The organism is Sporosarcina sp. Y1009 (assembly GCF_057669865.1).
Genome location: NZ_JBYHFO010000012.1, coordinates 57,672 through 98,583 on the forward strand (window position 1 = coordinate 57,672; position 40,912 = coordinate 98,583).

41 protein-coding genes, 1 pseudogene, 1 riboswitch and 1 other annotated feature (1 of these 44 running past the window's edge) are annotated in these 40,912 nt (G+C 37.6%); of the genes and pseudogenes, 32 read left to right on the top strand and 10 right to left on the bottom strand.

Translation table 11 applies throughout. The features are described from left to right. A protein-coding gene (locus AC25Y1_RS14230; RefSeq protein WP_488148656.1) for a serine/threonine-protein kinase crosses the window boundary here: on the bottom strand, positions 1–478 show its 5' portion. It extends 398 nt beyond the left edge of the window; the window shows 478 of its 876 coding nt (coding positions 1–478); it begins with the start codon at positions 476–478; its stop codon lies beyond the left edge, outside the window. A gap of 191 nt (positions 479–669) precedes the next feature. On the opposite strand from AC25Y1_RS14230, the gene AC25Y1_RS14235 reads away from it, so the two are divergent. Together AC25Y1_RS14235 and AC25Y1_RS14240 are read left to right on the top strand one after the other, a co-directional pair. Beyond that, complete coding sequence (locus AC25Y1_RS14235; RefSeq protein WP_488148657.1) at positions 670–1,446, top strand: alpha/beta hydrolase family protein; 777 nt, start codon at positions 670–672, stop codon at positions 1,444–1,446. 42 nt (positions 1,447–1,488) lie between these two features. Continuing rightward, positions 1,489–2,187 (top strand): Type 1 glutamine amidotransferase-like domain-containing protein, encoded by a 699-nt coding sequence (locus AC25Y1_RS14240; RefSeq protein ID WP_488148658.1) that lies wholly within the window; start codon positions 1,489–1,491, stop codon positions 2,185–2,187. A 37-nt stretch (positions 2,188–2,224) separates the two neighbouring features. Here AC25Y1_RS14240 and AC25Y1_RS14245 read toward each other — a convergent pair whose 3' ends face one another. Next, complete coding sequence (locus AC25Y1_RS14245; protein ID WP_488148659.1) at positions 2,225–2,494, bottom strand: hypothetical protein; 270 nt, start codon at positions 2,492–2,494, stop codon at positions 2,225–2,227. Positions 2,495–2,844: 350 nt separating this feature from the next. Here AC25Y1_RS14245 and AC25Y1_RS14250 point away from each other — a divergent pair, with 350 nt between their 5' ends. From AC25Y1_RS14250 to AC25Y1_RS14270, 5 genes are all read left to right on the top strand, one after another. Continuing rightward, positions 2,845–3,408, top strand: coding sequence for an acetate uptake transporter (locus AC25Y1_RS14250; RefSeq protein ID WP_488148660.1), 564 nt, complete (start codon positions 2,845–2,847; stop codon positions 3,406–3,408). Between the two features lie 159 nt (positions 3,409–3,567). Next, entirely contained in the window at positions 3,568–5,127 is a 1,560-nt protein-coding gene (locus AC25Y1_RS14255) for a collagenase (RefSeq protein WP_488148661.1), read from the top strand. 55 nt (positions 5,128–5,182) lie between these two features. Then, positions 5,183–5,365 (top strand): hypothetical protein, encoded by a 183-nt coding sequence (locus tag AC25Y1_RS14260; RefSeq protein WP_488148662.1) that lies wholly within the window; start codon positions 5,183–5,185, stop codon positions 5,363–5,365. A 98-nt stretch (positions 5,366–5,463) separates the two neighbouring features. Next, a complete protein-coding gene (locus tag AC25Y1_RS14265; RefSeq protein WP_488148663.1) occupies positions 5,464–5,886 on the top strand; it encodes an NUDIX hydrolase in 423 nt (140 codons plus the stop codon). Positions 5,887–6,013: 127 nt separating this feature from the next. Next, complete coding sequence (locus tag AC25Y1_RS14270) at positions 6,014–6,469, top strand: NUDIX hydrolase (protein WP_488148664.1); 456 nt, start codon at positions 6,014–6,016, stop codon at positions 6,467–6,469. A gap of 258 nt (positions 6,470–6,727) precedes the next feature. Here AC25Y1_RS14270 and AC25Y1_RS14275 read toward each other — a convergent pair whose 3' ends face one another. Further along, positions 6,728–6,967 carry a Spo0E family sporulation regulatory protein-aspartic acid phosphatase gene (locus AC25Y1_RS14275; protein WP_488148665.1) on the bottom strand — a complete coding sequence of 80 codons (240 nt, stop codon included), beginning with the start codon at positions 6,965–6,967 and terminating at the stop codon, positions 6,728–6,730. Positions 6,968–7,406: 439 nt separating this feature from the next. On the opposite strand from AC25Y1_RS14275, the gene AC25Y1_RS14280 reads away from it, so the two are divergent. The 5 genes from AC25Y1_RS14280 (at position 7,407) to qoxD (ending at position 14,002) form a co-directional block, all read left to right on the top strand. Continuing rightward, positions 7,407–9,782 carry a polyprenyl synthetase family protein gene (locus AC25Y1_RS14280; RefSeq protein ID WP_488148666.1) on the top strand — a complete coding sequence of 792 codons (2,376 nt, stop codon included), beginning with the start codon at positions 7,407–7,409 and terminating at the stop codon, positions 9,780–9,782. Positions 9,783–10,185: 403 nt separating this feature from the next. After that, a complete protein-coding gene (gene qoxA, locus AC25Y1_RS14285) occupies positions 10,186–11,109 on the top strand; it encodes a cytochrome aa3 quinol oxidase subunit II (RefSeq protein WP_488148667.1) in 924 nt (307 codons plus the stop codon). A gap of 68 nt (positions 11,110–11,177) precedes the next feature. Next, on the top strand, positions 11,178–13,136 hold the full coding sequence (gene qoxB, locus AC25Y1_RS14290; protein WP_488148668.1) for a cytochrome aa3 quinol oxidase subunit I: 1,959 nt from the start codon (positions 11,178–11,180) through the stop codon (positions 13,134–13,136). Further along, positions 13,123–13,719 carry a cytochrome aa3 quinol oxidase subunit III gene (gene qoxC, locus AC25Y1_RS14295; protein ID WP_488148669.1) on the top strand — a complete coding sequence of 199 codons (597 nt, stop codon included), beginning with the start codon at positions 13,123–13,125 and terminating at the stop codon, positions 13,717–13,719. The genes qoxB and qoxC overlap by 14 nt, the downstream gene beginning before the upstream one ends. A 1-nt stretch (position 13,720) precedes the next feature. Continuing rightward, positions 13,721–14,002, top strand: a complete 282-nt coding sequence (gene qoxD, locus AC25Y1_RS14300; protein ID WP_488148670.1) for a cytochrome aa3 quinol oxidase subunit IV — start codon at positions 13,721–13,723, stop codon at positions 14,000–14,002. Positions 14,003–14,054: 52 nt separating this feature from the next. Here qoxD and AC25Y1_RS14305 read toward each other — a convergent pair whose 3' ends face one another. Next, positions 14,055–14,288, bottom strand: a complete 234-nt coding sequence (locus AC25Y1_RS14305) for a hypothetical protein (protein WP_488148671.1) — start codon at positions 14,286–14,288, stop codon at positions 14,055–14,057. Positions 14,289–14,445: 157 nt separating this feature from the next. Between AC25Y1_RS14305 and AC25Y1_RS14310 the strand changes: the two genes are divergently transcribed. The 13 genes from AC25Y1_RS14310 (at position 14,446) to AC25Y1_RS14370 (ending at position 26,655) form a co-directional block, all read left to right on the top strand. Beyond that, entirely contained in the window at positions 14,446–15,639 is a 1,194-nt protein-coding gene (locus tag AC25Y1_RS14310; RefSeq protein ID WP_488148672.1) for an MFS transporter, read from the top strand. A gap of 51 nt (positions 15,640–15,690) precedes the next feature. Beyond that, on the top strand, positions 15,691–16,656 hold the full coding sequence (locus AC25Y1_RS14315; RefSeq protein WP_488148673.1) for an aromatic acid exporter family protein: 966 nt from the start codon (positions 15,691–15,693) through the stop codon (positions 16,654–16,656). Between the two features lie 115 nt (positions 16,657–16,771). Beyond that, positions 16,772–17,049, top strand: a binding site (T-box leader). Between the two features lie 67 nt (positions 17,050–17,116). Next, positions 17,117–18,340: an MFS transporter gene (locus AC25Y1_RS14320; protein WP_488148674.1), complete on the top strand. Its 1,224-nt coding sequence runs from the start codon at positions 17,117–17,119 to the stop codon at positions 18,338–18,340. 375 nt (positions 18,341–18,715) lie between these two features. Then, a complete protein-coding gene (locus AC25Y1_RS14325; protein WP_488148675.1) occupies positions 18,716–19,435 on the top strand; it encodes an ABC transporter ATP-binding protein in 720 nt (239 codons plus the stop codon). Beyond that, positions 19,404–21,866 carry an FtsX-like permease family protein gene (locus AC25Y1_RS14330; RefSeq protein ID WP_488148701.1) on the top strand — a complete coding sequence of 821 codons (2,463 nt, stop codon included), beginning with the start codon at positions 19,404–19,406 and terminating at the stop codon, positions 21,864–21,866. The genes AC25Y1_RS14325 and AC25Y1_RS14330 overlap by 32 nt, the downstream gene beginning before the upstream one ends. Positions 21,867–21,870: 4 nt before the next feature. Then, positions 21,871–22,374: a PadR family transcriptional regulator gene (locus tag AC25Y1_RS14335; protein WP_488148676.1), complete on the top strand. Its 504-nt coding sequence runs from the start codon at positions 21,871–21,873 to the stop codon at positions 22,372–22,374. A 104-nt stretch (positions 22,375–22,478) separates the two neighbouring features. Further along, the gene (locus AC25Y1_RS14340) at positions 22,479–23,114 is read left to right on the top strand and encodes a hypothetical protein (RefSeq protein WP_488148677.1); all 636 of its coding nucleotides are present in this window, start codon (positions 22,479–22,481) and stop codon (positions 23,112–23,114) included. A gap of 109 nt (positions 23,115–23,223) precedes the next feature. Continuing rightward, positions 23,224–23,694 (top strand): NUDIX domain-containing protein, encoded by a 471-nt coding sequence (locus tag AC25Y1_RS14345; RefSeq protein ID WP_488148678.1) that lies wholly within the window; start codon positions 23,224–23,226, stop codon positions 23,692–23,694. A gap of 64 nt (positions 23,695–23,758) precedes the next feature. Further along, the gene (locus tag AC25Y1_RS14350; protein WP_488148679.1) at positions 23,759–24,325 is read left to right on the top strand and encodes a histidine phosphatase family protein; all 567 of its coding nucleotides are present in this window, start codon (positions 23,759–23,761) and stop codon (positions 24,323–24,325) included. Between the two features lie 200 nt (positions 24,326–24,525). After that, positions 24,526–24,846, top strand: a complete 321-nt coding sequence (locus AC25Y1_RS14355) for an ArsR/SmtB family transcription factor (RefSeq protein ID WP_488148680.1) — start codon at positions 24,526–24,528, stop codon at positions 24,844–24,846. Positions 24,847–24,849: 3 nt separating this feature from the next. Next, entirely contained in the window at positions 24,850–25,239 is a 390-nt protein-coding gene (locus tag AC25Y1_RS14360) for an SRPBCC family protein (protein ID WP_488148681.1), read from the top strand. A 69-nt stretch (positions 25,240–25,308) separates the two neighbouring features. After that, positions 25,309–26,013: an FAD-dependent oxidoreductase gene (locus AC25Y1_RS14365; protein ID WP_488148682.1), complete on the top strand. Its 705-nt coding sequence runs from the start codon at positions 25,309–25,311 to the stop codon at positions 26,011–26,013. A gap of 51 nt (positions 26,014–26,064) precedes the next feature. Next, complete coding sequence (locus AC25Y1_RS14370) at positions 26,065–26,655, top strand: hypothetical protein (protein WP_488148683.1); 591 nt, start codon at positions 26,065–26,067, stop codon at positions 26,653–26,655. A 250-nt stretch (positions 26,656–26,905) separates the two neighbouring features. On the opposite strand, the gene AC25Y1_RS14375 is transcribed toward AC25Y1_RS14370, so the two are convergent. The 3 genes from AC25Y1_RS14375 to AC25Y1_RS14385 are packed head-to-tail and all read right to left on the bottom strand — an operon-like array spanning position 26,906 to position 30,349. Further along, the gene (locus AC25Y1_RS14375; RefSeq protein ID WP_488148684.1) at positions 26,906–28,024 is read right to left on the bottom strand and encodes a 5-methyltetrahydropteroyltriglutamate--homocysteine S-methyltransferase; all 1,119 of its coding nucleotides are present in this window, start codon (positions 28,022–28,024) and stop codon (positions 26,906–26,908) included. Positions 28,025–28,046: 22 nt separating this feature from the next. Beyond that, complete coding sequence (metC, locus tag AC25Y1_RS14380; protein WP_488148685.1) at positions 28,047–29,231, bottom strand: cystathionine beta-lyase; 1,185 nt, start codon at positions 29,229–29,231, stop codon at positions 28,047–28,049. Beyond that, the gene (locus AC25Y1_RS14385; protein WP_488148686.1) at positions 29,228–30,349 is read right to left on the bottom strand and encodes a methionine biosynthesis PLP-dependent protein; all 1,122 of its coding nucleotides are present in this window, start codon (positions 30,347–30,349) and stop codon (positions 29,228–29,230) included. The genes metC and AC25Y1_RS14385 overlap by 4 nt, the downstream gene beginning before the upstream one ends. 82 nt (positions 30,350–30,431) lie before the next feature. Beyond that, a riboswitch (SAM riboswitch) is annotated at positions 30,432–30,541 on the bottom strand. Positions 30,542–30,941: 400 nt separating this feature from the next. On the opposite strand from AC25Y1_RS14385, the gene AC25Y1_RS14390 reads away from it, so the two are divergent. Together AC25Y1_RS14390 and AC25Y1_RS14395 are read left to right on the top strand one after the other, a co-directional pair. Beyond that, entirely contained in the window at positions 30,942–33,545 is a 2,604-nt protein-coding gene (locus AC25Y1_RS14390; RefSeq protein ID WP_488148687.1) for a cation-translocating P-type ATPase, read from the top strand. Between the two features lie 106 nt (positions 33,546–33,651). After that, a pseudogene (locus AC25Y1_RS14395) lies at positions 33,652–34,309 on the top strand (reverse transcriptase-like protein). A 303-nt stretch (positions 34,310–34,612) separates the two neighbouring features. Here the strand turns inward: AC25Y1_RS14395 and AC25Y1_RS14400 are convergent. The 3 genes from AC25Y1_RS14400 to AC25Y1_RS14410 all read right to left on the bottom strand — a co-directional run bounded on the left by AC25Y1_RS14400 (position 34,613) and on the right by AC25Y1_RS14410 (position 37,925). Continuing rightward, positions 34,613–34,774: a Spo0E family sporulation regulatory protein-aspartic acid phosphatase gene (locus tag AC25Y1_RS14400; RefSeq protein ID WP_488148688.1), complete on the bottom strand. Its 162-nt coding sequence runs from the start codon at positions 34,772–34,774 to the stop codon at positions 34,613–34,615. Between the two features lie 523 nt (positions 34,775–35,297). After that, positions 35,298–36,479 carry an amidohydrolase gene (locus AC25Y1_RS14405; protein ID WP_488148689.1) on the bottom strand — a complete coding sequence of 394 codons (1,182 nt, stop codon included), beginning with the start codon at positions 36,477–36,479 and terminating at the stop codon, positions 35,298–35,300. Between the two features lie 60 nt (positions 36,480–36,539). Next, entirely contained in the window at positions 36,540–37,925 is a 1,386-nt protein-coding gene (locus AC25Y1_RS14410) for an MFS transporter (protein ID WP_488148690.1), read from the bottom strand. 262 nt (positions 37,926–38,187) lie between these two features. Here AC25Y1_RS14410 and AC25Y1_RS14415 point away from each other — a divergent pair, with 262 nt between their 5' ends. From AC25Y1_RS14415 to AC25Y1_RS14435, 5 genes are all read left to right on the top strand, one after another. Next, positions 38,188–38,664, top strand: coding sequence for a DUF2975 domain-containing protein (locus tag AC25Y1_RS14415; RefSeq protein ID WP_488148691.1), 477 nt, complete (start codon positions 38,188–38,190; stop codon positions 38,662–38,664). A 10-nt stretch (positions 38,665–38,674) separates the two neighbouring features. Further along, positions 38,675–38,887, top strand: coding sequence for a helix-turn-helix domain-containing protein (locus AC25Y1_RS14420; RefSeq protein WP_488148692.1), 213 nt, complete (start codon positions 38,675–38,677; stop codon positions 38,885–38,887). Positions 38,888–38,962: 75 nt separating this feature from the next. Then, on the top strand, positions 38,963–39,535 hold the full coding sequence (locus AC25Y1_RS14425) for a hypothetical protein (protein ID WP_488148693.1): 573 nt from the start codon (positions 38,963–38,965) through the stop codon (positions 39,533–39,535). A gap of 28 nt (positions 39,536–39,563) precedes the next feature. Further along, positions 39,564–40,046, top strand: a complete 483-nt coding sequence (locus AC25Y1_RS14430; RefSeq protein WP_488148694.1) for a DUF2975 domain-containing protein — start codon at positions 39,564–39,566, stop codon at positions 40,044–40,046. A 37-nt stretch (positions 40,047–40,083) separates the two neighbouring features. Then, positions 40,084–40,860: a DUF817 domain-containing protein gene (locus tag AC25Y1_RS14435; protein WP_488148695.1), complete on the top strand. Its 777-nt coding sequence runs from the start codon at positions 40,084–40,086 to the stop codon at positions 40,858–40,860. Positions 40,861–40,912 lie beyond the last annotated feature (52 nt).

Consider the following 40,912-nt stretch of genomic DNA (forward strand, 5'->3'; position numbering starts at 1 on the left):
ATACATGGAATTCAAAAATACATGTAAGCGAGGCTAAACGTAGTTCAATAGGTAACTGTCTAAAACGGTAAAACGGTGAGTCAGGATGGGTATATTTTTGTGGTGGTGGAAAAGCCCAATGAGCATGAAGACATTCCCCGTCAAACCACTCAAACACTAATGCATATTCATCAAATACTTGAAAATGGTCAATTAATTTGACCACATAGGGATGACGCAGCTTGTTATATATAGGTACAGACTGCTTCAATCTAGCTACCGCCTCTTCAAGATGTCCAGAAAATGCTACGGTCTTCGCACCTGCATATTTTACAAACCTTTTAATGCCGTCTTTTTCTACCCCAAAGCATATGTTTCCAGAATCTTGTTCATCAAAAACACAAAACACATTGCCAATAGATCTAAGCCATTCAAAATCATGTTTTTCTTTTAATTGGAATGAAATGCCGTCTACACTAATTTTTTGTGTTTCGTTCATATAGAACCTCCAAACTCATTATCTTTAATTAAATCTACTTTTTTTAGTAATTATCATGAATAAGTGTCGTCTCATATCTAACTATATCAAAATTTAAGAAAAGATAAATAGTGATTGTCGACGAAGTATTTAGAAGATATGGTAAAGTGTATAAGAAGCTCTGTAAGACTTGCGTGAAAGGGGTTTTTACAATGTCAGAGGTTTTTCAGATTCCATATGGGGATCATCCGTCCCAATTCGGCGAACTACGTATCCCTGAGTTGCCTGGGCTGAAACCGGTTGTGATTACGATTCATGGTGGTTTCTGGCAATCGAAATACGGACTGGAAGAAAACAATCCGCTGGATGAAGACTTAACTAGTCGTGGTTATGCGACTTGGAATATTGAGTATCGTCGAGTCGGAGAAGACGGCGGAGGTTGGCCGGGAACATTGATGGATGTCATAGATGCTGTAAATCACCTCACCCAAATTGAGGATCGCTTTCAGCTCAATCTCTCTCGAGTGGTTATCCTTGGGCATTCAGCAGGAGGACATTTGGCGCTATGGTTGGCATCTCGCTTGAATAAAGTTCAAATGGATGAAATCAATAAACCGCTACTTGTACCTATACAACGCGTGATCAGTTTGGCAGGCGTTTTGGATTTAGGGAAGATGTGGGAGATTCATGAAGAAAAAGGGATTAGTAGTCCCGTAGCTTCTTTCATGGGTGGATCACCTCATGAAGTATCTCAACGTTATAGGATAGCATCACCGGTAGAACTATTGCCTTTGAATGTAGAGCAAATTTTAATTCATGGTGAATTAGACCGCCATGTCCCAGTTGAACTGAGTATCGAGTATCATCGCAGGGCTAGTGAGCAGGGCGATAAAGTTCGTTTGATCGTACTTCCAGAGGTAGAACATTTCATGATTATCGATCCATCATCATCGGCATGGAAATCGGTAACTGATGCACTGGAAGTTTAATTAAAATGGGCAACGCGACATATTCTGGAGGGGAATTAGTTAATGAGACAAATAATAGCCCTTGGCGGCGGCGGTTTCTCTATGGAACCAGATAATCCATTGTTAGATTCATATATATTGAAACAAGTTAAGAAAAACAAACCTGAAATTTGCTTCATTCCAACAGCTAGCGGTGATTCTGATGATTACATATCAAGGTTTTATAAATTTTTTAGTCAACAAAGTTGTAATCCATCTCATCTTTCTTTATTTGAGCCCCCAACCAGGGATATGGAGCGTTTTATTTTAGAGAAAGACATTGTTTATGTTGGTGGAGGAAACACTAAAAATCTTTTAGCTTTATGGAAAGAGTGGGGTTTAGACGATATTTTGAAAAAAGCGTGGAATCAAGGAGTTATTTTAGCTGGGCTGAGTGCAGGCGCAATTTGTTGGTTTGAAGAAGGCGTAACTGATTCGTTTGGAGATGGTCTTGAACCATTAAAATGTCTTGGTTTCCTCAAGGGAAGTGCTTGTCCACATTACGATGGGGATCTTGCAAGAAGACCTGCATTTCACAAACTCATTGAATCTAAAAAAATACAATCGGGAATTGGGATTGATGATGGGGCTGCTATTCATTATAAAGAACAAGAAATCTTTAACATAATTAGCTCGAGACCTTCTGCCAAGGCCTATGAGATTTCTTTTGAAAAGAAAATCATAGAGACAGAACTTCCAACAGAACTGTTATGTCATTCTTAAACTAACGAATGAACTTTCCTTATCATGTTGAAGTTTTCTATCTCCACTGGCGATTCATCTGCCTTTTGATTTTTTCTATTTCAGTAATTAAATAATCTATCTGTTTCTGCATGTTTTTATTATCTTCATTATTACTTTGTCCTTGCCGTGCTTCTTCTATGGCAAGGACTGCTGATAAAGTGGCTAAGGCATCCCCAAATGTACTGATTAATCCCGCAACGACAGCAAGTTTAGCACTTTCACTGACTGTATGGTCATTTTGATTATCTGGATTCTCATTGAATGAATATGAATTATTTTTATGCAAACTCTTAACCTCCATTCACTTACTCACTCTGCTCTTAATATATTCAAGTTTGTAAAGTAGTGTTCTGTAATAAAGTCGCATTTTTAATCAATCCTCACTATCCCTTGTGGTTTATGACTTTATTCGATATGGTAATGAAAGCCGTTCAAAGAACCAGTCATATGCATTCTAGTATTTTGTCGTCGAACTCTTGTAGCAAGGCTTCTTCTAACAGGGAACGGTGGAGTGCTTATATGAGGTGAAAATGTGGAGTCAGAATGGGTCCATTTTTTTGTTGTGAGTATTTTTACAATATCTGTAAAATTAGTTTTTTTATGGTATACTCTAATTGATGATTAGGGGGAATCAACATGGCAAACGAAAACAATCAATCTATTATTGCAAATCCAGCTCCACTGGGACTGTTCGCATTTGGTGTGACAACAGTGCTTTTGAACTTACATAATGCAGACATTATTCCGCTATCAATTGTAATTGTTGCAATGGGTTTCGCTTTAGGCGGGGCTGCACAAATAATAGCTGGTATCATGGAATTCAAGAAAAACAACGTATTTGGCGCAACTGCCTTTACTACTTATGGTTTTTTCTGGTGGTCTTTAATCATAATCTGGATCGATCCATTTGAAGGAATTGCAGCAGCAGATGACAAGAGCATGGGGTTCTATCTTCTGCTTTGGGCGATTTTCACCTTAATGATGTTTGTAGCTACACTGAAACTAAGCCGCTCATTACAGCTGATATTTCTAACGTTAACGTTTCTATTTTTACTCTTATCTATTGCAGATTTCACCGGAATTCACTCAATACAGATTGCAGCCGGCTGGGTAGGAATAGTATGCGGAATTTCAGCTATTTATACAGGTCTTGCACAGGTGATCAATAACGAATTTGGTAAACCGATGTTACCACTATAATTTAATAAACCAAATCAAAAAAAGACAGCTTCGACTGTTTTTTTTTTGCGCATATTTTAGTTGTAAAAAAATGTCCTTTTGAATGTTTTGAATATATGGTAATATTAATTTAGTGAATTATAGGTGGAAATAGGTATATCAACGTTTTGGGGGAAGCCATTGATAAAAATAAAAAAAGTAATGATTACATTATCTAGTGTAATTTTAACAGCTCTATTAGTAGGCGTTATTTTCCTATTTTTGGACAATATCGGTGGAATAATCGTTTTGTTGTCTGGCTTAGTTTTTTTATTGGTGTTGTTTATCGTAGCGATAATCGGTTTAATAAATGGGGATATTAAGTTATTCAAGTTAAATGGTAGGTTTAGCGTGTCGTTAGCCATTTCATATTTAATGGTGACGAGCATGCTATTATGCGTAATGTGGTTTTTTAACTTTACTATATATGATATGTATGGAGATTTGTCTGCAAGGGAGAAAATTAATGTGTTTCAAGACAAAGTTGTTGCAAGTGAAAATTTGCAAACAATTATAGAGGATTATCCGGTCTTAGAGCATGATCATATAACGTTTCGATATCATCCTGACACAGAGAAAATAGTGAATGAAATAATTCATACAATGGAAAGGATCACTGAACTTGAAAAAGAAATTTTCGGACGGGAGATTACTAAGACCGAAAAACTAGAAGTTATTGCGCTTCGAAATTCTAAAGATTACATACAGTTGCACCCATTTTTTACTGAAACAGTTGGTGGTTCTTATGACTCAAGCAATAAAAGAGCGATGATTTATCAAGAGCGGGAAAGTTTTGATGATGATGAGTCTTTTATGATTGGGACGTTTGCACATGAATATAGTCATTATCTCATTGATTTATTTTTAGCGGAAGAAGGAATAAATGATCAGGATATACCTGCTTGGTATAAGGAGGGAATATGCGAATTCATTCGTTATGAGATTGTAGATACAATTTCAATTCATGGGAAAATAGACGCCGGTTTAAAATATACAAACCTCCATACTGCAAATAAATGGAATGCTGCATCTGAAGATACAGATGTCTATTATTTAGCCAAAAGAGCAATCGAATATATAGTAGAACGCCAAGGAGACGTAAAGGCATTATCGACAATTCTCCTTCATCAAAAGGAAACAGGTTCATTTGAAGAATCCTTTGACCAAATAACGGGATTGCAATTAAATACATTAAACGAAACTATTTTTTCTGTGGAGAAAGATTTACAAAAAGCATGGGATGCATGGTGGCAAGAATCGGACATTGCTACCGCTGAAAAACTTTATGAAAAATTAACAAAGAAACATCCAAATGAAAGCCAAGCATGGCATCAATACGCATTGATTCTTGAAGAACAAATGAAATGGGATGAAGCACTCAATGCTAGGCGAAAAGTAATTAACATAGATCCAGAGAAAGCTGCTGGTTTTTTAAACATATCGTATTTATTAACAATCATCGATTCAGAAGAAGCTATGGAAATGGCGAATATAGCATTAGAATTAACGAAAAAAGAGCCAAATGGAAATGTGGAGTTCTCTCAGAAATGGGTAGACGAAATCTCTCAATATCATAATTTGATGAGTGAAGAAAGAAATGCAGAGGCATATCAAGTAATTTTTCAAAGTGAACAATTATCCAACAATCCAACAATAATGGAGGAATTAAAAAACAGGGAAAATAAAACATCAACATACTGATAAGGGTAGCTTAGTTGAATAGGGAATTCATTCATAATGAAATGAGGAGATATTCATGTTTTGGCAGATTGTAGCTATATTGTTTATTTTATTTGTTATTTATAGTCTTTCATCTATTAATTACCAGTTAAAGCTAATTTCCAAGCACCTTGGTGCTAAAGATAAAGAGATGGAAGTGATAGCAAAGGTAAGTGATGAAGAAATTGAGAAAGAATTAGAAGATTATATTAAAAGGTAAAAAAATCTGAGAGGCAGATAGAACTTATGGAGAAGTGGGTGATTAATCCGAATAATGTTAAAAATTTACGGAGTGCAATAAAAAATTAACTGATTTTAATGGGGGGTAAACTTGTGACAGCACCAAGGCACTTTGTTTCAGCAGCAACAATTGTGAGAAACGATAAAAATGAAATCTTATTAATAAAAGGACCACTTAGAGGATGGGAGATGCCTGGTGGAATAGTAGAAGAGGGAGAATCACTGAAGGCAGCAGCAATTAGAGAAACGAAAGAAGAATCAGGTATTGATATCGAGGTTGTCAAATTTTGTGGGATCTTTCAAAATGTAGAGCGATCTATTTGTAATACCTTGTTTTTGGCTAAAGCAATCGGAGGAGAACCTACTACGAGTGCTGAGAGTTTAGAAGTAGGCTTTTTCCCAATAAAAAAAGCATTAGAAATGGTAGCTATAAAGAATTTTAGACAGAGAATTGAATATAGTTTAGACGAAAATACCCATCCTTTTTATGTTGAATTTTAATGGCTATTTTATGGATAACGGGTTACTAAAAAAAGTTGGGAAAGTAAAAATGTCATTAAATTAGTGAACAAGCTTAAAAAGACAATCTGGTGAAATCTTTCTGTAAAGCTGTTGTGGGGGGCAGTATATGGGCTATATTAAGAAATTAAGAAAGTTTGTTGGTAGTCGTCCGCTTATTATGGTTGGGGCATGTGTCATTGTCTTAAATGAAGATAATAAAATACTATTGCAACTTCGAAAGGATAATAATTGTTGGGGATTAGCTGGTGGTTCTTTAGAAATGGGTGAGGCTTTAGAAGAAGCGGCTAAAAGGGAATTATTTGAAGAAACAGGTTTGGTGGCAAATAAATTAGATTTGTTCAATGTCTACTCTGGAGAAGAATTCTACTATAAATATCCGCATGGTGATGAGGTTTATAATGTGGTCACTGCTTACATATGCACTGATTATGAAGGCGTATTGAACAAGGATGAAAGTGAAGTCAAAGAACTATGTTTCTTTCACTTCAACAAACTTCCGTCGAACATTAGCCCTCCGGATAGACCAATAATCCAAGAATACCTACAAACGGTAGGTTGTTGATCAAGAATAAAAGAGTAATATTACTCACCTATGTTAAAGGATGCCGAAGTACCCCTTAGCTGCTGCAGAATAATTATGAATGACAAGAATAACAATAAATAGGCTGCCTCAAAATTTGTTTACAAGCGAATTTTGAGGCAGCCTATTTTTTATGTATAGCGATTAAACAGGTAGTTCGAAATAAAGAATTCGGTTGAATATGCCGCGACCAATAATGTCGAAAATTATTCTAATAATACACTAAAAATGTATAGTTACTCACTCGTACTTCAATATTGAGGATTCATATTCGTTCAGTAGTTCATCCAATTCCTGCGAAATAGAAACCACCTGTGGGTTTTTCGGATTTTCTACATATACTTGATAAAGCATCTCCCTTGTTTCTTCAATTTTTTTTTCTAACTCATTTCTTCTAGACAGTTTGATAACTTCCTCTCCACTAATTCTATTTGATGCATGTGGAGAAGTGATCCTTTCAAAAAATATATGTATTAACACTTAGGGAAATTAGGTTCAATGTTATTACCATACAAACTTTTTACTTGTGAACACTTCTAATTCGTTGACATCAAAATTCACTCATTTTTAGTAGTTAAGTTTCGATTTATTTATTTGTTGTACCATTGATGAGCCATTTTAATGTAACTACTTGTTTTCATACCCATTATCTTGATCCTTAAAACCGATTTTGTGTGAAAAATCGAGAATATTTATGACTATAGGTACCAATCGGATATATATCATTAATCCTTATTTACGTGTTAAACTAAATGCTTCCAAACAGTAAGCATGTGTATGTTTGTATATATGCATGATTTATCGTGAATGTTTGTAACAGGTAAGCTGAATTAACTGAGATGATGTGTAGATTTTAACATGGGTTTGAATTATTTCGCATACATATATCAGAAACCAATAAGTAGAGGTATTGAATCTTATGAATGAAGAGTTACTAGAAAATGCTGATGTATGCTATCAGTTGGCTGAGCAGGAAGCTGCTCAATATTTTGAATCACTTTCCGTACAACTATTGAAAAAGACGTATACAACATCCCTTATAAAAGATATACAGTCCTGGAAAAAGAAACATATTCGTCCAAATCCATTCTTATCTATATTTCCAAGTGGGAAAGGGAAATCTGATTCTAAAGGGTATCATAGTTATATCCAATGGCTGGATTACACAGGTAAACTAGAGAATTATCTGGACCGGAGTATTTCTTATATTTACATGAGAGATCTGGGAAGAGCTTTAGACTCACCTGATACGCAATCAAGAATACGTCGTACAGTTGATCGTATAAAAAGTTACCTAACAGATGCAAATGCTAAAGGTCGAGTGGAGCCGTTTAGTATAACTGGGTTGTATCGACTGGCCCAGAAAGAAGGCGTTGAATCCACCGTAATCTGGGTAATAGATAAATTAAAGACGGTGTCCGCCAATATTCCAGAGGGGATGGATGCTGAGGAAGCCAAGCGAAAATTACTCAAAATCATAGCTGGGGTCATTCTCCATGTTGTAGAAGAGATGGACGATGAGATAACACCAGAAGAACGTACTCGGAAACTTGAGGAAGCGATTAGGCTAGGGTACGCCTATGGACTGACCTATCCATTCATAGACGACCTTTTGGATGCTAACGTATTGGCCCCACAAGAGCAAAAACGTTATTCCGAATTAATACGCACGGCACTTATCGCAGGATCTGTTCCTGCATTGGGTGAGTGGACTGGAAAAAACGCTGAACTTATTCGATTTATTCATTCGGAACTCGGAGATGCTTTTGACTCTATTAAAACGCTTCAGCAACCAGAGACACGAAAATCCTTTTTTGAGCAGTCTTATGTGTTTTTTAATTCTCAGGAAGTGGATCGTGAAAAGGTCTTGTCCAATGGAAATTACACCAATGAAGAACTTTATATACCCGTCATTTTAAAATCCTCTTCTTCACGTTTAATAACTCGTTCAGTCATTAGTGCCCCTGATGATGAAGGTTTCAATACTCGAACTTTCGTCTATGGCATTTACAACCAGCTAGCAGATGATTTTGCTGATATGTTTGATGATTTGAAGGAAGGAAGAGTAACACCCTATACCTATTATCTAACCTATCATGACAAGCGAACGGATCTTATCAATCCTTTTGAAATGTACTGGACGGTCATCTACAATTTGATCCATAATGTGTACAACTCTGATAAGAAGACTAGTGAAGTGATACTCAATCGTGCAATAAACGGACTGAAACGATTTAAAAAACGAATGGGAATCAAAAAATACAACGAAATTATGGATTTATTTGCTTCAGGAAATCCTTCCTTCAATAAAGTCATCCAAAATATGGTTCGAAAAGCGGATGATGTGGACTTCTTCGATAAGTTGCTTCGGGATCATATGATTTCGTTATTGAAAAATGAAAAGATGGAGCGAGAAGCGTTTCTTGAGACAATTAAAACCGTACGTAAGCAAATCAACGACATTTTAATAATTCCAGAAGTTGAAAATGAATTATTGACACGAGAGTCAATAGTTGATGCTGCAAACTACAGTTTGGACAGCGACGGAAAGCGACTAAGGCCAATCATGACTTGGGTCATGGGGGTTAACGAATATGGATTAAATAAGTCATCAATCGTACCGCTTCTGCGATCATTGGAATATATGCATACGGCATCCTTAATTATCGATGATTTACCGTCTCAGGATAATGCGTCCACGCGCAGAGGGCGTCCAACCTTACATCAGAAATATGACGTTGCCATAGCAGAATTAACCGCACTATTTCTGACTCAAAAAGCGGTAGAGGAACAAACATCTCTTAACCAGTTCGATTCGAAAACAGTGCTGAATCTGATTCAGTATTCGTCCAGAATCGTAGCGGATATGTGTAGAGGCCAGGCGATGGATTTGGATTCAAGAGGGAAACAACTGACGCTGGAAGAATTGAATCGAATGTGCTTTTATAAGACAGGGATTGCATTCGAAGCTTCTCTTGTCATGCCGGCAATTCTCGCTCAAGCAGAGGAACAAGAAATAGACGCGTTGAAAAAATTCGCCCGTCATGCAGGCATTGCGTTTCAGATTAAGGATGACTTGCTTGATGTTGAAGGCGCTTTGAACGTATTGGGAAAACCGATTGGAAAAGATGCTGAAAATGACAATGCAACATTTGTGACAATCTTGGGTGTTGATAGTGCTAGAAAGGCGATGTGGGAACATTATTGTCTTGCAATGGAAACATTGCAAGAAGTACCAAGTAAATCAACTTTTCTGAAGCATGTGTTGAATCATATCGTGAATCGTGATCATTAAATTTGTTGGCAGACAATCACATGAAAAAGGAAGAACAAGTACCTCAATGGGTATTGTTCTTCCTTTTTTCGATGGTTTTTCATCACCGAGACTTACTATAAAACTAATAATAATTATCTTCATTAACGCGATGATTTCACTATGTAAAAATACTGTTTCAAAGGCTTTTCATAGAAGAAAGTGTCTTTTCGGTGTACAAAATGTGTCGGTTATATCGCGATTGCATGAATGTTTTGTGACGCGATTCGACGCTTTCCGGTGACGGTTCTGTGAAGTCTGGTTCAGCTAATTGTTATTCGCGTTTTGATATATTAAGATAAGTTTTACGTGGTGAAAACTACGAATCAATATTACGATTACTACTATTTTAAAAGGATATAAAACTATAGGAAGGGGCACCTCCATGAGAAAGAAATGGGCATTTTTAAGTTTGGTGATCGGGATTGTTGCCATATTATCAGGTTGTGAACCGTTGATGGTACTGGATCCGAAAGGACCACAAGCTGAAACGATTTCCAATGTTATTTGGATTTCGATCGCAACAATGGCGATTGTTGTTCTCGTCGTTTTCAGTTTATTGGTATACATCCTTGTAAAATATCGAGCTTCGAAAACAGACGAAGATTATGAACCCCCACATATCGAAGGGAGTCCAGTTGTTGAATGGTTTATTGTTGGGATTCCGGTAATTATCATCATTTTCCTTTCAATTATTACCGTCAAATCCACCTATGAAGTTGAGGCGACACCGAAAGGATATGAAGATCAGAAACCACTGGTCGTCTATGCTGCTTCCTCTGACTGGAAATGGCATTTCAGTTATCCAGAAGAAGATATTGAAACGGTGAACTATCTATATATCCCGACAGACAGGGCGTTGGAATTCAGACTTTACTCATACGGCCCGATCACAAGTTTTTGGATTCCACAACTAGGCGGTCAGAAATACGCGATGTCAGATATGATTACCACATTGCATTTGGCAGCGGAAGTTCCTGGTGAGTATATGGGAAGAAATTCGAACTTTAGTGGGAAAGGCTTCGCGGAGAACATCTTTAATGTGAAAGCGATGCCCGAAGCAGAGTTTACTGAATGGGTAGAAGACGTAAAAGCGACAGCTGATCCACTAACTGAAGAACATTTTGAGGAGTTACTAGAACCTGGCCATCTTGGGCAATTGACATTTAGTGGAACTCACTTGGATTTTTTACCACCACCTGAAGGCCACCATGATGGACATAACGACGAATCAGGACATTCTCATGATAATGAAGCTAATTCTGTTGACGCACATGATGATGAAATTAATGACTCGGACCATAAATGAATTTTAGTAGATTCATCTTTTTTACCGTTATCTAATACGGATTAAGTTTTCGAAAGGAGTACAACATGTTGGATTACTTTGATAGATTTGCAATACCACATCCAAGTCCTGCTATTTACGGAGCAATGGTTGCCATTGGCCTAACTGTAATTGCGATTCTCATAGGCTTAACCTACTTTAAAAAGTGGAACTATTTATGGCGTGAATGGTTGACGACTGTTGACCATAAACGGATTGGTATCATGTATCTGATTGCTGCATTACTGATGTTATTCCGCGGCGGCGTGGATGCGCTGATGATGCGTGCACAAACTGCTGTGCCTGATAACACATTGCTGGATGCTCAGCATTATAATGAAGTTTTCACGACGCACGGAGTTGTCATGATCATATTTATGGCGATGCCATTTATATACGCATTGATGAACTTCATCGTACCTTTACAAATCGGGGCGCGCGATGTAGCGTTCCCTCGTTTAAATGCACTTAGTTTCTGGTTGTTCTTCATGGGTGCGATGTTATTCAACATCTCATTCGTCGTAGGCGGTTCTCCTGACGCTGGTTGGACTTCTTATTTCCCACTAGCAGGAAATGACTTTAGCCAATCTGTAGGGACGAATTATTATCTATTATCAATCCAGATTGCTGGTATCGGTACGTTAATCTCAGGTATTAACTTTGTCACAACAATCTTTAAAATGAGAGCGCCTGGCATGAAATTGATGAAAATGCCAATGTTCACATGGACAGCGCTCATCACGAATGCGATAGTCGTTTTCGCATTCCCAGTCCTGACAGTTACACTTCTGCTAGGGACGATGGACCGTCTATTTGGTACCCATATCTTCTCGATGACCAACGGCGGAATGGATATGCTTTGGGCAAACCTATTCTGGGTTTGGGGACATCCGGAAGTATATATTCTCATTTTACCGGCATTCGGTATTTATAGTGAGATTGTTTCTACCTTTTCACGACGAAACCTTTATGGCTATAAGACTATGGTCGCTTCAATTGTGATCATTTCATTTCTCTCGTTCTTGGTCTGGACGCACCATTTCTACACAATGGGGCAAGGCGCGCTGACCAACAGTATTTTCTCGATTACGACGATGGCGATTGCCATTCCAACGGGGATAAAAATCTTTAACTGGTTATTGACCATGCGGAAAGGGAAAATTGAATTCACGGTTCCGATGCTCTATACGGTCGGGTTCATACCAATTTTCACAATCGGCGGGGTTACCGGTGTCATGCTCGCTATGGCTAGTGCTGATTATCAATACCATAATACAATGTTCTTGGTCGCGCATTTTCATTACACGATTATTCCAGGTGTTATCTTCGCGATGCTTGCTGGTCTTACCTACTGGTGGCCGAAAATGTTTGGCTTCATGTTAAGTGAAAGAATCGGGAAATGGGCTTTCTGGTTTATCGCTGTTGGCTTTAACCTTACATTCTTCCCAATGTTCTTCACAGGTTTGGATGGTCAAGCTCGCCGGATGTACACATACTCTGAAGCATCCGGGTTTGGTCCATTAAATATGCTTTCCTTTGGGGGAGCAGCTATTCTAGCAATTGGTTTTGCGATTCTCGTCTATAACATCTATTACAGTACGCGATATTCGACACGAAATATCGGTTCAGATCCGTGGAATGCGCGTACGCTTGAATGGGCCACACAGACACCAGTCCAATCGTATAACTTTGCACGGACGCCTCAAGTGAATTCTATTGAGCCGTTCTGGGATCATAAGAAAAAAGGAGAACCAATATTTAAAGGGGAAATTGAGAAGATTCATATGCCGAATAACAGCGGAATGCCGTTTATCATGAGCTGCCTATTCTTCGTCTGGGGCTTTTCGTTCGTGTTTAGTATGTGGATTCCAGTGATTATTACGACCATTGCAATCTTTGCGTGCATGGCTCATCGTTCATTTGAAAAAGACGATGGTTATTACATTCCAGTTGAAGAAATAGAAGCTACAGAAAAAGATAGCGAGGTGTTAACAGATGAAAATAGATAATTCACTTCCGCTTGAATATAAAACAGAACAAAATAGGATGAACATTTTAGGATTTTGGATTTTCATAGGCGCTGAAGTGATGCTATTTGCAACTCTTTTCGCAACCTATTTCACATTAGAGCATCGTACCGCTGGTGGACCGACTGGAGCGGAAATCTTTGAACTCACTCCGGTACTCATTGAAACCATATTGCTGTTAACGAGTAGCTTTACCATTGGTCTTGGTGTCCATGCCATGCGTCTTGGTAGAAAGAATGCGATGATTACATTCTTTTCAATCACATTGCTTCTCGGTTTAGCATTCTTGGGTGTGGAAATTTATGAGTTCACGCATTATGTCAATGTGGGTGCGGGACTTCAAGTAAGTGCATTTACAGGTATCCTTTTGACGACATTAGGGACACACGGTGCGCACGTAACACTTGGGCTATTCTGGGGATTATTCATCATTATGCAAGTGAAAAAACATGGTTTGACGCCACAAACGGCCAATAAATCATTCATCTTCTCACTTTACTGGCATTTCTTAGATATAGTCTGGATTTTCATTTTCAGCTTTATCTACTTGAAAGGAATGATGTAAGATGAGTGAATTATTCCCGCGTAAACAAGTGATGGGCTTTGTGTTTTCACTTGTTCTCACTGCAGCTGCTTTGACTGTTTATTTCATGGAGTTGTCATTTGCAGTAGGGATAACGATTCTTTTGGCCACAGCATTCATACAAGCGGCAGTTCAAATTGTTGGCTTCATGCATGCAGGTGAATCGGAAGATAAAGCGGCGATATACGCGAACATCTATTATGGAATCGCTATAGCGCTCATAACGATCTTCGGTACGTTGTTAATTTTAGTGTGGGATATGTAAGATCATATAAAACAGGCAAGGTGCACTTACAAAGAGTGCGCCTTGCCTGTTTTTAATTTGCTTCGCGGATTCTGTGGTCAGCTTTTTCAAGCATCTCTTCCGTAACGACGAAGAATACCCCCATTAGGAAAATGAAAACAGCGCCAACTACGGTACCAATTCCGATGCCGGTAATTGTACTGTAATCGCTTACAAAGAAACCGTATGAGAAAATGGAAATTCCTACGACGAGCAAGGTGAATCCGATTATCTTGACAGCGTTCAACATTTTTAACTTGGAATCCATTTAACAGCACCCCTTTACTCTATTATTTACTTTGTTCACAAAACTGTCAAATGTTTTTGACCTACTATTCATTAATTAGTTGCCCAACCGGTGGGGTGATAAATACGATATAATGTATATACTGCATATTATGCAATGCGAGTAAGGAGAAAACAATATGAATCAAAAACCTAAGTTATGGACCAAAGACTTTGTATTGGTCTCTGCTTCAAATTTTTTACTTTTCACATCATTTTATATGCTAATGGTCACATTGGCTGTTTTCTCTATTGAAAAGTTCCATGCATCACAAAGTCAGGCCGGACTTGCATCGAGTATTTTTGTACTTGGTGCGGTACTTGTACGACCCCTTGCGGGAAAGACGATCGAAAGGGTTGGAAAAAAGAAATTACTATTCTTCGGACTACTCTTATTCTTAGTAATGATGCTGTTCTATTTTCCCGTAAATAACTTAGCGGTATTATTAATTATTCGATTTGTTCATGGCTTTGCTTTTGGAATCAGTACAACCGCAACAGGAACGATTGTCGCGGATATAATACCAGCTGTAAGACGTGGAGAAGGTATGGGCTATTTTGCGACAAGTAACAATCTTGCGATGGCAATAGGTCCATTCCTAGGACTATACTTAAGTCAAAACTTTGATTTTAGTATGATTTTTATTACGACAACTGCTTTTGCAGTCATTGCTTTATTTTCCACGATATTTCTACATGTTCCAAAAACAACTTTCGCACCTGTTGAAAGTGAAGCGAAAAGTGGATTCCGACTAAGCGATTACTTTGAAAAGAGTACGATTCCAATCGCAATCCTTGTTGCTATAATTGGGTTTACATACTCAAGTATCCTTTCCTTCTTTACTGCATATGCAGCAGACATCAACTTAGTAGACGTGGCGAGCTTCTTCTTTATTTTATATGCGTTATTTCTATTACTCTCTAGACCCTTTACAGGTCAAATGTTTGATCGAATGGGAGAAAATGCAGTGATCTATCCGTCTCTCCTATTATTTGCAATCGGCATGTTCATTCTAAGTCAGGCTAGTGGTGGCATCGCGTTACTCCTAGCTGGAGCCATTATTGGTGTTGGCTTCGGTACATTCCAGTCAAGTGCTCAAACAGTAGCGATCAATGAGGCACCAAGACATCGAATCGGTTTAGCAACGTCCACTTATTTTGTGTTCTTTGATTTTGGAATTGGGGTAGGACCATTTCTAATGGGATTTATACTACCGCTAATCGGATTTCGCGGATTATATGGGAGTATGGCTGCCATTATCTTTGTTTGTATCTTTGTCTACTATATTGTTCATGGCAAAAAAGCTACTGCACGAAAGAAAGCAAACGGATGATAAAGCGGGGATATGTAGAATTAAAATAGAAAATAGTAGGATGGTGCTTCTATGATTGGCATGGGCTACCGGACGATAAAAACTGCTGTAGGGGCAGGGTTAGCAATTTGGATTGCAAGTTTATTGGATTTGGAATTTGCAACATTTGCTGCAATTATCGTGATTATGTGTATCGAGAAAACGAAGAAAAAGACCTTAATTACAATCAATCAAAAATTCTTTGCCTCTCTTTTATCATTGACACTTGGTGCATTGTTTTTTGAGCTATTAGGTTATTATCCCATTGTCTTCGCCATATTTATTTTAGTATTTGTGCCCTTACTAGTGAAAATCCGTATTCAAGGCGGTTTCGTCACAAGTATGGTGGTCGTCTTACATGTTTATACAGTAGAACATGCTAACTGGGCTATGTTTCTGAATGAGCTCTATATTATTTTCATAGGGATGGGGATCGCTCTACTAGTCAATAGTTTCATGCCAAATTTCAAGCAAGATATTGAAGTCTTTAAAAATAAAATTGAGCAAAAATTTGAAGTTATACTCTATGAATTCTCTGCCCATTTAAGGGATAGTGATCGAAATTGGGACGGGAAAGAAATCCTTGAGGTAGAGGATTTGATCAACCAATCCAAAAGCATCGCCATTCAAGATGTTGAAAATCATCTGCTGCGTAAACAAAATAAAGATTATTATTACCTCGAAATGCGAGAAGATCAATTGGAACTCCTCAAACATATGATGAGAATTATTGCCGTTTTCTCTTCAACACCGCTACCTGTTAAACAGAAAGAAATGTTTGCGGATTTCTTAGAGAATTTAAGTCGAAATGTTCATTCAGGAGATACAACGGATATCTCTTTAAATGAGTTAGAAGAATTAAATGCAACAATCGGACAGACAGAATTACCAAAGACACGAGATGAATTTGAAATACGGGCCAATTTGTTTTACCTGATTTTTGAGATGGAAAATTACTTAAACATAAAGAAAAATCTTTTTGAGAAAAGAAGTCGTTAGTAATCAAACGAGTAGTAGGTGCCCTTCACACCTACCTCTCACCAGAAGTATAAGTGGAAGGTACCCCTCACTAAATTTTACTTTTCTTTATTTTCACTCTAGAATATAGAGATATCCAAAGGCGATGAAGAGAAAAGTAAATGTGTTCAAGCATAACAGAGAACTCCAGTAGCTGGAAATGGAGGATGTAATAGCACATTGAAACAAGTCTCGGAGCTACACATGGGAGGTTTCTTTTAGATTATAGATTATGTGTCGGGTTCTCCCGTTATAGAGATAGAGTATAAGCATAAATTTATGCTTACGTTGTACTTGAAAAGGTTTCTGCGGTGACGTAGAAACAAAATGGGATGGCACCACGAACTTCTAAATTCAGGGAGTCTCGTTCTCAAGGTTAATAACTTTGGGGGTGAGATTCTTTTTTATTGGAAAAATGTTGAATTTAGGAGGGGATAATGCAATGAAGTTTATGAGAAAGAATAATTCCATATTACTTTTATTAGGCATCGGGATCTCCAATTTAGGAGCTTGGGTTTATTTAATTGCACTAAACTTAATTGTATTGGATATTACGGGTTCACCATTAGCAGTATCAATTCTTTATATATTAATACCTGTAGCAACACTATTTACAAACTTTTGGGCTGGAAGTTTTATTGACAGGTTAAACAAAAGGAAATTAATGATTTTTTTAGATGTAATTAGAGCTATCCTCATACTTGCACTTCCATTTATGGAGTCAATTGTTCTGATTTATGCTTTTGTTTTTGTTATAAATATAGCGAGTTCGATTTTTGGGCCAACTTCTATGGTCTATATGACTAAATTAATTCCAAAAGGTGACCGGCAAAGGTTTAATGCTCTTAGAAACTTTATTAATTCCTGTGGATTTATTTTAGGACCTTCTATTGCTGGTTTACTGTTTATGTTTGGATCCCCAAATTTAGCAATTCAATTAAATTCTATTGCATTATTTTTATCAGCTGCAATTATTTCTTTGCTTCCTAATTTGGAATTGATGAGTGAGACAGTCATCTCTAAAAAAGTCAGTTTTGAATTAATTGCAAATGATTGGAGAAAAGTTATTAGCTTTAGTAAAGTAAATCTCCATGTAGCTCTGGTTTATGTTCTCTTTAGTGGGATCATTGTATTTATGTCTGCATTAGATTCTTTAGAAGCTGTATTTGCAACAGAGGTTCTCTCGTTATCTGAAAGCACTTATGGCTTTCTTGTGAGTGTAGCAGGAATTGGAATCATAGCAGGTTCATTGGTAAATGCTATATTCGCCAAGTATCTTAAACTACATATTTTAATTGGAGTGGGAGCGATCTTCACTCCGGCTGGCTATTTAATATTTGCTTTTTCGTATGATTTTATCTTGGCAGCTATAGGGTTTCTTATATTAACATTCGCATTGTCATTTGCAAATATAGGTTTTTTAACTTTCTATCAAAACAATGTACCAGTAGAGATTATGGGAAGATTTTCAAGTGTTTTTGGTATGGTGGAGGCTTTGTTAATCATCGTATTTACAGCTATGATTGGATTGTTTGCTGAACTATTCAACATTCGAGTGATTTATATTATAGGTTCGTTTGCCTTTTTATTCCTAGGAGTAGTAATTACCATGATTGTTATGAATAAATCGAAAAGAAAATACTATAATCATGAAGTAGTTGAGTAAAGGACTGTCATACGAGACTAGGGGAACCTATATAACGGTTATTTTATAAGAGGGGATTACTATTTCCTCTTTTTTTGTTGTCTTTAAAAGACGATGTGTGAATACTGCGTTACAAAGCAAGTACTCTAAAGAAACGAAACTAAATAGAAATGAGTTGTTAAATTAATGAACATTGCTAAGATCAGATTATAGAATCTAATTTGATGATTAATAGAACACCCCTAAATAACATATACTTAGTATATGTTATTTAGGGGTGTTTATTATTTTTATTTAATGTAAAATCAGTATTTTAAGGTAAACGATATATTAATACTTTTATTTACTATATACTTAGTATATAATAAGGTGGTAAAGAATGGGAGGGTTACTAATATGATTAAAGTTAACAATCTAACAAAGGAATTTCTACAAGGGCAGCAAAAAACTCAAGTTCTCAAAGGTGTTGATTTGAACATTGAAGAAGGAGAATTCGTAGCAATAATGGGACCGAGTGGTTCTGGTAAAAGTACCTTACTTCATTTATTAGGAGGACTTGATTTACCTACCAATGGAGACATACAAATTAATGATAATTATTTAAATAAAATGAAGGAAAAAGAAAGAACGATATTTCGGAGAAAAAAACTAGGATTTGTTTTTCAAAATTATCAATTGCTGCCTACTTTAACTGTAGAAGAAAATATTGCGTTCCCTCTTCATGCTGATGGAAAGTTGACTACTGAAAAAAGTAAAGTAATCGATGAATTAATTCATTCTGTAGGATTAAAGGGGCTTAATCGCAAAAAAACCAATCTGCTAAGCGGCGGTCAGCAACAACGTGTAGCGATTGCAAGGGCACTTGTTAATCATCCAACGGTCTTATTAGCTGATGAACCAACAGGGAATTTGGATAGGGCTAATGCAGAAGAAATTCTTGTACTATTCTCGAAATTCCATCGTCAAAACAAGCAAACGATTGTGATGGTCACACATGATATTTTTGCAGCTGGTTTTGCAGATCGTATTATTCTCTTTAGAGACGGTGTTATAGATAAAGCTATATCTAGGAAGGATAATGACTATGCTAAATACTTGGCGAATTTCATGGCGTAATATAACACAAAACAAAACGAGATTTTTCTTTACGCTGCTTGCTATTATACTAGGGACGTCATTTGCAACAACTATGCTGATAGCTGACAAAACAACAAATGACGTTTTCGACTATTATGAGCAAATGTATGTCGCCAATGCTGATTACTGGGTTTTAAGTGATGAATATACCTTTTCAGACGAGATGATTTCGTCTATTCAGAGCGATCCCGTTGTTACAGATACATTGCTTGTACTTGATAAGCAAGCTTTCTTTGAACTAGAAGGCGACCGCTCTCTTAATGAAAGATCTGTACGAATTACAGCTGTAGATGATCAGAATAGTCCTTTGCTGAAACTGCCAGTTATTGAAGGTAGCTTAGATAATAAAGGAATAGTCTTAACAGAAGTTGTCGCAAACCTTTTAGGAAAAGGGGTTGGTGATACGGTTAGGTTTACCGATATGGGAGAAGCGAAAGTTTCCGCTATTGTTGAGTATACGCAACAGCTTGCAAGTCCAAGTAATTGGGAAAGTGCTGAATCGACCAGTTTTCGTATTTTGGCTCCACTTGATATGTTAAAAGAGTGGACAGGAAAAACTGACGAGATTTCCTATATGCGTTTTCAAACCAAAGATGATGGTGAGGATCTCTTTCACTCATTTCAACAAAGGTTCCAAGGTTCAAGTGTATATATAGAGCCCGTTGTTGCAGATGACCTTCAGAGCAACGATATAGGTGGTATCTATACATTCTTCTATATAATTGCTGGATTGTCGATATTTATCAGTGGGTTTATCGTTTTTAATATGATTTATACTAGCGTCGTCGAACGAAAAAGGGAATTTGCAATCATGAAAAGCTTAGGTTATACACATAGCTCTGTTTCTAAGCTCGTTCTTATTGAAATGATACTTTTAGCATTGATCGGTACAGCAATTGGCATTCCACTTGGAATATGGTTTGGAGATATGTTTATGCAAACCCTTCTTAGTTTATTTGAATTTGACTTGGTCTACGATTTAAATTGGAAGATTCCAACGGTGATTGCTATCATAATTGGATTACTATTCCCGATTATTTTTTCCCTTTTCCCTATTTACAATGCAGGTAAGGCTTCCATTTTATTGACCTTGAAAATGGAAAACGAAACGGATGCTTTGTCAAAATGGTCCTTCATTAGAGCTATTTTTGGAGTAGGTCTTCTATGCTTTGTATTTTTAGATCACCCTGTTACTTATGCTGCGGTATTAATAGGCGTCATTCTACTGTTTCCTTCACTATTGAAAGGTTTAAGTACTATCATGAAACCTATTTTAAAAACCCTTTTTAGTTATCCTGGCATCCTGGCTACAAAAAATCTCAACCAACAAATAAACCGCAATGCAAATACAGCTGCTATTCTAGCCATTGGCATCACGGTTATATTACTACTTGGTGCAGTGGTAGAATCAGCACCCGAGGGGTATGAAAGTGAAATAAATACTACGTACGGTGGAGATATGCGGGTTACTTCTGAAGTGCCATGGTCTACTGAAGATGTTACAAAACTACTTTCATATAATGCGGTCACAGATGTTAAGCCATTAACTGAAGCAACACCAATTACTTGGGAAACAGTTGATGAAGGAAAAAGACAATTTTCCGTTATTTCCGTTAGTGAAAATGGCCCCTCATTATTTGTAAATCCTCAAGAAAAGGATTTGTACAAAAAGTTAAAACAGAAATCTTCTGTTTTACTCGGAAATCGAGCCTTTGAAGAATGGGGTGGGGATATTGGACAAAGCATACAAATGAATACCCCAAATGGTAAACAGTATTTTGAAGTTGTTGGCGTCGTTACCACATCGCATTATTCTGGCTATGTTGCATTTATGGATGCGGCCAATCTTAATGAGGAATTTGGATGGACAAATAGTTTTGATTTACTACTTACCGTGGACAATAATGCGATTGATACAATACGTAATCAGTTATGGTCTGATTTTGGCGGTCATCTTTCAAAGGTCCAATCAGCAGAAGATGAAGTTGAATCTACTACTTCAGCACTTTCTGGCATGAATGAACTAATCTTAGTTATGTTATTTATCATCATCGGGTTAGCTAGTATTGGTACAGCTAATACGCTATTGATAAATACTTATGAACGACAGTCAGAGATTGGAACTATGCGAGCGCTTGGTTTTACTAAACAACAAATTAGAAACATGATAGTAGCTGAAGGTTTCCTGATTGGCTCATCCGGAGCAATTGGTGGGAGTGCTGCTGGTGTAGCTTTAATTTACGTCACAAGTAAATCTAAACTAATGGATGGATTTATATCTTTCCAACTTCCTATAAATAATATTATACTTGCAATGATTGCCGGAGTTTCTCTGAGTCTCTTTGCAGCCTGGATCGCTAGCAAAACAGTAAGTAAAATAAATATACAGTCATCACTTAAAGAAGGTTGATAAATTGTCGGTAAAATATGGAATTTTAACGTTGCTATCCCAGCAAAAAAATCATGGATATGAATTGAAATTAGAATTAGATTCACTTCTTGGGATTAAAGGTAAAATTAATCCTGGTCAGATTTATACCACCCTCGATCGCTTAGTACGTGACCAATTAGTGTCATCACCGGGATTGGATGATCAGGAAAGAAAACTGTTCGAATTAGAGCCAAAAGGAAAAGATGAGTTAGAAAAATGGTTACTAGAACCAGTGCCTTATCATACAACAAAAGAGGACTTTTTCTTTAAATGGCATTGTGCACGTGAAATCAGATTTGAAGAAGAAAAGAAAATGCTTGAACAACAAAGAGAAGTGATTATTAAAGAAGTAATGGAGTTAACTAGCTTGAAAACAGATTTAATCATTCAAGGTGATGAAACTAAATATTTATTAATCACTGGTATGTTATTACATTTAGAAGCTGATTTGAATTGGATCAATCAAGTTGAAAATAGAAATCGCTAAAGCAAATTATATTTCCTATTTAAAAGGTAGGCAGAGGTTTCTTACTCCAAGAAACCTCTGCCGAAGATTAATCATTCCCCATAATAAAGATAAAGGAGCATTTTATGGATACTATCGTTGCATATAATTGGGAACTTTTTATCTTAATGGAAGTGTTGTCTTTCATTTCAATTCTATTATTTAGCGTATTTCGATACTTTTTTAGTAGACCAAGACTAAGTCGTATTTTTATTTTCAGCTTTCTGTCATTGCTTATTTTGGAAGTGCTGCTTGGTCTCTATGTTTATAGTCAAACAGGAGAATTTTCAACGTTCTTACTCATTATTACACTATTTGTTGTATATGCCTGTACATTTGGTATCGTTGATTTTATTAGACTTGATCGTTGGATGAGGAAGAAAATAGGTGGACTACGTGGTGTCGAGCTATTATCACAAAAAGACTATGAAATTATGAAACGAAACAGCAATCCTAAATATATTGCAAAGAAATATCGTATTTCCTCTTTAATTCATTTAGCAATTTTTGTTTTGGTTCAAACGATTTTTTGGTCTATGGGAACTGATAGTATTGCTGAAATGAAAGTTTATTTAACAGATTTTTCTTGGGTGGGTGAAGAAACTGCAGAGGGATCACCTTATCCAAATGAGACCCTTCATGCGATCGGTGTCATCTGGGGGATTGTTTTTATCGTCGATTTAATTTATTCATGGTCTTACACCTTGTTTCCTAGTAAATAAATAGGTTGCTTTATTTTTAGAATTTTAACAATAAAAGTTTGGGTGCAAGTCTAAATTTGGAAATTGCACCCTGGATCAAGACTAAACAATATTGATTGGAGAGATATCAATGCAAAATCCATTTCATCATTTGGCAAGGGGCATTATTATAAAAAATCATAAAGTCTTACTTGCGCAGGCTACTGGATATACAAATACATTCTTGCCTGGTGGTCACATTGAATTTGGTGAAAGCGCAAAAGATGCGCTAATAAGAGAGATTGAAGAAGAATTAGGAATTTCCAGTACAGTAGATCATTTTCTTGGCGTCGTTGAACATAAATGGGAGAAAAAAGGCGTAGTACATTGTGAGATAAACCAGGTTTTTGTGATCGATAGTGAAGATCTATTGCCAGGGGATAATCCAGTTTCAAGCGAGCCGCATCTGAGATTTTTCTGGTGTGATGCAGATGAATTGGATAATAAAAACCTTCAACCGTATCCGTTTAGAAACTTAATAAAAAGTTATCTAAACGGAAATAAGGAGGTATGGTGGGAGAGTACATTGAAAACAGAAATTGATAATTCGAATAGAAATTAATAAGAAATAGTTCAAATCAGAAGTGGGTAGCTGCACATACAGGTTAGTTCAGAGGTGACAAACTATGGAGATTTCATTGATTAGACATGGTAAATCGGTGTGTATTAAAACTAGCAGAATAACGTGTCAAGAATTTGAAAGTTGGGTTGAAAAGTATGACAATAGCGGTGTATTTGAAGAAAACTCATATTCAACAGTAACGTTAGAAAAAATAACAACAGCGAATATTGTGATTGCGAGTGATTTAAAAAGGTCAATTGAGTCAGTAAATTTGTTGGATCCAAACTTAGAAACCATTTCAAACCCTATATTTCGTGAAACTGAGTTACCTATTCCCTTAACAAATTTATGGGGACTAAAATTAAATTCGAGTATTTGGGCGGTAATCTTAAGGTGTTTGTGGTTTATCGGTTATTCAAGAGGTTGCGAGTCTCTGAGTAGCGCAAAAATTAGGGCTAATAAGGCTTCCGAGTTGTTAGTTAACCATGCTCAAGAACATACATCAGTAGTATTGGTTGGGCACGGATTTTTCAATATGTTGATAGCCAAAGAACTAATAAAAGGGGGATGGAAAGGTAAGAGAAAAACAAGTTCTAAACACTGGAGTTGTACTACATATTCTATATCTTAAACTAGGTATTGCTATGGGGCATGGCAAGAAGAGCATGAGTTTTATAGTAGAGATATTGATGTTTTAGTATGAGAAATAGTCGCATTTCCCGGGTTTCCAATAGGAACCTGGGATTTTTTCGGAAAACATTTGACTAGACACCAATTAGTGTCATATAATAGAGACACCAAACAGTGTCTGATTGAAAAGGAGGGAGGATTTTGGGCAACACTTATCAAGAACGCGATGTATTTGGAGCTATTGCAGATCCAACACGACGAAAATTAATACGTTTATTGGCAGATGCAGACGAGTTACCACTCCACGAATTAACGACGCAATTTCAAATGGGCCGTACTGCTGTTTCTAAACATTTGGCCATACTAAAAGAAGCTGATTTAGTTACTAACCGTAAATTGGGTAGAGAAACAAGGTATCGGCTAAATGCAGCGCCCTTACAGGAAGTCAAAGATTGGTTAGCCTTTTACGAGAATTTTTGGAATGAAAGAGCGATATTACTAAAGAATATATTGGAGGAATAGATAATGGCGGAGATATCATTAGATTTTCAATTTAAAAGTCCTATTAATAAGGTTTGGGACGCCTTAACAAATTCAGATACGCTTGCACAATGGGTCATGGCAAATAATTTTAAACCAATCGTAGGGTACAAATGTCAGTTTCGAAATGCGGAAATAGATTTAATTGTAGATAGTGAAGTATTGGTAGTGGACAAGCCTAATACGTTATCTTACACATGGATAGGTGGGCCGATAAACACTATAGTCACATGGACGTTAAAACAACAGGATGAAACAACCCATTTACATCTCGAACAAACTGGATTCGATAAAGAAGATCAAGCGTTCAATGGTGCAAAATATGGTTGGTCGTATAAGATTGAAGAACTTAAAAAAGTGTTAGAGGCAATGTAAGACTGACTATGATTACACCAAGCAGTTGGTAAGTATCCCAGCGCTAATTGAAAAAAGGGAGATAAGAAAATGAGTTTTTTTCAAGATACATTATCAATATTCAAAAAGAGAGATTTATTATTTCTAGAAAGCCACAAAGAATCAGAAGACGTTTATACCTTTCTGTTTGAAAAAGAAGAAGATTTAATCTGGAAAGCAGGGCAGCATGGTTTGTTTACGATTACGCATAAAAAAATAAAAAACGGCACCAAACCGTTCACTTTGGCATCTGCTCCTGCAGAGAAAGTTATTAAAATAACAACGCGAATAAGTGCTGACCCAAGTGATTTTAAGAAGGCGTTGTTAGAATTAAAACAAGGAATGACAATTAGAATGAGTGGGCCTGTAGGGTCTTTTTATTTAAAAGATATCAGTTCTACACTCCTAATTGCAGGCGGAATCGGAATCACACCATTTCAATCAATAATAAAACAAATAGAAATGGAAGGAAATAACATAGAAGTCCCAATACACCTTCTCTACATGGATAGTAACAAGTCATATATTTATAAAGATGAACTTGATAAAATTACTAACAATAAAATAAGCGTAACTTACCTGGATTCTAGGGACGACTTAAATCAAGAGATAGATAAGTTTTCCGACTTATATAAGAATGATGGTGAATACTTTATTGCAGGACCAAAATCTATGGTGGGTTCTATTTCTAGTTATTTACAAAGTAATGATATTTCAAAAAGGAATATCAAAAAGGATGCCTTTTTTGGGTATTAATTAAGAATAAGTGCTAGTGGCTATTGAGGGGAAATGAGAGGTGTTTCGTGTATGTTTTCTGATGGGCAATTACAAGACTTAATTGACGGGAAAATCGTTGGGAACCAGTTTCCTTACAATACAAATAATGAGCAAGAAATTGAAGCACATATTCGACGGTTATTTTATCGAATAAACCGTATTCCTAATTTAGTATGTGAAGCAGAGTGGAATCATTTTGGTAGTGGCTACGCCTCCTTTGTTGAATTTTTTTGCTATCAAAAAGAAGATGCAAAAGTCGTTAAAGAGAAGAACGGTCATCGAGAGATAAAGACAGATGGGATTATTATTGATATTTGTCGTTTAGCCCCTGTAGCCATAATGGGGGAAGATGACAGATATAAAACAATTCGTATTGAAACGAACGAAGACATTAGTGGGGCATATGGTTCTTTACTTGACGGTCCATGGAGGATCCATTTAAGCGAGAGATTCCAAACAATAGCAGAAAAATTGAAACAAGCTTTAAAAGAATTTGATTATGAAATGGTTAAATCTGAGGAAATGAATCAACCTTTATCTTTTAAAACGAAAATTCCAACGATCTATCGCGAACCTAGAGAGTACTTAGTGATGGATGCAGTTTTCTATTGGGAGGATTAATAGTTCGTTTAACACGAATTTCATAGAAGGCTATGACTAGAAACAGTATTTTCTATCGCTGAAGGTAAACGATTTCGTTATTTTTATAGTGAAAAGGGGTGAGCATTATGAGTCAATTCATTATGGTGAAATACTGAATAAAGATTATCGTAAAAAGGATGAGGTACCTATTTCAAAATGGATTCTGAAACAGGTACCCCTCAATTTGCATGTTTTCAACAAAACCCACATCGGCTTGCTAGTAAGTTAGTCAGTGCCAAACGTCTTCTGCAATTGAAACTACATGGCGCACTTTTTTCCATTGCTGATCTTCTGTTAATAGATTGCCTTCTTCTGTCGAAGCGAAACCGCATTGCGGGCTCAAGCAAAGCTGTTCAAGCGGAACGTACTTTGCAGCTTCCGCAATTCTTTCTTTTATGCTTTCAGAGTTTTCGAGTTCACCAAATTTGGATGTGATTAACCCCAATACGATAGATAAATCTGGGCGATTGACATGACGAAGTGGTTCAAACCCACCTGAGCGATCATCATCAAATTCAAGGAATAAGCCATCGACATCCAATCCGCCGAAGATTGTTTCTGACACTTCTTCATAGCCACCGCTAGAAAAATAAGTCGATTGGAAGTTGCCACGACAAATATGCATTGTCACTAGCAAGTCAGCCGGTCTCTTCGCGATTGCTTCATTGATGACGCGCGCAGATTGCTGGGCTGCTGTGGTCGGATCTAGCCCATTGGCTTTCAATGTCTCTCTTCCTTCCTCTGATAAGAAAGAAGCCCAAGATGTATCATCAAGTTGTAGGTAACGGCATCCTTCATCGTAAAGTGCCTGAATGACGTCCTGATAGGCAATAATTAAATCATTAACTAAGTCTTCGTTATTTTGGTAGACGCCTTCTTCGAAAGTTGCTCTGTGAAGTAACATATTCGGACTAGGAATCGTGAATTTTGCGACTGCATCCCCTGCTATGCTGTTTAGGAACTTGAAGTCTTCAATCATATAATGTGTGCTGAACTTAATTTTATCGGTTACGTTTATGCCATTTGCTTTTCGCTTGACGCCTTTGAACTCGACACCTTCTTCGGTTTGGATTAACTCAACACCGTCAAATCCGGAAAGGAAATCGAAATGCCACCATTTGCGGCGAAGTTCTCCGTCCGTCACAGCTTTCAGTCCGGCAGCTTTTTGTTTTTCGACAAGTTTTATAATTTCTTCGTCTTCGATTTCACGTAATTCCTCTGCATTAATTTCACCGTTATCTTTTTGAAGTCGCGCTTTTTTTAATCGTTCTGGACGCAAAAAACTTCCGACGTGATCCGCTTTAAATGGGGCTTTGTTCAATGTATTTTCAGTTGTCAAATTTGTCATCATCAATTCCCGCTTTCTTCTATTAATTACTTACAATCACTTTTTTAATGGCGATTGCTAAGGCTTGTTCAATATCAGCGATTAAATCATCTACATGTTCAAGTCCAACAGAAAAACGTAACAGGCCATCTGTAATGCCGCGTTTTTCCCGTTCAACTTTCGGCATGGCGGCATGGGACATTTGTGCAGGGTGAGATAAAATGGATTCGACGCCACCTAAACTGACGGCAAAAACGGGGATTTTGACATTTTCAACAAATATCTTTGCCGCCTCTCTGTCTGGTAATCGGAAAGAGAGAACTGCTCCTGCGCTTATCGATTGTTTTGCATGGACATCATGCCCAGGATGACTCGCTAAGCCTGGGTAAAAGACTTCTTCCACTAACGGATGATCGTTCAAATAGGAAGCGATTTTTTGGGCTGCTTCAGAAGATTGTTTTAAACGGGGACTTAATGTTTTAATCCCTTGAATTAATGAATAGGAATCTTGTGCACCTAAAATGGCCCCGAAAGAGTTTTGGATAAATGCCAGACGATTGCCTAGTTCGTCGTCTTTCGTGACAGCAAGTCCTGCGATAATATCACTATGTCCGGATAAAAATTTAGTAGCGCTATGTAAAACAATATCAACACCAAGGTCAATCGGACGCTGGTAAAGCGGCGTCATAAAAGTGTTGTCAAGGAACGTCAAGCAATCATTCGCTTTCGCAATTTGAACAATCCGCCCAATATCGGTAATGCCTAAACGCGGATTGGAAGGTGTTTCGATATATAGCACCTTCGTATTCGGTTGAATGGATTTAGCCACTACCTCCGCATCAGTGAAGTCGACAAATGTATGCGTAATGCCAAATTTCGTTAACACTTCCGTGACGAATCGGTATGTCCCACCATAAACATCTTCTGTAATGACAATATGGTCGCCGGAAGAAAGTAACATGAATGCAGAAGAGATGGCAGCGATGCCTGAAGCGAATGCTAATCCTCTTGCACCACCTTCCAAGTCGGCGATTGATTTTTCTAATGCATCTCGCGTCGGGTTGCCTGAACGACTATAGTCATAAGGTCCAAAAGAGTCAAAGTTTTTCTGATGGAACGTCGATGATAAGTAAATTGGGACGTTCACAGCACCGGTCTTTTGTTCGAATTCTCCACGCGTGGAGGCATGAATCAGTGTTGTCTCCAATCGTTCTTCGCGAAAGCTCATAGTTGAGGCACCTCAATTTTTAAGGATGAAAATACTTGTTTCAAATCGACGATTAAATCTTCCGCTTCCTCCACACCTACGGAAAACCGCAATAGACTGTCGTCAACCCCGCGTTTGATGCGTTCTTCACGGGGAATCTCTGCATGGGTTTGCGTAGCTGGGTAGGTGATGAAACTCTCGACACCACCAAGACTTTCGGCAAAAGTAATCAGCTTCAGATTTTGTAGGAATGGACCCACCCATTCGCTTTCTTGCAATCGGAATGATAACATGCCGCCTTTTCCAGGATAGAGGACATCTTTTACAAGTGGTTCGTTTTTTAAATAATCCACGATGATTTTGGCGTTTGCATCATGCTGTTTCATGCGCAAATGTAAGGTTTTCAATCCGCGGATAATGAGCCAAGAATCGAAAGGCGAAAGCACCGCCCCGATTGTATTATGGTTGATTGCCAACTGCTCACAAAGTTTTTCTCCTTTAGCAACAACAAGCCCAGCCAAAACATCATTATGTCCGCCAATATATTTCGTAGCACTATGTAGCACGATGTCAGCACCTAGCTCAATTGGACGTTGGAAGTAAGGTGTTAAAAATGTATTGTCGACGATTAGCAGTAAATCGTGTTTGCGTGCAAGTTCGGCATATTGCTTGATATCGAATTCCTGCATTAGCGGATTGGTTGGCGTTTCGATGAAAAGGGCCTTTGTCTTTTTTGTAATCAGCTTCTCCGTTTCATGCACATTCGTATAGTCGGAGTATGTCGTCGTGATGGAATAGAGATCCGCATACTTGTCAAATAAGCGATATGTACCGCCGTAAATATCTTCTGGTCCAATGATTTCATCACCTGATTGAAACAAGGTTAAGACTAACTGCACCGCAGCCATGCCGGAAGCACAAGCGAAGCCTTGGTCCCCACTTTCCAAGTCGGCAATCCCTTCTTCCAAAATAGATCTCGTCGGATTTTTTGTTCGTGTATAATCGTAGCCCGTAGACTGACCTAATCCATCATGTTTATAAGCAGTTGATAAATAAATCGGTGGATTCACTGCACCCGTTTTTACATCACTTTTATTTCCCAATTGTACTAAACGTGTATCAAAACTATTAAATGGCATTGTTATCATCCTTTACTATTGAAATAAAAAAAGAAGACCCTTTATTAAAGAAGAGGGCCTTCATAGATTCTTGAAGTCAATCTTCTCATCTTCTAGACAATAAGTTTCGTCTATTGGAATTAGCACCATACCCCGATAAGGCTGGTTGCTGAGACATCGTCGGGCCACTCCCTCCGTCTCTCTCGATAAGAATTCAAATATGTAGTTGTTTGAAAAGATTAATTTATCTAACCCTATCATGGTCTGAAAAATAAAACAAGTGCTAAAGTTTGCTTACTGTTTTTCTAGGAGGAATGGTAGGCTTCAAAGTCAAGATTCAACGAAGCTGACACTTGCTGCTTCTCGTGCATTGGTGATCGGTACCTGAAATTTTATATTGATTATAATCATACTGGAATCGAATAGGGAATAGTATTGATAAAGTATGATGTGTTGAAGTAGATTGGGGACAAAATAGGAATGTTGAGTATCGAATGTTGTTTCCCGAAAAATTATTCAAGCGAATTCACTATCTATATAAGAAAGGACAAGCCAAAAGGGGTTTACTAGATGGCATGATTTTCTACAAATATCACACAGGAAGGGGAATCGAATGACAGAATATCATCAACGATCATCTATTGAAATCATGGATATGTTAGACGTGACAACTCAAGGATTGAGTGATTACGACGTCCAAAAAAGACAAGAAGTATATGGTATTAATGAATTGACGGAAGGAAAAAGGACAAGTACATTCGCCGTTTTCTTTGGGCAGTTTAAAGATTTATTAGTCATTATTTTATTGGTTGCGGCCTTCATTTCATTCCTATTGGGCGAAGTGGGAAGCACGGTTGTAATATTAATTGTTGTGGCTTTAAACGCAATCCTAGGCACTGTACAGCATGTGAAGGCAGAACAGTCTCTGGATAATCTGAAAGCATTGTCCTCTCCAGTTGCAAAAGTTAAACGGAACAATCAGATCGTAGAGATTTCTTCTGAAGATATAGTGGTTGGGGACCTTCTCTATTTGGAGGCTGGCGATTATATAAGTGCTGATGGAAGATTAATAGAAAGCCATAATCTACAAATAAATGAAAGTTCTCTGACAGGTGAATCACTAGCTGTAACGAAAAGTACAGCGCCCATCATAGAGGATCAAGTAATCCTAGCTGAAAAGAATAATATGGTTTTTACCGGGAGTTTTGTTGCTAGTGGTCGTGGTACTGTAATCGTAACAGCTATTGGTATGAAAACGGAAATCGGTAAAATCGCAAATTTACTGGATACTGCGAAAGAGAAAAAAACACCTCTACAAGTAAGTTTAGATCAGTTTGGAGAAAAGTTAGCTTTAGGGATTACGATGATTTGTGTAGTCATTTTTACGATTGACCTTTTTAGAGGACGCGAGTTAGTCGATTCGTTTATGTTTGCCGTTTCGCTTGCAGTTGCAGCGATTCCGGAAGCATTAAGTTCAATCATTACGATTGTGCTGGCTTTTGGGACACAAAAAATGGCGAAGGAAAATGCCATTATACGAAAACTTTATGCTGTCGAAAGTCTGGGGAGTGTCTCCGTTATTTGTTCCGATAAGACAGGAACTTTAACCGAAAATAAAATGAAAGTGCAACAAGTATATGTTGATCAAAAAGTCATTCTGCATAATCAACTGCAGGCTGAAAATGCACTTGAGAAAAAACTGATTGTACTAGCCCTCTTATGTAATGACGCCTTTGAAAGAAATCAAAAAGAAATCGGTGACGCCACCGAGTTAGCGCTCGTAAAATTAGGACAACAATACAATATTGATGAATTAGGTGTTAGGGATTATTATCCCCGATTGGCGGAAATCCCTTTTGATTCAAACAGGAAACTAATGAGTACAGTAAATCAATTCGATCGAAAATCGTTCATAATTACAAAAGGTGCAGTTGATGTTCTGCTATCTAAAATAGTGAAAATCGAAACTTCCAAAGGGATACTTGCGATTACCGAAGAGCATCGTAAAAAAATCGAAGAAGTGAATCGCAACTTTTCTATGAATGGTTTACGTGTGCTAGCCATTGCTTACAAAGAGGTAAGGAAAAATCAAACAATCGGTGTGGAAGACGAAAGCAATTTAATCTTTGTCGGATTACTCGCGATGATGGATCCACCGAAAAAAGAGTCAAAAGGAGCAGTTGAAAGTAGTATAAGAGCTGGTATTAAACCCGTTATGATTACAGGCGACCATAAAATAACAGCCACTGCCATTGCCAAACAAATTGGTATTTTAAAAGATCCATCAGAAGCGATTGAAGGGTATGAAATTGAAAACTTAACGGATCAACAACTACAAGAAAAAGTTCAAGATATCTCTGTCTATGCCCGCGTCACACCAGAGCATAAGATTCGTATCGTTAAAGCATGGCAGGATAAAGGAAATGTCGTTGCGATGACGGGAGACGGTGTCAATGATGGCCCCGCTTTAAAACAAGCCGATATCGGTGTCGCGATGGGAATAACGGGTACCGAGGTAGCCAAAGATGCCTCTTCCATGATTTTAACGGATGATAATTTCTCCACAATTGTCAAAGCGATTTCGAATGGAAGAAGTATGTACACGAACATTAAGAACGCCATTCAATTCTTATTATCAGGGAATGCAGGGGCGATTTTTGTTGTTTTATATGCAACCGTATTAGGTTTACCAGTTCCTTTTGCCCCCGTTCATTTATTATTTATTAACCTACTGACCGATAGTTTGCCTGCAATTGCAATTGGCCTTGAGCCGCATAATAAAAAAACAATGAGGGACAAGCCGCGAGATATTCACACGCCATTGTTAAATAAATCTTTTACTACGCAAGTGCTGCTCGAAGGTTTATTGATAGCTATCTCTACGATTATTGCTTTTCGAATGGGACTGGCAACGGGAGATACGCTGACAGCAAGTACAATGGCATTTACAACACTATGCTTGTCGAGATTAATCCACGGCTTTAACTCAAGATCTAAAGAATCAATCTTCACAATTGGTCTATTTTCGAATAAATATACTTGGCTCGCATTTTTAATCGGTTTTTTATGTTTACATGCTGTATTATTTATGCCTTCGCTTATGGGCGTGTTTGAAGTCGCAACATTAAGTGGGGTACAATTGGGTACGATTTATTGCTTGTCCTTTATGCCATTTTTGGTGAATCAGTGGTATAAAGCGCTGTTCGTGAGAAGTTAATGAATTAGTTCTTTCAATACACTTTCAATCGGATTCTTACCGGGAGACTTCTAAAAGAGCATTGCATTAGGTACACTAGAAGGACATACTAGTTGGAGGAATTGCGATGAAGTTGATAATCGAATGGAATTACAAAACACCTAAAGGAACGGAAACCATCTTCCGCTCGGAGGAAATGAAAGCGGCCCAAGCTGTGCTCATTGCGGAAGATTTGGTGAAGACGGGACGTACGAAAAGTTTGAAGTTTATCGATCAACATGAAAACACGTGGACAGCCAAGGAAATGAAAAGCTATTTAAAAGAAATCGAAACAGAGCCGCATAATATTATCGTCTATTTCGATGGAGGATTCGACTTGACCACGAAGGCATCTGGATTTGGGTTGTGTCATTTATTATGACCAGAATGGGAAATCATACAGGTTAAGGCATAACGCATCTGTTTTGGAACTCACATCGAATAATGAGGCGGAATATGCAGCACTTCATCTATGCATGAAAGAACTTGAAAATTTGAATATCCACCATCTGCCAGTCCGAATCATCGGGGATTCTCGGGTTGTCATCAATCATTTAATTGAGGAATGGCCGGCAATTGAACAGAACTTATATAGTTGGACAGACCGAATCGAAGCCAAACTGAAAATTCTTGGGATTACACCGGAATATGAGTTGGTGCCTAGAAAAGACAATACAGAAGCAGATAGGCTAGCTACACAGGCATTAAATGGCATCGAGATTACATCGACGGTTGAAATCACTTGAAAGGTACACTGTGCCAAATAGTGTTCTGACAACTCACTGCAAATATATGGAAATTCATTCGAGCCGCTAGTTATCATCCTACTCTGTATGATTGTGCATATGTTTGAATTATCGTGAATGCTTGTAATATAGGTGCGTATCCCGAATTGTAAGGTACCACTGCGCAAGAAACTATTCCGAAAATACACTACAATTGCATGAAATGAAAAGTGGATATCGAGTATATCAATCTTTATCGATATCCTATCGTATATTTACTCAAAATCGTGAATAGTCATAATTACACCGTGCAGGTTGCTCAATTTAGTGTTTTTTCAATATCGTACATTCATATTCATTCAAAAGCGCATCCAATTCCTGCGAAATAGAAACCACTTGAGGATTTTTCGGATTTTCACTATATACTTGGTAAAGCTTCTCTCTTGTTTCTTCAATTCTTTTTTCCAATTCGCTTTTTTTTGACATTTTTATAACTTCCTCTCCACAAATTTTATTTGATGTAGGTGGAGAAGTGATCTGTATTAAAAATTCCGTGTATCTTTACTCATGGATTTTGAGTCGATTTTATCGATTGCGATACAAACTTTTTATCAGTGTACACTTCTAATTTATTGACATCAAAAGATTATTTTAGTCATTCGCATTACTTATAAGAGGTTTGACAATTAGCTACTTATTATTCATAAAGTAATGCAAATGTAGTTCTTTTTCTTTCATACCCATAAATATAATTGACGAAACATCGCGCGATTAGTTGTAAGGTACTATTCGCTTGATTCTTTAGTAACGGTTAGCGGGTTTTATTAAGGTACAAGAAACTATTCCAATAATACACTACAATTGCATAATATGAAAAGTGGGTATCGACTGTATAACGTTTTGTCAAAATCTGCTTGCTGTTTTATCCCAAGTCATGAATAGTCATAATTGCACCGTGCAGGTACCCAAAAGGAACACCAAAAAAAGTCCCCCTCAACAGACTCGAAAATTATTCCTGAGTGCTACAGACTATTTGTCCTACAGCTTTTGCTGCGACTAGCAATGCTGCTTCATCGATATCGAACTTGGGATGGTGGTTGAAATAAGGGTTTTCTACGCCAGCAGGTGTACATCCAATATAGAAAAAGCATGCTGGAAACTTCTCCGCGTAATACGCAAAGTCTTCGGATGGAGCTAGTGCAGGGAATTCTTTCACTTCTTTAATATGAGGATCATTAGCGTTTTTAAGAGTGTCAGCTACTTTCATTGTCAGTTCAGGATTATTGTAGAGTGGTGGGTAATCTGGTGTATATGTCAGTTCACATGTAACGCCAAACTCTTCTTCAAGTCCTTTGACCAACCGTTTTACTTCTTTTTCAATCGTTGCTCTGGTTTCGATGGCCATATAGCGAATATCACCTTCCAGTTCGACACTGTCTTTTATGACATTAAAAGTACCTTTTCCATCGAACGAGCCAATTGTAATTACGCCGATTTCGAATGGACTTAATCTGCGGCTAATAATCGTTTGAACTGCTGTTACAAAATGTGCCCCCGCGACAATTGCATCATTGGCTAAATGTGGGGAAGATCCATGTCCACCTCGGCCTTGTATTTTCAATTTCATATAGGCTCTGCCATTGAATGAATACCCCGCGTGGTAACCAACCAACCCTGCTGGACCCATTGGAAGAAAATGTATGCCGTACACTTCATCTAAATCATCAAGAAGTCCAGACTCGACAATGCTTTTTGCGCCTCCTGGTGGAACCTCTTCAGCATGCTGATGGATAATTTTGATGACGCCAGATAGCTCATCTTTCAGTTGAATTAAACAATCAGCTAACACTAAGAGGTAGGCTGTATGCCCGTCATGTCCGCATGCATGCATAACGCCCTCGTTTTTCGACTTGAACGGCACAGGTGTCTCTTCCACAATAGGTAGTGCGTCAAAGTCCGCGCGAAGTCCAATCGTTTTCCCAGGTCTGCCGCCTTTGATGGTAACGATGATGCCGTAGCCATTCCCAACATTTGTTTGAATCTCCACATCTTTATCTTTATAAAAATCTGCAATATATTTAGCAGTTTTTTCTTCTTCGAATGACAGCTCTGGATTTTCGTGTAAATAGCGACGAATTTGAATGATCTCGTCTTCTCTTTCTTCCAACAAGCTCATTAATTTTTCTTTCATATGATTTCGCTCCTTTATTCCAGCATTAACCGCCTGGGAAATCCTAATTGAATTTCCGCGTTACTTCGTGACTTTTATTCCAGTATTGTTTGGAACCATAAATACAATAGATAACAATGCAATCACTGCGAAGACGACGTTTGCGATAATTCCTCCCATAGCTGCTACGTCCACGCCGCTTGTATGTGAAATCGTTGCGTAAACAGTTGCCGATATGGCAACACCAAACGCTGAACCAAGGGAGCTAGCCATCTTATAAATCCCAGAAGCTGAACCAATTTTATCGTCAGGTGCATTTGATACAGCTGTATCTGTAGATGGGGTTGCGTAAATGCCCAAACCTAAACCAAATAGAGCAAATCCAATAAACACGACGATTGTGTAAACGACACCAGGTAAGAACGTTAAACCCATCATACCGACACCGATTAGTGTTAAAGAAGTCCCCCAAATCATTGGTTTTTTCGCACCGACCTTTTGTAAAATCTTTTCACCAACCCGAATCATCGCTAGAACAGCAATTAAATAACCAATCGATAGCATACCGGATTGGAACGACGTAAATCCTCTACCTTGTTGCACATATGTATTCGCAACGACAAGTGTTCCGGCTACAGCATTGAGCAAGAAATTTGAAACGGTTGCACCTGTATAAGGCATGTTTTTAAATAGTTTGAAATCAATTAATGCATTCGATTTTCCATTTTCCACTTTAAAGAAGACAAAGCCACCAATAACTGTAACACCAATTAATACGAGCGTAATCCAGCTTGTCCATCCAATTGAAGCGCCTTGTGTAATGACGACATTCAATGCCACCATTGTAATAATGAATACAATCAAACCACTACTATCGAATTTAGAGTCTCCAGTATTCGCGGCTTTGCTTTCCGGTGTATCTTTGATTAACCATAACGCAAGGATTGCAAAAATAATGGAAAAGATAAAAATCCATTTCCAACCCATATAGGTGGCAATGGCTCCTCCTAAGAACGAACAAACTCCGGATCCACCCCAAGAACCAATTGACCAGAAACTTAAAGCACGTTGACGCTCTTTGCCATCATAGTAAGCTTTTATCAACGCAATCGTTGCGGGCATAATACATGCCGCCGATAATCCTTGGATAACACGACCTATTATGAGTAATGTCGCACCGTTTGCTAACACTAAACAGAGTGAACCAATAATACTTAATAGTAGTCCGAGATTTGTGATTTTTTTACGTCCGATTTTATCGGCAAGCCCACCAGCTGCTACGATAAATATTCCCGAAAATAGTGCTGTTAAACTGATGGCAATGTTCAAAGTTCCTGAAGAAACACCTAAGTCTGCTGTAACTGTAGGAACTATATTAACCATGGCTTGTGCAAACAGCCAAAACGTTAGTACACCAAATACAATACCTGTAAGCATTTTGTTTGTCCCTTTATAGGCTGTCTCCATAAAGCACGCTCCTCGAAAATTTGTGTGTAATCGATTTATAGGTACTATCACCACAAAAGTAATTTCAATACAAAAAAACGTCAGTCTTGACCGTATCAAAAGACGAAGAAGTACTCATTATTTATTGGTTATTAATTTTCTTTTAAAAACAGTACACGATCCTAACGCAATAAAAATATAGTCATAATCAGTAATTATTTATTGCTAAACGATAAATACCGTGATAATATAAAAATGATAATAAATAAGTGAGGTGCTTTTCATGAAACAAGGTTCAACACTCTTTTTAAAAATAGCTGTTTTTCTTATGGGAATTCCAGTTCTAGCACTCGGTATATTTGGGGTGATTGATTTAGTTAATAATCCTGCCAATCCAGATTATGCACATATACTCTATCCGATAGTAATCGGCATGTATGTATCAGCAATCCCGTTTTTCATTGCATTGTATCAGGCATTTAAACTTTTGAGCTATATTGACAAAAGCCAAGCTTTCTCTGATGTGTCTGTAACGGCTCTAAAGAAAATTAAATTCTGCGCACTGACAATCAGTGGCTTATATGTAGTAGTTTTACCGTTTGTATTTCTTGTCGCAGAGCTAGACGATGCACCGGGACTCGTAATTGTTGGAATGGTTCCTGTTTTCGCTTCAATGGTGATTGCAGTCTTTGCCGCTGTTCTCCAACGACTTTTACAAGAAGCGATTGCTATAAAAATAGAAAACGATTTTACGGTCTGAGGTGAATGACATGGCGATTATTATCAATATTGATGTGATGTTGGCGAAAAGGAAGATGAGCGTAACAGAACTAACGGAGAGGGTCGGGATCACAATGGCAAATATCTCGATACTGAAAAATGGTAAAGCAAAAGCGATTCGATTTTCTACCTTAGAAGCGATATGCGAGGCATTAGACTGTCAGCCAGGAGATATTATAGAATACAAAAGCGATGAAGAATAGAAGGGTAATATGAACTAAGCAGGCGTTCTAGAGATCACCTGCTTTACATCACAAAAAATAGTTAAGGTGAGGATTATGATCAAGGAAAAAAAGGTTTATCTCCTTTTATCCGATACAGGAACAATATTAACAAGACTGATTAAGTCCTATACGAAAAAACCCTATAACCATGCCTCAATCGCCTTTGATGCTGAATTGGTTGAGGTATATAGTTTTGGGAGAAAAACGGCGAAAAACCCTTTTATTGGGGGGTTCGTTAGAGAAGATATTCATTCCGTCATATTTAGGCAAGCAGATTGCGCCATTTATTCTTTAAGCATAACCAATGATGAATTTCAACAAATGCATCAATACATCCAAGAAATAGCTTCTAAAAAAGAAAATTATCGCTACAACTTTATAGGGTTATTTGGAGTCCTATTTAAAAAGCCTATAAAAAGAAAGAATGCTTTCTTCTGTTCTCAGTTTGTGGCATCAGTCCTAAAGGAAAGTAAGATTATTGATATTGAAGAAAAGGATCTATCTATGATTAAACCTAGTGATTTGGCTTATATAGCAAACTTTCGATTGGTCTTCGAAGGTGGATTATATGCGTATCAATTTAGCAACGCCAATGAAGGAATTAGAGATCCTTATCTAGTCGTTTAATAGCTATTTAATTTAGTGAGGTGTTTTTATGAAACGAGGCTCAACAATCTTTTTAAGGATAGCGATTATTCTTCTTGGACTCCCAATTCTTGCTGTGTGCATTTTTGGGTTGTCTAGATTCGACCCGAATTCCCCGTATTGGCAACTTCCAGAACTCGCTAATTTGCAATATCCTTTATTAATTGGAATGTATGTAGCAATGATTCCGTTTTTCATTGCTTTGGTTCAGACTTTAAAACTATTAAGCAATATTGATAAAGACAAAGCTTTCTCGGAGTTATCCGTAAAGGCTTTAAGAAATATTAAATACTGTGCCATCGCAATTATTATCGTGTACGTTTTAGAGATGCCATTTTTATATTTCCTGACAAAAGTAGATGACGCACCAGGTTTATTAATTGGAATGGCTGTTATTTTTGCATCAATGGTTATTGCTGTCTTTGCGGCTGTTCTCCAAAGACTTTTACGAGAAGCCATTTATATAAAACTAGAGAATGATTTAACGGTTTGATGTGAGTAACACGACGAAGTCTTTGGAGGCAAAAATCATGAGAGCACTAAAACAACTTGTACATTTTGGCTGGGGACAGGCTCAATCCTGCTTGTTTCCAGTCGTTATTTTTGCTTCATTGGCCATCACTCAAATCATTCCACTTCCATTCCTACCAAGGTATGACTGGATACTAATGATCTGTCTTCTGATGCAATGGTGGATGGTTCGTTCCGGCCTTGAAACTAAGGATGAGCTGAAGGTTATCACATTGTTTCACATTATTGGGTTAACCTTAGAAATTTTCAAGGTACATATGGGCTCATGGTCTTACCCAGAGGAAGGGTATTTCAAAATTTTTGGTGTGCCTCTTTATAGCGGATTCATGTATGCAAGCGTAGCGAGTTATTTGTGCCAGGCGTGGCGGAGGCTTAAGGTTGACTTGGTTAAGTGGCCACCGTTTTTGGTAGTTGTCCCTCTTGCAACTGCGATTTATTTGAATTTTTTCACTCACCATTATTGGATTGATATACGTTGGTGGTTATCTGTACTTGTCATCATCGTCTTTTGGCAATCATGGGTAATTTTCGAAGTGAACGGAACGCGTTACCGTATGCCACTTGCACTTTCTTTCGTGCTCATTGGATTTTTTATATGGATCGCCGAAAATATCGCAACGTTCTTTGGAGCTTGGCAATATCCAAATCAAACCGCTGCATGGAGCCTTGTTCATCTAGGAAAGTTGAGTTCATGGCTTTTACTAGTAATTGTTAGTTTTCTAATCGTAGCAACGTTAAAGCAGATGAAGGGGAAAATTCCACAAAAAACGTATTAATGCTGTTACTGATTTAACAGATTTGGGCAGAAGTCCTCCACTTCTAAACGTT

Excerpts from the sequence above, each read along its gene's own strand:
- AC25Y1_RS14235 (WP_488148657.1), top strand. The coding sequence starts at position 670 with ATGTCAGAGGTTTTTCAGATTCCATATGGGGATCATCCGTCCCAATTC.
- AC25Y1_RS14240 (WP_488148658.1), top strand. The coding sequence starts at position 1,489 with ATGAGACAAATAATAGCCCTTGGCGGCGGCGGTTTCTCTATGGAACCA.
- AC25Y1_RS14250 (WP_488148660.1), top strand. The coding sequence starts at position 2,845 with ATGGCAAACGAAAACAATCAATCTATTATTGCAAATCCAGCTCCACTG.
- AC25Y1_RS14260 (WP_488148662.1), top strand. The coding sequence starts at position 5,183 with ATGTTTTGGCAGATTGTAGCTATATTGTTTATTTTATTTGTTATTTAT.
- AC25Y1_RS14265 (WP_488148663.1), top strand. The coding sequence starts at position 5,464 with ATGGGGGGTAAACTTGTGACAGCACCAAGGCACTTTGTTTCAGCAGCA.
- AC25Y1_RS14270 (WP_488148664.1), top strand. The coding sequence starts at position 6,014 with ATGGGCTATATTAAGAAATTAAGAAAGTTTGTTGGTAGTCGTCCGCTT.
- AC25Y1_RS14280 (WP_488148666.1), top strand. The coding sequence starts at position 7,407 with ATGAATGAAGAGTTACTAGAAAATGCTGATGTATGCTATCAGTTGGCT.
- qoxA (WP_488148667.1), top strand. The coding sequence starts at position 10,186 with ATGAGAAAGAAATGGGCATTTTTAAGTTTGGTGATCGGGATTGTTGCC.
- qoxC (WP_488148669.1), top strand. The coding sequence starts at position 13,123 with ATGAAAATAGATAATTCACTTCCGCTTGAATATAAAACAGAACAAAAT.
- qoxD (WP_488148670.1), top strand. The coding sequence starts at position 13,721 with ATGAGTGAATTATTCCCGCGTAAACAAGTGATGGGCTTTGTGTTTTCA.
- AC25Y1_RS14305 (WP_488148671.1), bottom strand. The coding sequence starts at position 14,288 with ATGGATTCCAAGTTAAAAATGTTGAACGCTGTCAAGATAATCGGATTC.
- AC25Y1_RS14310 (WP_488148672.1), top strand. The coding sequence starts at position 14,446 with ATGAATCAAAAACCTAAGTTATGGACCAAAGACTTTGTATTGGTCTCT.
- AC25Y1_RS14315 (WP_488148673.1), top strand. The coding sequence starts at position 15,691 with ATGATTGGCATGGGCTACCGGACGATAAAAACTGCTGTAGGGGCAGGG.
- AC25Y1_RS14320 (WP_488148674.1), top strand. The coding sequence starts at position 17,117 with ATGAAGTTTATGAGAAAGAATAATTCCATATTACTTTTATTAGGCATC.
- AC25Y1_RS14325 (WP_488148675.1), top strand. The coding sequence starts at position 18,716 with ATGATTAAAGTTAACAATCTAACAAAGGAATTTCTACAAGGGCAGCAA.
- AC25Y1_RS14330 (WP_488148701.1), top strand. The coding sequence starts at position 19,404 with ATGCTAAATACTTGGCGAATTTCATGGCGTAATATAACACAAAACAAA.
- AC25Y1_RS14340 (WP_488148677.1), top strand. The coding sequence starts at position 22,479 with ATGGATACTATCGTTGCATATAATTGGGAACTTTTTATCTTAATGGAA.
- AC25Y1_RS14345 (WP_488148678.1), top strand. The coding sequence starts at position 23,224 with ATGCAAAATCCATTTCATCATTTGGCAAGGGGCATTATTATAAAAAAT.
- AC25Y1_RS14350 (WP_488148679.1), top strand. The coding sequence starts at position 23,759 with ATGGAGATTTCATTGATTAGACATGGTAAATCGGTGTGTATTAAAACT.
- AC25Y1_RS14360 (WP_488148681.1), top strand. The coding sequence starts at position 24,850 with ATGGCGGAGATATCATTAGATTTTCAATTTAAAAGTCCTATTAATAAG.
- AC25Y1_RS14365 (WP_488148682.1), top strand. The coding sequence starts at position 25,309 with ATGAGTTTTTTTCAAGATACATTATCAATATTCAAAAAGAGAGATTTA.
- AC25Y1_RS14370 (WP_488148683.1), top strand. The coding sequence starts at position 26,065 with ATGTTTTCTGATGGGCAATTACAAGACTTAATTGACGGGAAAATCGTT.
- AC25Y1_RS14375 (WP_488148684.1), bottom strand. The coding sequence starts at position 28,024 with ATGACAAATTTGACAACTGAAAATACATTGAACAAAGCCCCATTTAAA.
- metC (WP_488148685.1), bottom strand. The coding sequence starts at position 29,231 with ATGAGCTTTCGCGAAGAACGATTGGAGACAACACTGATTCATGCCTCC.
- AC25Y1_RS14385 (WP_488148686.1), bottom strand. The coding sequence starts at position 30,349 with ATGCCATTTAATAGTTTTGATACACGTTTAGTACAATTGGGAAATAAA.
- AC25Y1_RS14390 (WP_488148687.1), top strand. The coding sequence starts at position 30,942 with ATGACAGAATATCATCAACGATCATCTATTGAAATCATGGATATGTTA.
- AC25Y1_RS14400 (WP_488148688.1), bottom strand. The coding sequence starts at position 34,774 with ATGTCAAAAAAAAGCGAATTGGAAAAAAGAATTGAAGAAACAAGAGAG.
- AC25Y1_RS14405 (WP_488148689.1), bottom strand. The coding sequence starts at position 36,479 with ATGAAAGAAAAATTAATGAGCTTGTTGGAAGAAAGAGAAGACGAGATC.
- AC25Y1_RS14410 (WP_488148690.1), bottom strand. The coding sequence starts at position 37,925 with ATGGAGACAGCCTATAAAGGGACAAACAAAATGCTTACAGGTATTGTA.
- AC25Y1_RS14415 (WP_488148691.1), top strand. The coding sequence starts at position 38,188 with ATGAAACAAGGTTCAACACTCTTTTTAAAAATAGCTGTTTTTCTTATG.
- AC25Y1_RS14420 (WP_488148692.1), top strand. The coding sequence starts at position 38,675 with ATGGCGATTATTATCAATATTGATGTGATGTTGGCGAAAAGGAAGATG.
- AC25Y1_RS14425 (WP_488148693.1), top strand. The coding sequence starts at position 38,963 with ATGATCAAGGAAAAAAAGGTTTATCTCCTTTTATCCGATACAGGAACA.
- AC25Y1_RS14430 (WP_488148694.1), top strand. The coding sequence starts at position 39,564 with ATGAAACGAGGCTCAACAATCTTTTTAAGGATAGCGATTATTCTTCTT.
- AC25Y1_RS14435 (WP_488148695.1), top strand. The coding sequence starts at position 40,084 with ATGAGAGCACTAAAACAACTTGTACATTTTGGCTGGGGACAGGCTCAA.